General features: G+C 59.0%; 54 protein-coding genes. 25 read left to right on the top strand and 29 right to left on the bottom strand.

The features are described from left to right. Positions 1-98: 98 nt before the first annotated feature. Positions 99-1,661, bottom strand: a complete 1,563-nt coding sequence (gene xseA, locus BLV27_RS13185) for an exodeoxyribonuclease VII large subunit (RefSeq protein WP_092646733.1) — start codon at positions 1,659-1,661, stop codon at positions 99-101. A 246-nt stretch (positions 1,662-1,907) separates the two neighbouring features. Between xseA and purD the strand changes: the two genes are divergently transcribed. The 3 genes from purD to BLV27_RS13170 all read left to right on the top strand — a co-directional run bounded on the left by purD (position 1,908) and on the right by BLV27_RS13170 (position 4,119). After that, positions 1,908-3,170, top strand: coding sequence for a phosphoribosylamine--glycine ligase (purD, locus tag BLV27_RS13180; protein ID WP_092646731.1), 1,263 nt, complete (start codon positions 1,908-1,910; stop codon positions 3,168-3,170). Then, the gene (locus tag BLV27_RS13175; protein WP_092646729.1) at positions 3,167-3,535 is read left to right on the top strand and encodes a DoxX family membrane protein; all 369 of its coding nucleotides are present in this window, start codon (positions 3,167-3,169) and stop codon (positions 3,533-3,535) included. Before purD ends, BLV27_RS13175 begins: the two co-directional genes overlap by 4 nt. Before the next feature lie 242 nt (positions 3,536-3,777). Next, positions 3,778-4,119, top strand: coding sequence for a hypothetical protein (locus tag BLV27_RS13170; protein WP_092646727.1), 342 nt, complete (start codon positions 3,778-3,780; stop codon positions 4,117-4,119). Positions 4,120-4,233: 114 nt separating this feature from the next. Here the strand turns inward: BLV27_RS13170 and BLV27_RS13165 are convergent, their stop codons facing one another. Continuing rightward, entirely contained in the window at positions 4,234-5,613 is a 1,380-nt protein-coding gene (locus BLV27_RS13165) for a M20/M25/M40 family metallo-hydrolase (protein ID WP_092646725.1), read from the bottom strand. Between the two features lie 297 nt (positions 5,614-5,910). Here BLV27_RS13165 and BLV27_RS13160 point away from each other — a divergent pair, with 297 nt between their 5' ends. The 6 genes from BLV27_RS13160 to BLV27_RS13135 all read left to right on the top strand — a co-directional run bounded on the left by BLV27_RS13160 (position 5,911) and on the right by BLV27_RS13135 (position 12,229). Continuing rightward, positions 5,911-6,462 (top strand): hypothetical protein, encoded by a 552-nt coding sequence (locus BLV27_RS13160; protein ID WP_092646723.1) that lies wholly within the window; start codon positions 5,911-5,913, stop codon positions 6,460-6,462. A gap of 114 nt (positions 6,463-6,576) precedes the next feature. Continuing rightward, positions 6,577-7,803 carry a 5-aminolevulinate synthase gene (gene hemA, locus BLV27_RS13155; protein WP_092646721.1) on the top strand — a complete coding sequence of 409 codons (1,227 nt, stop codon included), beginning with the start codon at positions 6,577-6,579 and terminating at the stop codon, positions 7,801-7,803. A gap of 137 nt (positions 7,804-7,940) precedes the next feature. Beyond that, complete coding sequence (locus BLV27_RS13150; RefSeq protein ID WP_092646719.1) at positions 7,941-9,260, top strand: helix-turn-helix domain-containing protein; 1,320 nt, start codon at positions 7,941-7,943, stop codon at positions 9,258-9,260. A gap of 81 nt (positions 9,261-9,341) precedes the next feature. Beyond that, entirely contained in the window at positions 9,342-10,493 is a 1,152-nt protein-coding gene (gene ispG, locus BLV27_RS13145; protein ID WP_092646717.1) for a flavodoxin-dependent (E)-4-hydroxy-3-methylbut-2-enyl-diphosphate synthase, read from the top strand. A 39-nt stretch (positions 10,494-10,532) separates the two neighbouring features. Further along, on the top strand, positions 10,533-11,687 hold the full coding sequence (locus BLV27_RS13140; protein WP_092646715.1) for a DNA cytosine methyltransferase: 1,155 nt from the start codon (positions 10,533-10,535) through the stop codon (positions 11,685-11,687). Continuing rightward, the gene (locus tag BLV27_RS13135) at positions 11,684-12,229 is read left to right on the top strand and encodes a GIY-YIG nuclease family protein (protein ID WP_092646713.1); all 546 of its coding nucleotides are present in this window, start codon (positions 11,684-11,686) and stop codon (positions 12,227-12,229) included. The genes BLV27_RS13140 and BLV27_RS13135 overlap by 4 nt, the downstream gene beginning before the upstream one ends. Here BLV27_RS13135 and egtD read toward each other — a convergent pair. The 16 genes from egtD to BLV27_RS13060 all read right to left on the bottom strand — a co-directional run bounded on the left by egtD (position 12,226) and on the right by BLV27_RS13060 (position 26,051). Continuing rightward, positions 12,226-13,161 carry an L-histidine N(alpha)-methyltransferase gene (gene egtD, locus BLV27_RS13130; protein WP_092646711.1) on the bottom strand — a complete coding sequence of 312 codons (936 nt, stop codon included), beginning with the start codon at positions 13,159-13,161 and terminating at the stop codon, positions 12,226-12,228. The two genes, BLV27_RS13135 and egtD, sit on opposite strands and share 4 nt — an antisense overlap. Continuing rightward, positions 13,158-14,423 (bottom strand): ergothioneine biosynthesis protein EgtB, encoded by a 1,266-nt coding sequence (egtB, locus tag BLV27_RS13125; RefSeq protein ID WP_092646709.1) that lies wholly within the window; start codon positions 14,421-14,423, stop codon positions 13,158-13,160. The genes egtD and egtB overlap by 4 nt, the downstream gene beginning before the upstream one ends. 94 nt (positions 14,424-14,517) lie before the next feature. Further along, positions 14,518-15,819, bottom strand: coding sequence for a branched-chain amino acid ABC transporter permease (locus BLV27_RS13120; RefSeq protein ID WP_092646707.1), 1,302 nt, complete (start codon positions 15,817-15,819; stop codon positions 14,518-14,520). Then, positions 15,816-16,826, bottom strand: coding sequence for a branched-chain amino acid ABC transporter permease (locus BLV27_RS13115; RefSeq protein WP_092646705.1), 1,011 nt, complete (start codon positions 16,824-16,826; stop codon positions 15,816-15,818). Before BLV27_RS13115 ends, BLV27_RS13120 begins: the two co-directional genes overlap by 4 nt. Before the next feature lies 1 nt (position 16,827). After that, complete coding sequence (locus BLV27_RS19390; RefSeq protein WP_170831454.1) at positions 16,828-16,992, bottom strand: hypothetical protein; 165 nt, start codon at positions 16,990-16,992, stop codon at positions 16,828-16,830. 3 nt (positions 16,993-16,995) lie between these two features. Further along, a complete protein-coding gene (locus tag BLV27_RS13110; RefSeq protein WP_092646704.1) occupies positions 16,996-17,820 on the bottom strand; it encodes an ABC transporter ATP-binding protein in 825 nt (274 codons plus the stop codon). Further along, on the bottom strand, positions 17,817-18,608 hold the full coding sequence (locus tag BLV27_RS13105) for an ABC transporter ATP-binding protein (RefSeq protein ID WP_092646703.1): 792 nt from the start codon (positions 18,606-18,608) through the stop codon (positions 17,817-17,819). The genes BLV27_RS13110 and BLV27_RS13105 overlap by 4 nt, the downstream gene beginning before the upstream one ends. A gap of 100 nt (positions 18,609-18,708) precedes the next feature. Beyond that, positions 18,709-19,899, bottom strand: coding sequence for an ABC transporter substrate-binding protein (locus BLV27_RS13100; RefSeq protein ID WP_092646745.1), 1,191 nt, complete (start codon positions 19,897-19,899; stop codon positions 18,709-18,711). Between the two features lie 122 nt (positions 19,900-20,021). Beyond that, positions 20,022-20,864 (bottom strand): ATP-binding protein, encoded by an 843-nt coding sequence (locus BLV27_RS13095; RefSeq protein ID WP_092646701.1) that lies wholly within the window; start codon positions 20,862-20,864, stop codon positions 20,022-20,024. Further along, positions 20,861-21,739, bottom strand: a complete 879-nt coding sequence (tatC, locus tag BLV27_RS13090; RefSeq protein ID WP_092646699.1) for a twin-arginine translocase subunit TatC — start codon at positions 21,737-21,739, stop codon at positions 20,861-20,863. Before tatC ends, BLV27_RS13095 begins: the two co-directional genes overlap by 4 nt. Then, a complete protein-coding gene (gene tatB, locus BLV27_RS13085; RefSeq protein WP_092646697.1) occupies positions 21,736-22,200 on the bottom strand; it encodes a Sec-independent protein translocase protein TatB in 465 nt (154 codons plus the stop codon). The genes tatC and tatB overlap by 4 nt, the downstream gene beginning before the upstream one ends. A 23-nt stretch (positions 22,201-22,223) precedes the next feature. Continuing rightward, a complete protein-coding gene (locus BLV27_RS13080; protein ID WP_092646695.1) occupies positions 22,224-22,451 on the bottom strand; it encodes a twin-arginine translocase TatA/TatE family subunit in 228 nt (75 codons plus the stop codon). 122 nt (positions 22,452-22,573) lie between these two features. Continuing rightward, positions 22,574-23,752, bottom strand: coding sequence for a peptidoglycan DD-metalloendopeptidase family protein (locus BLV27_RS13075; RefSeq protein ID WP_092646693.1), 1,179 nt, complete (start codon positions 23,750-23,752; stop codon positions 22,574-22,576). Positions 23,753-23,793: 41 nt separating this feature from the next. Beyond that, the gene (locus tag BLV27_RS13070; RefSeq protein WP_092646691.1) at positions 23,794-24,432 is read right to left on the bottom strand and encodes a protein-L-isoaspartate(D-aspartate) O-methyltransferase; all 639 of its coding nucleotides are present in this window, start codon (positions 24,430-24,432) and stop codon (positions 23,794-23,796) included. Positions 24,433-24,434: 2 nt separating this feature from the next. Beyond that, positions 24,435-25,229: a 5'/3'-nucleotidase SurE gene (surE, locus tag BLV27_RS13065; RefSeq protein WP_092646689.1), complete on the bottom strand. Its 795-nt coding sequence runs from the start codon at positions 25,227-25,229 to the stop codon at positions 24,435-24,437. Between the two features lie 36 nt (positions 25,230-25,265). Continuing rightward, entirely contained in the window at positions 25,266-26,051 is a 786-nt protein-coding gene (locus BLV27_RS13060) for an enoyl-CoA hydratase (protein ID WP_092646687.1), read from the bottom strand. A 46-nt stretch (positions 26,052-26,097) separates the two neighbouring features. On the opposite strand from BLV27_RS13060, the gene BLV27_RS13055 reads away from it, so the two are divergent. Further along, positions 26,098-26,514: a PaaI family thioesterase gene (locus BLV27_RS13055; RefSeq protein ID WP_092646685.1), complete on the top strand. Its 417-nt coding sequence runs from the start codon at positions 26,098-26,100 to the stop codon at positions 26,512-26,514. 61 nt (positions 26,515-26,575) lie between these two features. Here the strand turns inward: BLV27_RS13055 and BLV27_RS13050 are convergent, their stop codons facing one another. Further along, entirely contained in the window at positions 26,576-26,803 is a 228-nt protein-coding gene (locus BLV27_RS13050; RefSeq protein WP_092646683.1) for a DUF1127 domain-containing protein, read from the bottom strand. Positions 26,804-26,920: 117 nt separating this feature from the next. Between BLV27_RS13050 and BLV27_RS13045 the strand changes: the two genes are divergently transcribed. The 5 genes from BLV27_RS13045 (at position 26,921) to BLV27_RS13030 (ending at position 31,055) form a co-directional block, all read left to right on the top strand. Further along, the gene (locus tag BLV27_RS13045) at positions 26,921-28,354 is read left to right on the top strand and encodes an aminotransferase-like domain-containing protein (protein ID WP_092646681.1); all 1,434 of its coding nucleotides are present in this window, start codon (positions 26,921-26,923) and stop codon (positions 28,352-28,354) included. A gap of 156 nt (positions 28,355-28,510) precedes the next feature. Continuing rightward, entirely contained in the window at positions 28,511-28,975 is a 465-nt protein-coding gene (rplM, locus tag BLV27_RS13040; RefSeq protein WP_092646679.1) for a 50S ribosomal protein L13, read from the top strand. Further along, positions 28,975-29,493 carry a 30S ribosomal protein S9 gene (gene rpsI, locus BLV27_RS13035; RefSeq protein ID WP_092646677.1) on the top strand — a complete coding sequence of 173 codons (519 nt, stop codon included), beginning with the start codon at positions 28,975-28,977 and terminating at the stop codon, positions 29,491-29,493. The genes rplM and rpsI overlap by 1 nt, the downstream gene beginning before the upstream one ends. A gap of 183 nt (positions 29,494-29,676) precedes the next feature. After that, complete coding sequence (locus tag BLV27_RS19140; protein WP_170831453.1) at positions 29,677-30,252, top strand: hypothetical protein; 576 nt, start codon at positions 29,677-29,679, stop codon at positions 30,250-30,252. Beyond that, positions 30,249-31,055, top strand: a complete 807-nt coding sequence (locus tag BLV27_RS13030) for a tyrosine-type recombinase/integrase (protein ID WP_170831452.1) — start codon at positions 30,249-30,251, stop codon at positions 31,053-31,055. Before BLV27_RS19140 ends, BLV27_RS13030 begins: the two co-directional genes overlap by 4 nt. A 280-nt stretch (positions 31,056-31,335) precedes the next feature. Here BLV27_RS13030 and BLV27_RS19135 read toward each other — a convergent pair whose 3' ends face one another. After that, positions 31,336-32,034 carry a hypothetical protein gene (locus BLV27_RS19135; protein WP_139176646.1) on the bottom strand — a complete coding sequence of 233 codons (699 nt, stop codon included), beginning with the start codon at positions 32,032-32,034 and terminating at the stop codon, positions 31,336-31,338. A 226-nt stretch (positions 32,035-32,260) separates the two neighbouring features. Between BLV27_RS19135 and BLV27_RS13025 the strand changes: the two genes are divergently transcribed. Then, the gene (locus tag BLV27_RS13025) at positions 32,261-33,886 is read left to right on the top strand and encodes an Alw26I/Eco31I/Esp3I family type II restriction endonuclease (protein ID WP_092646673.1); all 1,626 of its coding nucleotides are present in this window, start codon (positions 32,261-32,263) and stop codon (positions 33,884-33,886) included. 4 nt (positions 33,887-33,890) lie between these two features. Here BLV27_RS13025 and BLV27_RS13020 read toward each other — a convergent pair whose 3' ends face one another. The 5 genes from BLV27_RS13020 to BLV27_RS13005 form a co-directional block, all read right to left on the bottom strand. Next, the gene (locus tag BLV27_RS13020; protein WP_092646671.1) at positions 33,891-35,126 is read right to left on the bottom strand and encodes a DNA cytosine methyltransferase; all 1,236 of its coding nucleotides are present in this window, start codon (positions 35,124-35,126) and stop codon (positions 33,891-33,893) included. After that, positions 35,123-36,763: an N-6 DNA methylase gene (locus BLV27_RS13015; protein WP_139176644.1), complete on the bottom strand. Its 1,641-nt coding sequence runs from the start codon at positions 36,761-36,763 to the stop codon at positions 35,123-35,125. Before BLV27_RS13015 ends, BLV27_RS13020 begins: the two co-directional genes overlap by 4 nt. Before the next feature lie 133 nt (positions 36,764-36,896). Further along, complete coding sequence (locus BLV27_RS19130) at positions 36,897-37,637, bottom strand: hypothetical protein (protein WP_139176642.1); 741 nt, start codon at positions 37,635-37,637, stop codon at positions 36,897-36,899. Between the two features lie 513 nt (positions 37,638-38,150). Then, entirely contained in the window at positions 38,151-38,498 is a 348-nt protein-coding gene (locus BLV27_RS13010) for a hypothetical protein (protein ID WP_139176640.1), read from the bottom strand. Between the two features lie 573 nt (positions 38,499-39,071). Beyond that, positions 39,072-39,647, bottom strand: a complete 576-nt coding sequence (locus BLV27_RS13005; RefSeq protein WP_170831451.1) for a tyrosine-type recombinase/integrase — start codon at positions 39,645-39,647, stop codon at positions 39,072-39,074. 865 nt (positions 39,648-40,512) lie between these two features. Here BLV27_RS13005 and BLV27_RS19125 point away from each other — a divergent pair. The 9 genes from BLV27_RS19125 to BLV27_RS12970 all read left to right on the top strand — a co-directional run bounded on the left by BLV27_RS19125 (position 40,513) and on the right by BLV27_RS12970 (position 47,449). After that, a complete protein-coding gene (locus BLV27_RS19125) occupies positions 40,513-40,833 on the top strand; it encodes a DUF6626 family protein (protein ID WP_139176638.1) in 321 nt (106 codons plus the stop codon). 161 nt (positions 40,834-40,994) lie between these two features. After that, entirely contained in the window at positions 40,995-41,432 is a 438-nt protein-coding gene (locus BLV27_RS19120) for a hypothetical protein (protein WP_211605513.1), read from the top strand. A gap of 105 nt (positions 41,433-41,537) precedes the next feature. Further along, positions 41,538-41,960, top strand: coding sequence for a hypothetical protein (locus tag BLV27_RS13000; protein ID WP_092646663.1), 423 nt, complete (start codon positions 41,538-41,540; stop codon positions 41,958-41,960). A 367-nt stretch (positions 41,961-42,327) separates the two neighbouring features. Next, positions 42,328-43,230, top strand: coding sequence for an NAD(P)-dependent oxidoreductase (locus BLV27_RS12995; protein ID WP_092646661.1), 903 nt, complete (start codon positions 42,328-42,330; stop codon positions 43,228-43,230). Then, positions 43,227-44,090 (top strand): sugar phosphate isomerase/epimerase family protein, encoded by an 864-nt coding sequence (locus tag BLV27_RS12990; RefSeq protein ID WP_092646659.1) that lies wholly within the window; start codon positions 43,227-43,229, stop codon positions 44,088-44,090. The genes BLV27_RS12995 and BLV27_RS12990 overlap by 4 nt, the downstream gene beginning before the upstream one ends. Before the next feature lie 151 nt (positions 44,091-44,241). Beyond that, positions 44,242-45,069 (top strand): ABC transporter permease, encoded by an 828-nt coding sequence (locus tag BLV27_RS12985; protein WP_092646743.1) that lies wholly within the window; start codon positions 44,242-44,244, stop codon positions 45,067-45,069. Then, complete coding sequence (locus BLV27_RS12980) at positions 45,070-45,867, top strand: ABC transporter permease (RefSeq protein WP_092646657.1); 798 nt, start codon at positions 45,070-45,072, stop codon at positions 45,865-45,867. Next, positions 45,807-46,931, top strand: coding sequence for an ABC transporter ATP-binding protein (locus BLV27_RS12975; protein WP_092646655.1), 1,125 nt, complete (start codon positions 45,807-45,809; stop codon positions 46,929-46,931). Before BLV27_RS12980 ends, BLV27_RS12975 begins: the two co-directional genes overlap by 61 nt. A 59-nt stretch (positions 46,932-46,990) precedes the next feature. Beyond that, positions 46,991-47,449 (top strand): SH3 domain-containing protein, encoded by a 459-nt coding sequence (locus tag BLV27_RS12970; protein WP_170831449.1) that lies wholly within the window; start codon positions 46,991-46,993, stop codon positions 47,447-47,449. Here BLV27_RS12970 and rnd read toward each other — a convergent pair. The 4 genes from rnd to BLV27_RS12950 all read right to left on the bottom strand — a co-directional run bounded on the left by rnd (position 47,446) and on the right by BLV27_RS12950 (position 50,800). After that, a complete protein-coding gene (gene rnd, locus BLV27_RS12965; protein WP_092646741.1) occupies positions 47,446-48,603 on the bottom strand; it encodes a ribonuclease D in 1,158 nt (385 codons plus the stop codon). The genes BLV27_RS12970 and rnd overlap by 4 nt on opposite strands. A gap of 47 nt (positions 48,604-48,650) precedes the next feature. Further along, on the bottom strand, positions 48,651-49,256 hold the full coding sequence (gene purN, locus BLV27_RS12960) for a phosphoribosylglycinamide formyltransferase (protein ID WP_092646651.1): 606 nt from the start codon (positions 49,254-49,256) through the stop codon (positions 48,651-48,653). A gap of 4 nt (positions 49,257-49,260) precedes the next feature. Continuing rightward, complete coding sequence (purM, locus tag BLV27_RS12955; RefSeq protein ID WP_092646649.1) at positions 49,261-50,310, bottom strand: phosphoribosylformylglycinamidine cyclo-ligase; 1,050 nt, start codon at positions 50,308-50,310, stop codon at positions 49,261-49,263. 64 nt (positions 50,311-50,374) lie between these two features. Continuing rightward, complete coding sequence (locus tag BLV27_RS12950) at positions 50,375-50,800, bottom strand: ABZJ_00895 family protein (RefSeq protein WP_092646647.1); 426 nt, start codon at positions 50,798-50,800, stop codon at positions 50,375-50,377. Positions 50,801-50,836 lie beyond the last annotated feature (36 nt).

Raw genomic sequence — 50,836 nt, 5'->3', positions numbered from 1 at the left:
CCGACACGACGCGCCAAAGTCTCTCCCCCCTGACTGCCCCGGCGCGTCGCCGCTACGCCCCCGTCCTCCCCGGCGGGGGCGTTTGCCGTTCAGGGGAGTCAGAACAGATCGCCCTGTTGAGGCGGCGGGGTCTTTGAGCCCTTCCGCGGGCGCGGCGCGGTCCCGTCGGTCACCGCGTCAAGCGTCTTCTTGCCCGCGAATTCAAGAATCACACGCCCCGCGGCCTTGGCCCCTGCATGATCGAGTATCGCGCCCACATCATCGCGGACCAGCACAAAGCCCCGGTCCAATGTCCGCTCATGACTGAGTGATTGCAGAATGCGGTCCAGCGCGGCAACGCGGTTGCGCGCGGTCAGGTGTCGGTCGGTCGCGGATCGAAGCATCCGGTCGAAACTACGATCCAGATCGGTCCGGTTGCGCGATGCTACACGCACTATCGGCTCCACCCGCAGACGCGCAGCGGAGCGGGTCAGGTCCCGGTTCCGCTCCACCATTTTCTTCTGCAACGCAGGCGTCAGGCGGCCAGTTGCCTGATCCAGACGCCGTCGTTGGTCCGCCAGCCGGTTGGACAGGGCTGTTGGTGTGACGCGACCCTCTAGTCGCGAAAGCTGAACCCGAGCCTGCGCAGTCCGTGCGCGGAGGGCGGCGGGCAAACGGTCGGCGGCTAGGTCCAATCGCTGGCGCGGTCCGGCCAGAACGGCATCCGCGCGCGGCAATCCGCGCGACAGGTCGGCCAAACGCTGACCCTTTCCGGCGACCAATGCTCTTGCCGCCCGTATCTGCCGCGCGCCAAGCTGCTCCACATGCGCCATCAGGTCCAGCCGCACGGGCACCGCTATTTCGGCGGCGGCAGTGGGTGTAGGCGCGCGCCGGTCGGATGCGTGATCGATAAGCGTAGTGTCCGTTTCGTGACCGACAGCGGAGATTAGGGGAATTTCGCTATCGGCGGCAGCACGCACGACGACTTCCTCGTTGAAGCCCCACAGATCCTCGATCGATCCACCGCCCCGCGCGACGATCAACAGGTCCGGGCGCGGCAGCGCTCCGCCCGGTGTCATCGCGTTGAACCCCCGGATCGCGTTGGCCACTTCGGGGGCGCAGGCTTTGCCTTGCACCGCGACCGGCCAGATCAGTACCTTAGAGGGGAAACGGTCGCGCAACCGATGCAGGATGTCGCGGATCACCGCGCCCTGCGGCGATGTGACGACACCGATCACCAGCGGCAGGAACGGCAGCGCCTTCTTGCGCGACGGCTCGAACAGCCCCTCCGCCGCCAGGGCCGCACGGCGCTTTTCGAGCATCGCCATCAGGGCACCGGCCCCGGCCACCTCCATCGCATCGACGTTCAGGTTGTATTTCGACTGCGCCCCGAAGCCGGAAAGCTTGCCGGTGACGATGACCTCCATACCTTCCTCGGGCGCGACGGAGAGCTGGGCGATCTGCCCCTTCCACGTCGTGCATGCCAAGACGTTCCGGTCGTCCTTGACGTCATAATACAGGTGTCCCGACCGGGCGCGGAAAATCCGTCCGATCTCGCCTTTGACGCGGATGCGGCCGAAACTGTCTTCCAGCGTGCGCTTCACCGCATTCGAGATTTCCGAAACCGTATATTCGGCTTCGTTCCGGCGCGGCTCTGCGGGGTCATCGATCAGATCATTCATAGGGCGGTTCTAGCGTTCCGGCCCACGGGCCACCAGTCACTTGCCGTAGCGGTCGGCACGACAGGTCCCGCAGTCGTGGATCCGATCGAAGTGGTCATGCGCCCACTCCACGCCGGACAAGAGCAGCCCTTCCGCCCGGTGTAGACGCGTCCGGCGATACCGTATTGGACAGCGGCATGCGCACCCGGCTTGTTCTCATCCGCGTGCGACCCTAAACCGCCCCTGCGGCAGAAATAGGAATGCACGATGAATATCCTGATCCTGGGCTCCGGCGGACGCGAACACGCATTGGCCTGGGCGGTGCAACAGAACCCGAAATGCGACCGGCTGATCGTGGCCCCGGGCAATGCGGGCATTGCCGATATCGCGGAATGTGCCGCGCTCGACATTCTGGACGGGGCTGCCGTGACCGCCTTCGTCGACGAGGAGAGCATCGACTTCGTCATCATCGGACCCGAAGCCCCCCTTGCGGCTGGCGTTTCGGATGCGTTGATCGCCAGCGGGATCAGCGTTTTCGGACCGTCCGCCGCAGCCGCGCGACTGGAGGCGTCCAAGGCATTCACCAAGGAAATATGCGACGCCGTTGGGGCCCCGACAGCCGACTACGGACGGTTCGACGACCATGAGGCGGCACGCGCCTATCTGGCCGAGCGCCCCCTGCCGATCGTTATCAAGGCCGATGGCCTGGCCGCCGGCAAGGGCGTTACCGTCGCCACCACGACTCCCGAGGCCGAGGGAGCGCTGACCGACATCTTCACCGGACTGCATGGCAAGGCGGAAGTCGTGATCGAGGATTTCCTGCGGGGCGAAGAAGCATCGTTCTTCTGCCTGGTTGATGGCGAGGACGTGCTGCCCATCGGCACGGCGCAGGATCACAAACGCGTCGGCGAGGGTGACACCGGGCCGAACACCGGCGGCATGGGGGCCTATTCCCCCGCGCCGGTGATGACAGCCGAGGTGGAGCGCCGCGCATTGGAACAGATCGTCCGCCCCACCATGACCGAAATGGCCCGGCGCGGCACACCCATGCGCGGCGTGCTGTTCGTTGGTCTGATGATCGAGGACGGCGTGCCGTCGCTGGTGGAATACAATGTCCGCTTTGGCGATCCGGAGTGCCAGTGCCTTATGATGCGCCTGGGCGGTCAGGTGCTGGACCTGATGCTGGCCTGCGCAGAAGGCCGGCTGCACGAGGCGGTGGTGCACTGGGCCAACGACCATGCGCTTTGCGTTGTTATGGCGGCCACGGGATATCCCGGTGCGTACGCCAAGGGCACCGGGATCGACGGGCTCGACGCCCTCCCCCGCGACAGCCGAAACATGGTGTTCCACGCCGGTACCGCCATGCGGGACGGGCATCTGGTCGCCAATGGTGGGCGCGTGTTGGGCGTGACCGCGCGGGGCGATGACCTGGGCGAGGCGCGCGAACGGGCCTATGCAATGGTCGATGCGATCATTTGGAACGACGGGTTCTGCCGCCGCGACATCGGCTGGCGCGCATTGGACGCATGACTTGGCAGCGCCCCGCCCTGATCGGCGCGCGCGTCCTGATCGGCCTGCTGTTCGCAGCGGGCGCGGTACAGAAGGCGCTCGACCCGGATCCGGCGGCGGCGCTATTGCAGGGGTTCGGCCTGCCCGGATTTCTGATCTGGCCAGCACTCCTTTATAATGCTGGTGCCGCGCTGGCGCTGTTCGCAGGCTGGCGCGTCGCCCCGGTGGCCCTGTCACTGGCCGCCTATTGCGCGGTGACCAGCATCTTCCACCTGATTCCAGACGACCCTTGGCAAATGTCGATCTTCGTCAAGAACTGGGCCATCGCAGGTGGGTGCCTGGCTTTGGCCGTTGCGGCGAATGCCGCCTTTAAATCAGGCTCCTGAAACAGTTTCACCCGAATTCTCACGCCTGCGTGAATCCTCAATCACATCCTGTGAGGGCCGTGCGGAAGCTGGCCCAATATGTGCATATACGCACTCATATGTCAAAATAATCACGCTTTCGTTCATTGAGGACAGGTATATTTAGGTCCATATCAACTCCACAGCCGGGACGCAGAGAGCGCCCCACGCAATCATGAAGGCCCGCCGCAACGACTTGGGCCGCACACCAAAGGACCAACAAAATGACCTTCACCATCAAGAACATCGCCGCTACCGCCCTGATCGCCCTTGGCGCTGCCGTGCCTGCCACCGCCGATGTCGCCGCCGGTTCCGCCGCAGCCATCTCGCACTTCAATCAAAGCGCAGACAGCGTGAACGGCACTAACGTTCTCAAGCAGGACGCCGGCGTATCGGTCTCCACTCGCTCGGGTCAAAACTTGGAAGCTTACAGCATCTTCAACGCCGACGCCGACACCCAAGACGGTATCCGCGGCCTGAACGGTGCAACGCTCTACAGCGGCACGCCCTCGAACGGTGCAGCAATCTTCGCGGCCATCAACGCGGCCAGCGCCCAAGACGAGTGATCGTCTGACGTGACAGCCTTGACGCGCCCCGAATGGGACGCGTCATCGCACATGACTCTGACCCTTTTGGCCCCCGATTTCGGTTCAAACCGGTCTGGGGCCGTCTTTTTTACGTTACGCCGCGATACGCCCCAAAATACGCGCCCAACTGCGCACGCCCTTGTGGAAATTCTCGACGTCGTACTTCTCATTCGGTGAATGGATTGCGTCGTCGTCTTTGGCAAATCCGGTCAGCACGCACTCCATGCCCAGAATGCTCTGAAAATATCCCGCGATCGGGATCGACCCGCCCCCACCCACATATGCCGCTTCGGTTCCCCACTCTTCGGTAAGGGCCAACTGAGTTGCGGAGAAGATCGGATTGCTTATCTGCATTGCCGAGGCCGGGGCCGCCCCGTGATCCTGGAACGAGACGTGGCAATCGGGAGGCAGCTGTCCGATGACCCAATCGCGGAACGCGGTGCGCAGGCGCTGCGGATCCTGCCCTCCCACCAAACGGAAACTTACTTTCGCGGTGGCCTTTGAGGGCAGAACCGTCTTGAAACCGTCGCCGGTGTAACCCGAACTCAGACCGTTGATTTCCGCTGTGGGCCGCGACCAAAGCATTTCCAACCCGCTGCGGCCGACTTCGCCTGCAGGGTGGGACAATCCGACTTCGCCCAAAAAGGCTTCGGTCGAGAAGTTCAGTTGTTTCCAACCTTCCTTGACCTGCGACGGAGGCTCCCCCACCCCGTCATAGAACCCGGGCACGGTCACGCGCCCCTGTTCGTCGTGCAACCGGCCGAGGATGCGGGTCAAGACGCGGGCCGGGTTGATCGCGGGGCCGCCATAGATGCCCGAATGCAGGTCACGATCAGGGCCCTTGATCGTCAATTCCTCGCCCAGCAGGCCGCGCAACGTTGTTATGATCGCGGGGACCCTGTCGTCGTACAAACCGCTGTCACAGATCAGCGCGATTTCGGCGGTCAGTTCTTCCTTGTTGGTTTCAAGAAAGGGAACCAGCGAAGGAGAGCCGCATTCCTCCTCCCCCTCGAACAGGATGGTGACGCGGCAGGGCAGATCACCCGTCTCCGCCTTCCAGTGCCGGCACGCCTCCACGAAGGTCATAAGTTGCCCCTTGTCGTCCGATGCGCCCCGCGCCCGGATCACAGGGCCGCGCGGCGTCTGGTCGATTCTGGGGTCGAAGGGGTTGTGGTCCCACTGCGACAGCGGATCCACCGGTTGGACGTCGTAATGACCGTAGAACAGCACGTGCCGGTCCCCCTTGCCCCCATGGGCGACGACCATCGGGTGGCCGGACGTCGCCCGTTTGGACGCGTCGAAGCCTACATGCGACAGCTCGGCCACCAACCAGTCGGCGGCGGTATCGCAGTCGTCGGCATGGGCCGGATCGGTGGAAATCGAAGGGATGCGCAGCAATTCCATCAAGCGATCAAGGGCGCGTGACTGATCGGCGTCGATACGGTCGAGAATGGCGGGAGTGGGATCGCTCATTGGGGCCTCCGGAAGGATTTGTCACAGGGTGCGCCCGGACGCGGAGGGTGTCCAGCCGTGCGGATGCTTAGTACGAAACACGGCGCGGGGCATTGTAAGCTCTTATGTGGGCAACTACCCCTTCCACATACTTCCGGGCCGTCCACCCACTTCGAAATCCGGCATTCGTCAGGACGAATGGTACGCCAACCGCGCGACGCTGATCGTGGACAAGGAAGCACAGCCCCGAATGAAGTGGCACGTCTGGGCAAATCGGAGCTCGCGCTTTAGACAGATTGAAAGAATACGGAGTTTCCGATGTTGCGCGCCCTGTTTACCCTTCTTGCTCTGTCCCTTCCCGCGACCGCACAGACCGTTCCAGATCAGGCGACGGCAAAGCGTGAACTGTTCGACACACGCGGCGCACAGGTTGTGGCGACGGCGCATGATTTTCTGACGGAGGCCGACTTCGCGACCTTGCAGGCGCTCCCCAAGGTTGCGCAGCTGAAATACTACGGGGCCATGGCCGCGCACCCACCCTCTGGCCTGCAATCGGAGCGCACGCAGGGGGCATTCAACTTTCATTCTGTCGAGGCTGCCCGCGCGGCGGCGCTGCGCACCTGCGGCAGGGGGTGCGTCATCGTGGCTGACATAGTGCCGCGCGGGTATCGGCCCGGGCGGTCCCTCACCTTGAACCAGGATGCTTCGCGGGCGGTGGACGGACGTGATTTCCGCCGGGCGGGCCCGAACGCCACCCTCGCGATCAGTGAAGAGACCGGGGCCTGGGCACTGGGCGACGGCGGATCTGCCGCATTGGCCACGTGCGCCGCGCGCGGCGCACGTGATTGTGTTGTCGCTGTGAGCCGCTGACATTTGCGACAATCTGTATTCTGGATTTATCCCAGTTCGAGGACTAAGTCCCCCAGACAGCCGGGGTGGACTCATTTTTCACCGTCGTCCGGCGGCCTGAAGGAAAGAGATACGATGACGGATTACGCGGCCGGATTGGACAAGGCACTTCAGGCACTCCACGACGAAGGCCGCTACCGGACATTTATCGATATCGAACGCCGCCGGGGCCAGTTCCCGCACGCCGTATGGACCCGCGATGATGGCTCCGAGCAGGAGATAACTGTCTGGTGCGGCAACGACTACCTAGGTATGGGGCAGCATCCGCTCGTGCTGTCCGCGATGCACGAAGCGCTTGACGCCACCGGGGCCGGTTCGGGCGGAACGCGCAACATTTCTGGCACCACGGTGTACCACAAAGCCCTGGAGGCCGAACTGGCCGACCTGCACGCCAAGGAAGCCGCGCTGGTCTTCACCTCGGCGTACATCGCCAACGATGCCACTCTCAGCACCCTGCCCAAGCTGTTTCCGGGCCTGATAATCTATTCCGACGCCCTGAACCACGCTTCCATGATCGAGGGAGTGCGCCGCAACGGCGGGGCCAAGCGCGTTTTCCGCCACAACGACGTGGCCCACCTGCGCGAACTGCTGGCCGCCGATGACCCAGATGCGCCGAAGGTCATTGCCTTCGAGTCGATCTACTCAATGGATGGTGATTTCGGGCCGATCGCGGAAATCTGCGACCTGGCCGACGAATTCGGCGCACTAACCTATATCGACGAAGTGCATGCTGTCGGCATGTACGGCCCCCGTGGGGCCGGCGTGGCCGAGCGGGATGGGCTGATGCACCGGATTGACATCATCAATGGTACCCTGGCCAAGGCCTATGGGGTGATGGGCGGCTATATCGCGGCCTCGGCCAAGATGTGCGACGCGGTCCGCTCCTACGCGCCGGGGTTCATCTTCACGACGTCGCTGACGCCGTCGATCGCCGCGGGGGCTGCCGCCTCCGTGCGCCACCTCAAGACCGACCAGGCCCTGCGCGACCTGCATCAGGATCGCGCCGCGGTTCTGAAACTGCGCCTGCGCGGCCTTGGCCTGCCCATCATCGATCATGGCAGCCACATCGTACCCGTCCACGTGGGCGACCCGGTGAAGTGCAAGATGATCTCGGATCGGCTGCTATCGGACCACGGCGTATATTGCCAACCGATCAACTTTCCGACGGTCCCGCGCGGGACGGAACGGCTGCGATTTACCCCCTCGCCCGTTCACACACCGCCCATGATCGATGCACTTGTGCATGCCATGGATGACCTTTGGTCGCATTGTGCGCTGAATCGCGCCCAGGCCGCCGGTTAAGCATTCTCTCGCATTGTGACTGATTTACTGCTACGCTAAGGCAAGCAGTAGGAAAGCGAGGGGAGTCGCTCTCCAAAATCGCAGTCGGAAACGCGCACAAGAATGAGGCGCGTCCACAATTACGGGGCAGGCCCATCATGTTTGGCCGGAAGTCTAAATTTCTATCGCAAGTCGAGCATCCGGCGCGGGGCTACGACAGTTACGAAATGCATTTGGGCGACGAAATGCGGGGCGAACGCGCCACGCAGGGCAAATCGCTCATGGATGTGCAGCGAGAATTGCGCATTAAGGCCAGTTACATCGCAGCGATCGAAAACGCCGATCTTTCAGCCTTTGACTCCCTTTCATTCGTGGCCGGATACGTGCGCAGTTACGCTCGTTACCTCGACATGGACCCCGAGATCGTCTTTGCTCGCTTCTGCGAAGAGTCCGGGTTCGGCGGTTTCCAGGCGCTCAAGCCGATGGAATCCGAAGTTTCGCGTCGCCAGGCGATGTTCGACAAACCGGTATCGAAATCGAACTCCAAAAGCCTCGGCGGCAAGAAGGCCGCAAAGGCCAACATTCCGGTCGATCCCATCCTTGGCGCGGGCAACCCATTTGCCAACAAGGCAACCCCTGTGTTCGCCGGGTTCGAGCCGGGTGCCCTCGGGTCCCTAGCCGTTCTCGCCGCGCTGATCGCAGGTCTGGGCTACGGCGGCTGGACCGTCGTGCAGGAAATTCAGCGGGTGCAGATCGCACCCGTCGAGCAAGCCCCCGAGCTGGTGGCCGAACTCGATCCGCTGACCCCCACTGAACAGCAAATGTCGGCTCCTGACGATACCGGCATATCCGCACCTTCGCAGGATGCGCTGGCCCGGTTGTACCGACCGCAGGCGCTGGATGCGCCTATCTTGACGGCTCGCGATGCTCCGATCTCCACCCTCACGCCCGGCAGCTTCGGGGCACTCGCTTCGGCGGAGCCGTCGGGCCTGCCCGGTCCGGACGCGACGCCGGGTGCGATCACCGCCTCGGTCAGCAATGCGCTTGCTGAGGCCATGGGCACTGACGTACTTGACGACGAGATCGCCGCCGCGACCCTGGAAACGCCACGTGTTCTGGCTGCGGCACCCGACGCCGTTGTACTCGTAGCCGTACGTTCCGCTTGGGTCCGCGTGCGGAATGCCGAAGGCGACACGCTCTTCGAAAAGGTTCTGGAGCCGGGCGAGACTTACGAAGTGCCCGTCGCCGAGGCACCTGCGACCCTGCGCACCGGCAATTCGGGCGCGATCTACATGTCCGTAGCCGGACAGACTTATGGCCCCGTGGCCCCCGGCCCACAGGTTGCCAATACGACGATCACGGCCAGTGATGTCGTCGAGAACTTTACGGTCGCAAACCTAGAGGAAGATACCGACCTTGCCCGTGTCGTGGCCGAAATGTCGCTGCCCGCGACAGATACGCCACCGCCGGTCGAGTGACGTCTTTCGGGGGGCGTCCGGTTGCGCCTCCTGCCCCCCGCCATTAGCTGTTGGACAAACCGGTAATCCGAGGTCCGCGCGATGCACGACTCCCTCCATTCCATCCGTCCCTGGCGTCAGATCGACCGCCGCAAATCCCGCCAGATCATGGTTGGAAACGTGCCCGTCGGCGGGGAGTCGCCGATCACTGTCCAGACGATGACGAATACCCTGACCACCGACGTGGCCGGGACTATCGCGCAAGTGCAGGCCGCCGCAGACGCCGGAGCCGATATCGTCCGCGTCTCGGTCCCGGACGAGGCATCTTCCAAGGCGCTGAAACAGATTGTCGCGGAAAGCCCGGTACCGATCGTCGCCGACATCCACTTCCACTACAAACGCGGGATCGAGGCCGCCGAGGCCGGGGCCGCCTGCCTGCGGATCAACCCGGGCAACATCGGCTCCGCAGAGCGCGTGCGCGACGTGATCCAAGCTGCGCGCGACCACGACTGTTCCATACGGATCGGCGTGAACGCTGGCTCCCTCGAAAAGCACCTTCTTGATAAATACGGGGAGCCCTGCCCCCAAGCGATGATCGAAAGCGGCATCGACCACATCCGCATCCTGCAAGACAACGATTTCCACGAGTTCAAGATCAGCTGCAAGGCATCCGACGTTTTCATGGCCGCCGCCGCCTATCAAGGCCTCGCCGACGCGACCGACGCGCCGATCCATCTTGGCATCACCGAGGCGGGCGGGCTAACGTCGGGCACGATCAAATCGGCCATCGGCCTTGGCAACCTCTTGTGGATGGGGATCGGCGACACGATCCGCGTCAGCCTTTCCGCCGATCCGGTCGAAGAGGTGAAAGTCGGCTACGAAATTCTAAAATCGCTCGGATTGCGCCATCGCGGCGTGAACATAATCAGTTGCCCCAGTTGCGCGCGACAAGGCTTCGACGTGATCAAGACAGTCGAAAAACTGGAATCCCGTCTGGAACATATCAAGACACCCATGTCGCTCAGCATTATTGGCTGCGTCGTGAACGGCCCGGGTGAGGCGCTGATGACGGACGTCGGGTTTACGGGCGGCGGCAACGGCTCGGGCATGGTCTACTTGGCGGGCAAGCAGAGCCATAAGTTGTCCAACGACCAGATGGTCGAGCATATCGTCGAACAGGTCGAACGACGCGCCGCCCAAATCGAAGCCGAGGACGCCGCAAACGAGGCAGCAAAGTCCGCAGCGGCGGAATAGCCGGGTCGACAGGCGCGGCCCGCCGACCTATCCAAAGATATGCCCCGCGACACCGATCCGACCCCAAGATATGCCGAGTTCTTCGCGGGCGGCGGCATGGTGCGCGCGGCGCTTGACGACAGTTGGGACTGCGCGTTCGCCAACGACATCGATGCGATGAAATGCACGGTCTACGGCGAGAACTGGGGCACCGACGGCCTGATTTTCGGCGATGTCGCAAATCTGGACGGGTCTATCTTGCGCCAACCCATTGATCTCTACTGGGCCTCCTCCCCCTGCCAGGACTTCAGCCTTGCGGGCAACGGCAACGGCCTCGGGGGCCTTCGCAGCGGCGTGTTTCTGACTTGGGTGCAAAAGATTCAAAGCGCCATCAGTCAGGGCCACGCCCCGGCATTGATCGCCTTCGAGAACGTCATGGGGCTGGTCACACGCAACGGCGGTCGCGATTTCACTGCGGTCATCACCGCGCTGGCCGAACTGGGATATCACGTCGGCGGCCTGGAAATCGATGCGCGGGATTTCGTGCCGCAAAGCCGCCCACGGCTCTTCGTCGTCTGTGTTCGGGCCGATCTGGACGTGGACGATTTGTCGGCTTCGGGTCCGGCCGGTCCCTATCACACGCGTCGCATCACCGAATTTGTTTCGCGCGCGCCCGTCAATATCCGCAAGCTTTGGCGTTGGTGGCGCCATGACGCCCCCGCTATGCCGCCACAGGGTATTGCCGCCATAATCGACACCTGCCCCGATACGCCATGGTTTGACGCGCAAACCCGGCGCAACCTGACAGCGATGATGTCCCCTCCAAGTCTCTCGCGCCTGCAAGTGGCCAAGGCCTCGGGCGGGATGCAGATCGGCACACTCTACCGCCGTGGCCGGCCGGGCCCCGATGGCGTGGTGCGCCAACGCGCCGAAGTCCGATTCGACGGGGTCGCAGGATGCCTGCGAACGCCCGCCGGTGGGTCGTCCAGGCAGACGCTGCTGCTGGTTGAAGGGGGCAAGCTGCGTGCGCGTCTGCTCTCCACGCGGGAGGCCGCGCGCCTGATGGGACTGCCCGACAGTTATCACATGCCCGGAAACTACAACGCCGCTTACAAGGTCGCGGGCGACGGCGTGGTCGTCCCGGTCGTGCAGTATCTGGACCGGACGCTGTTCCGCCGCGTGCTGGCGCGCCAGCACGCGCGGGCCGCACTATGAGCGGGGATCAGGGGTTTCGCCGTAAGGCGGTCGCTGAACTGACTGATGCGAAAGGGGTTTATGCGCTCTGTGATCTGGACGGGCAGCCGATTTACGTCGGCCAATCCGTCGACGGCATTCGCAGCCGCGTTCGGCGGCACCTGACCTCCGCCCGTTCCGACGTGATCGCCAACCGGCAGATCGACGTCTGGGAAGTTGCCTTCGTACACGCCTGGGAGGTGGAGGACCGCGATGCGATTGCCAACATGGAACGTCGCGTCTTTGCGCATTTTGACGCTATCCTGCCCTTGATGAACGGGGCCGCGCTGGCCGACGGAGCAGATCATCTGCCCCCGCCGGACCCGAACCAGACCATACAGGTCATCCCCGAGGACGAGCGGCAGGACCGTCTGACCCCGGACCGTCGCCTTGCGCGGCAGATCAATCAGTACGAACTTCTAGTGGACTATATCCTGACGGTTAAGAACGCCCCGCACCTGAAAAAGTCTCTGGATGCGCATTTCTCCCGCCTGGTTCGCTACCACCAGATGTTCCTCACCTAGACCGGGCGCAGGATCGCAACGGCAAAGCGAGTCTCCGGGTCGGTCAGGGTTTCGGCAACGCTCCACCCCGCACGCGCCGCCATGTCGGCTAGGGTTTCCGCAGTATACTTGCGGCAGCTTTCCGTATGGATACTCTCTCCCTCGGCAAACGTAATCCGGGCATCCCCGAGGTCGACCGTCTGCGCCCGCGTGGAGACGAGGTGCATTTCGATCCGGGCCGGATTTTCCAGCCAGCGGGCCTCATGCCGAAACGCAGACAGGTCGAAATCAGCATGAGTTTCGTCATTCAACCGGTTGAGAACGTTGATATTGAACGCCGCCGTAACCCCCGCGGCATCGTCGTAGGCAGCGATCAGATCGGAAACCGGTTTTACGAGGTCAGCCCCCAGAATGAAGCCTTCCACCCCTGGCCAAGCCCGCGCGCGGGTCAGCAGGGCGACGGCTTGCGAGGGATCAAGATTGCCAATGGTCGAGCCGGGGAAAAACCCGACCTTCGGGGTTTCACCAACGACCTTGGGCAACATGATCGGCCCGGTGAAATCGGCGACGACCGGATGGACCGCCAGATCGGGATACCGGACGCGCAAATCCTCCGCCGTCGCCAGCAGAAAATCCTCCGAGATGTCGATGGGGACATAGGCCCCGAAATGCTCGCCCGCTGACAGCAGCGTTCGCGTCTTGACCGAAGCCCCCGAGCCCAGTTCGACCAACGCCCCTGCGGGCGGGACCAAATCGGCCAGCCTGTCGGCGTTGGCGCGCAGGATCGCGGCTTCTGTCCGGGTCGGGTAGTATTCGGGCAACTCGGTGATCCGCTCGAACAGCTCCGACCCGCGCCGGTCATAGAACCATTTGGGTGAAAGGATTTTCTGCGGTGCCCGCAGCCCGGCCAGCGCATCGGTCAAAAGCTCGGAATTCTCGGCCACGTCCTTCATGCGATATCCTTTGCCAATCGCAGACCCATCATCTGCCAGCGCTGATGCGGATAGAAGAAAGTGCGATAGGTGGTCCGCATCTGCTCGCGCGGCGTGGCGCAGGAACCGCCACGCAGGACCATCTGGTTGACCATGAATTTGCCGTTGTATTCCCCAAGCGCACCTTCGGGCGGGCGAAATCCGGGGTATGGCGTGAACGGTGAGGACGTCCATTCCCAGACGTCGCCCCAGACGCCCGAACCGGGCATCGGGCGGAGCTGTTCATTGTCCAGGAAATTTCCCTCGATCGGATGATCACGGAAGGCGAACTCGTGCTCCACTTCCGTCGGCAAGCGCGCGCCACCCTTCATCCACGACCCGGCCCAACGGGCATACGCATCCGCCTCGTAGTAGCTGACGTGCACAACCGGCGCGTCCAAAGCGACCGGCTGCGGGCCGCGTAGGGTGAAGGTCCACCAGACCCCATCCTGCTCCCACCAGTAAAGCGGATGCTCCCATCCCTCGCGCGCAGCAACCGCATGACCCTCCATGAACCAGTGGCGCGCATCGTCGTAGCCACCGTCCTCCATGAAGGCGATCCAATCGCGGTTGGTTACGGGCCGGTCGGCGATCTCGAACGGGTGGGCAAAAATCTGGTGACGCGGCCCCTCACAGTCATAGGCGAAGCCCACGCCATCGTGGCCGACCTGCGTCAGCCCGCCATCGTGCCGCGTGAACGTTAGCGGCACTTCGGACGTCACCGGCAGGGGCTCGGGGTCGCGATAAGTGGGCAACAACGGGTTGAAGGACAGCCCGTGCAGCAAATCTGTCACCAGAAGCTCCTGATGCTGCATCTCGTGATGACAACCCAGTTCAACCAGCCCGGCAATTGCCCCGTCATCGGTGGCCGACAGCAATTCCTCCATCGCGGCGTCGACATGGGCGCGGTAGCCCGCCACCTCGGCGCAATCGGGACGGCTGACCATTCCCCGTCTGTCGCGCGCATGCCGCGGGCCGGCCTGCGTGTAATAACTGTTGAAGAGGAAGGCGAAGCGGTCGTCCGGGCTGACGTAGCCGGACACGTGAGGCTTCAGAATGAACTCCTCGAAGAACCACGTCGTATGCGCTAGATGCCACTTGACCGGAGATGCATCTTCCATGCTTTGCAGCATCTGATCCTCGGGCCGGAGTGGTGCGACCAGCCGGCCCGTTCGCTCCCGCGTGCGGCCAAAAAGTTCAAGCGCATCATTCGAATCAAGGGCGGCCGGGACGGAATAGATCATGGAAAGGCTTTCGGTGTATCGCTCTACACCAAATGCCTAACCCAGTCTTTTCCGCCCGCCACTTAAAGGTTTTGTGATCAATGGGGCCTTCCACTCATTTTTCCGGCAACAACCCCTTGGGCGAAAAGCGCAGAACCAGCAGCAGGATGAGGCCCATCGTCAGAAGACGCATGTGCGCGACCGAGTCGAGGAGGTGACCCTTGAGCCAGGTACCGTCGGCCATGCCCGCCGTGATCGCCTGCATCAACAGCGCGCCCATCGGCTCCACCTGAACCCAGAGCCACCAGATCAGGAACCCGCCGAGGACCGATCCCCAGTTGTTGCCCGAGCCGCCCACGATCACCATCACCCAGATCAGGAAGGTATAGCGCAGCGGCTGATAGGTCCCCGGCGTCAGCTGACCATCAAGCGTGGTCATCATCGCCCCCGCAAGCCCCACGACAGCGGATCCGAGGACAAATATCTGCAAATGTCGCGCAGTGACATCCTTGCCCATCGCTTCCGCCGCAACTTCGTTATCGCGGATCGCACGCATCATGCGGCCCCAAGGCGAGGCAAGCGCCATCTGGGTCAACCAGATCAACCCCAGCAGGATCACCCCGAAGAGACCGGCGTAGGCCAATTTCACGAAAACCGTCGAAGCACTCACCGGATCGGCCCCAAATCTGGTCGCCAGATCTGTGAACCAAGGCGCAGTCTGAAGGTCGACTTCGTAGGGAACAGGGCGCGGCAGGCCGATAACGTTCTTCACGCCGCGGGCCATCCAGTCCTCGTTCTTCATCACTGCGATCACGATCTCGGCAATGCCCAGCGTTGCAATGGCAAGGTAGTCGGACCGCAGGCCCAAGGCCGTCTTTCCGATGATCCAAGCGACGCCCGCCGCAAGCAGCCCCCCGATGGGCCATGCCATCAGAACCGGCAGGCCAAGGCCCCCGATATTGCCCGCACTGGCGGGGTTCACGGCTTCAACCGCCTCGACCCCCGGATCTAGGACGGCGCGGAAGATGAAGAAACCGGCCAACAGGATAGCCACGGTGACCCAGCCCCTGAATTTCTTCAGGCGCGTATAGGCCAGGATCGACGCGACAACGGTCGCCGCCCCGAACACCAGTCCGATAATGATGCGCAGACCACCGGCCGAGGCCGCCTCGACGTTCGGCGGCATCGAAACAAGAACGGCACCCAGACCGCCAAGCGCCACGAAGCCCATGATGCCGACGTTGAACAGGCCAGCGTAGCCCCACTGCATGTTCACACCCAAGGCCATGATCGCAGAGATCAGGCCCATGTTGAAAATCGTCAACGCCACGTTCCACGATTGGAAGAACCCAGTGCCCAGAAACAGAAGACCGACAAAGCCGAACAGAAGGACGGCGCGTGTTTTTTGATCGCTCATACCGATTTCCCCTTGAACAGGCCCGTGGGCTTGAACAGCAGCACGATGATCAGGATCACGAAGCTGACTGCGAATTTGTAGTCGGTCGACAGAAGCTGCACGAGGCCGTCCGGCTCAAGGCTTTCCGGCATCAGGTACCCCAGGACTTTCTTGAGTGGATAGGTGATCGTCACCTCGGCAAAGGCGATGACAAAGCCGCCCGCGATGGCCCCGACCGGGCTGCCCAGGCCCCCAACAATGGCCGCCGCGAAGATAGGCAGCAGCAACTGGAAGTAGGTGAACGGCTTGAACGACTTGTCCAGACCGTAAAGCGTACCCGCGATCGTCGCCAATGTGGCCACCATCAACCAAGTGTAGATCACGACCCTTTCGGGGTTGATGCCCGAGAGCAGCGCTAGATCCTCGTTGTCGGAATAGGCCCGCATCGACTTGCCCGTACGCGTCTTGTTGAGAAACCAGAACAGGACAGCGACCACGATGACCGCGACGACAACGGTGATCACCTGCGTCGTCTTAAGGGCAAGCCCTTCGTCAAGGCCGCTCATCGTCTTGAAATCACGCGCCGTGATCAGGAATCGTTCTCCGTCGGAAAACAGCTGATCGTCGGGGCCGATAATGAATCGGACGAGGCCGTTCATCACGAACATCACGCCCAGCGACGCGATAACGAACGTCACAGGCACGGCCTTTTTCGCGCGGTAGAACTTGTAGACCAGCTTGTCCGTGCCCAGCAGCAGCAGCGCACAGGCCGCGATGCCGACCGGCAGGGCCAGTAGCGCCGTAGGTAGCGGCCCAAAGCTGATCCCCGCGGCCTGAAGGCCCCAGGTCGTCAAGATCACGGCCATCGTGCCGAAGGCCATGGTGTCGCCGTGGGCAAAGTTGGAAAAGCGCAGGATGCCATAGATCAGCGTCACGCCAAGCGCCCCGAGCGCAAGCTGCGCGCCGTACGCGGTGGCGGGGACGAGAACGAAGTTGGCGAAGGCCACGAGGGCGTTGAGAGGTTCCATGTTACTGGTCCCCTCGGCGTGTTCCGGTATAGTCGACCATTGCGGCCCCTTCCGTATGGACCGAGGCGCGGGTGATCGCGGCGCTCTTGCCCGACCGAACCGCATCCGGCTTCTCCGTTTCAAAAATATGGCCGCCGGAGGCATCCGATATCTGCAACCCTTGCATCGCTCAGCCCCCCAGGAAACTACGCCGGACTTCGTCGTCCGCCAGCAGCTCCTTGCCCGTACCCGTGTGCGCATTGCGCCCCTGCACCAGAACGTATCCCCGGTCCGCAATCTCTAGTGCCTGACGCGCGTTCTGCTCCACCATCAGGATGGGAATGCCCGTGCGAGATACTTCGATGATGCGATCAAACAGTTCGTCCATTACGATCGGCGAAACCCCGGCGGTCGGCTCGTCCAGCATCAGGACCTTCGGCTTGGTCATCAGCGCGCGGCCCACGGCCACCTGCTGTCGCTGGCCGCCCGAAAGCTCCCCGGCGGCCTGACGGCGCTTGTCTTTCAGAATCGGGAACAACTCATAGATCTGCTCCATCGTCTCGCGGATCTTGTCGTCACGGCGGATGAAGGCCCCCATTTCAAGGTTCTCCTCCACCGTCATCGAGCCGAAGATGTTGGACGTCTGGGGCACGAAACCCATGCCCTTGACCACGCGGTCTTGTGGCGACAGCGCGGTGATATCCTCCCCGTCCAGCCGCACCGCGCCCTTGCGCAGGTTCAGCATGCCGAAGACGGCTTTCATGCCCGTCGATTTACCCGCGCCGTTGGGGCCGACGATCACGGCGATCTCGCCGGGGTTCACCGCGATAGTACAATCGTGCAGAATATCCGGCCCCTGCCCGTACCCGCCGGTCATGCTGTCGCCGATGAGGAAGGCATCCTGCGTGCGCGACCGCTCGCCCGTGGCGGAGCCGGCGGACATCGTACCCCGCCCCTTGGGGTTGGTGATCGACAGGTCCTTGTTGCCGCGGCTGTCTTGATAGGCGTTGCTCATGCCGGAGTTCCTTCCAGCTGATCCTTGTTCTTCAGGCCGGTGCCCAGATAGGCTTCGATCACGTGCTCGTTCGACTTGATCTCGGCCAGGCTGCCCTCTGCCAGAACCTTGCCTTCCGCCATACATATGACGTGATCGCTGATCTTGCCGATGAAATCCATGTCATGTTCGATCACGACGAAGGTGTAATTACGCTCCTTGTTCAGGCGGATGATCGCGTCGCCGATCGTGTTGAGAAGGGTCCGGTTCACACCCGCGCCGACTTCGTCGAGGAAGACGATCTTGGCATCGACCATCATCGTGCGGCCCAGCTCCAAGAGCTTCTTCTGCCCCCCGGATATCTGACCCGCACGCTGATCGGCCAAGTGGGTGACGGTCAGGAAGTCCAGCACCTCGTCGGCCTTGGCGCGCAGGGCGCGCTCTTCGTTGGCGATCCGCTTGCGACCGAACCACGTGTTCCAAAGCGTCTCGCCCGATTGCGCGCCGGGCACCATCATCAGGTTCTCGCGGCAGGTCATCGAGCTGAACTCGTGGGCGATCTGGAACGTCCGCAGCAGCCCCTTATGGAACAGCTCATGCGGCGGAAGACCGGTGATATCCTCACCCGCCATTGTCACCCTGCCGGACGTCGGTGGTAGTACACCTGCGATCACGTTGAACAGCGTGGTTTTTCCCGCGCCGTTCGGACCGATCAGACCGGTGATCGTCTTGGGTTCGATCTGGAGCGAAGCGCCGTCAACGGCGCGAAAGCCGCCGAAATGGCGATGAAGGTCATGGACCTCGATCATGTATTTTCCCCTGTCGTCAGGCCCGGTTTATCCAGTGTCCTGCTTGTACAAACGGCCCCGGCGCAATGCCGGGGCCGTCTGTCTTCGGATCGTGCAGGACTTAGCGGTAGCCTTCAACCACCAGGTCACCATCGGCAAAACCGACTTCACGGTAGTTACCGGCAGATTCACCCGGTCCGATCAGCTCGACCGCCGAGGCACCGACGTAGTCGATGTCGCCGCCGTCAGCCAGGATCTGCAGGCCCTTGGCCAACTCGCCGGGCAGGATCTGCTCGCCGGGGGCGTTGGCGACGTCCATGACGGCGTCCTTATAAACCGACGGATCGGTGGAACCAGAGGCCTGCATGGCCAGCATGATCAGCGCGGCCGCGTCATAGGCTTCGGCCGAGAACGGCGAGGTGCCGTCATAATCGGCGGCGGCAGCCATTTCCTGATACAGTGCGGCACCGGGGCTGTCGGTGCCCGGATTCTGACCGGTCGAACCGTCGATTTCCGACCCGAAGTTGTCAACGAGGGCCTGCGAAATCATGCCGTCAGGGAAGTGGAACGTGTCGAACGCGCCCGAGTCGATCGAGGCGCGCACGACGCCTGATCCGCCTTGGTCGACATAGCCCGCAACAACCAGGCGGTCCCCACCGGCCGCGGCCAGCGCGCCGACTTCGGCCGAATAGTCTGCCTTGCCGTCTTCGTGGGCCGCCGAAATCGTAACGGTGCCGCCGGCTTCCTGGAAGGCCGTCTGGAACGCATCCGCCAGGCCCTTGCCGTAGTCGTTGTTGGTGTAAGTCAGCGCAACCGACTCGATACCCTTGTCCATCAGGATCTCGGTCATGATAACGCCCTGCCGCGCATCCGACGGGGCGGTACGGAAGAACAGGCCATTGTCTTCGGCGATCGAAAGACCCGGCGACGTGGCCGACGGCGAGATCATCACGACGCCGTTCGGCACCGCGACGTTCGACAGCATTGCGCCGGTCACACCCGAGCAGTCGGCCCCAACGATGCCGGCAACGCCGTCACCGGTGATCAGACGTTCGGTCGCGGAGGTGGCGGCGGCGGCGTCGATGCAGGTGGAGTCGGCGCGGACAGGCTCGACCGTGGCACCGTCAAGCAGCAGGCCCGAGTCGGTTACTTCCGCCATGGCCATTTCAGCACCGGCAGCCATCTGCGGGGCGAGGCTTTCCAGCGGGCCGGTAAAGCCCAGAACGACACCCAGCTTTACAGGCGAGTGCGCATCGGCAAAGGCAGCCGAAGCGGCAAGGGTTGCGGCGGATGCCAGCAAAAACTTCTTCATCATAGTCTCCCGGTTGATCGACTCTTTGTGAGCCTTGATACGGGAGATTATTAAACGTGAAGCGGAGATGAAAGCGTCCAAATTCGCGGCAGGGAACTTTTAAACGCGGTTTGAAGGCCGGTTTACAGAGAAATCCCCTGCCGTCCGGCAAGGTCGGTAAAGAACTGCCATGCAACCCGTCCCGACCGCGATCCGCGCGTGGCCTGCCATTCGACGGCCTGCGCCCGCAAGTCATCGTCGGCAATCGCAACGCCGAACGCATCGCAATATCCGCGAATCATCGAAAGATAGGAATCCTGGTCGCAGGGATGAAAACCCAACCAAAGGCCGAAGCGGTCCGATAGGCTGACCTTTTCCTCGACCGCTTCGCTCGGACTGATTGAGGAGGAGCGTTCATTTTCGATCATGTCGCGCGGCATCAGGTGGCGACGGTTCGACGTGGCATAAAAGATGACGTTGTCCGGCCGCCCCTCGATCCCGCCGTCCAGCACGGCCTTGAGCGATTTGTAGGCCGCGTCGTCGTGGCTGAAGCTGAGGTCGTCGCAATACAGAACGAACCGATGCGGCGCGTCGCGCAGCACGGCCAGCAGCGTGCCGACGGTCTGGATATCTTCACGCTGCAACTCGACCAGCTTGAGACCGGCACCTTCAAGTTCGCCGTGTACCGCCTTGACAAGACTGGATTTTCCCATTCCACGCGCGCCCCAAAGCAAGGCGTTGTTGGCGGGCAGCCCGTCGGCGAACCGCCGTGTGTTCGCCAACAGCGTATCACTCGCCCGGTCGATACCCAGCAGCAGGCTCAGCGGGATGCGGTTCGGTTTGGGCACGGGGACCAGCCGGTCGGGCGCAGTATGCCAGACATAGGCACCGGCTTGCCACGCGGGGGGCGCAAAGGGCGGTGGGGCCAGACGGTCGAGTGCGTCTGCAATCCGGGCAAGGCTTTGGGCTTCGGGCGCGTCGGTCAAAGGCTCTCATCCTCGTCGAGAAGGCCCTCGGCCCGCATCTGCTTCTCTCGCTTACGCTCGACCATGCGGACCAGCCAGATCGAGATCTCGTAGAGGCCGTAAACCACGACAAACAGGATCACCTGCGTGATGACATCCGGCGGCGTAACAAGGGCGGCAAGCAGCAAGATACCGACAACCGCATATTTGCGCACGCCGCCCAGCCCCTCGGCCGAAACAAGCCCCGCCTTGCCCATCAGGGTCAGCAGAACCGGAAGTTGAAAGCACAGCCCGAAGGCCACGATCATTTTCAACGTGATATCCAGGGACTCGTTGACCTTGCCCGCGAAGGTTATGCTGATGCCTTCGCGCACGGCGGGTCCGGCCGGGTCGGTGATCACGATACCCTCTGGTACGTCGGTCGGAATGGCCCCCGCGATGACCTGTTTGACGTCGGCAAACCCGAGAAAGAACTGCATCGCCAGCGGCACCACAACGAAATGCGCGAATGCCGCGCCCAAAGCAAAAAGCAGTGGCGACGCGATCAGGAACGGCAGGAACGCGTTCTTCTCGTTCTTATAGAGGCCGGGGGCCACGAAACGCCAAAGCTGGTGCGCGATAACCGGGAAGGAGATCATCAGCCCACCCACAACCGACACACGGATCAAGGTGAAGAAATACTCCTGCGGTGCGGTGTAAATCATCTGCGGATTGGGGTCGCCCAACGCGCGCATCGTCGCCTCGATCGGGCGCAGCAGAAACTCAAGAATCTGCTCACCCACGGTAAAGCAGACGATCATGCCGACCAAAAATGCGGCCACTGCCCGGATCAGCCGCGTCCGCAACTCCGCCAGATGCTCGATCAGCGGGGCAGAACTGTCGTCGATGTCGCTCATGTGGTCTTGTCCGTCTCGGGGGCGGCAGGCGCGGAGACCTCTGGTTCATCGGCCAGTTCGGCCGCCTCGGAGGCACGGCGAGCCTCGGCCTTGGCCTCCGTCGCCGCCTCGATCTTCGCCTTGGCTGCCGCGCGATCTTCGGACAGGCCAGCGTCAGGCTTGGCTGCAGCACCATCTGCCTCATCAGGGCTCCACGCCGACAAATCGCGTGTCGCATCCTTGATGGCGTCCATACCGAGATCCTTGGGGTTTGACATCTTCTTGAGGTCACCCGCGATATCGCCGACGCCGCTTTCCTTTGCGGCATCATTCATCGCATTCTGAAACTCCCGCGCCATCTTCCGTGCCTTGCCGGTAAATTCACCAAGCGTGCGGAACATTCGCGGCAAGTCCTTTGGACCCACCACGATCAACGCGACGACGCCGATCAGCAGAAGTTCGCTCCAACCGATATCGAACATGGGCCGTGCCCTCCGGTCTCAGATCAGACCTTGTCTTTCTCCGCCTCGGGCGTGACGTCGCGTGCGGCGGAGGTATCGGCAAGCGCCGGATCGGCCTCATCATCCTTGGCACCGTCGGCTACGCCCTTCTTGAAGGACGTGATGCCCTTCCCGACCTCGCCCATCAGGCTGGATATCTTTCCTCGACCGAACAGCACCAGAACGACGACGGCGATAAGAAGAAGGCCCGGAAGGCCGATGTTGTTGAGCATGAGTTTTCTCCCTCAGGGGCGCGGTGGCCCAAAATCCTGTCTCGACGTTATGTACGCATTGCGCCGGGCACATGAAAGCGCCCGCACGCAAAATTGCGCATCCTGCACCGATCTGTCGCGTCTCAGCGCAACAACGGAGCCGGATCGATGGCATCGAAGCCGCGCCTGACCTCGAAATGAAGGAACGCGGGGTCGCCGCCACCCACGCTGGCCACACGTTGGCCGGCGGCGATGGAATCACCCTTCGCGACGCGGATATCCTTGATGTTGGCATAAACCGTCAGCAGCCCCCCCTCGTGCCGCAGCACCAGGATGGGCACCTGATCGGTGTCGCGTGTGATTGCGGCGACGGTCCCGGTCGCGGCGGCCTGAACCGCAGTTCCCTCGGAGGCGCGGAAATCAATTCCTTCGTTCCGGCCCGAGAAGGGGCGCAGAACCTCGCCCGCAACGGGGCGGCGCAACCTGGACAGAGTGGCCTCCGGTTCCGGTGCCGAGGTGGACACCGGTTCACGCGCAGGGGCCGGTGCGCTGGCCGCCGTACGGAACTGGTCCAGCTGCGGGCCATCGGGAAGCGGTTCGGCTTCGACAGCTTCGGGCAGCGCGGAACTCGCCGACGGCGGCACCGGCGTGGCGGTGCCCACGCCCGGCGCGGGCGTCGCGATTTCAAGCGCACCATCTTCACTGACCACCAGCGGGATCAGCAGATATTGGCCCTCGCGCACTGCGAGATCGGGGCCAAGCCCGTTCCATTCGGCAAGCGCCGACGGGCTCACACCGTAAAGGCGCGCGATGGAGAAAGCCGTCTCACCACGGGCCACGCGGTGGCGCACGGGCTCCTGCCCGCCTTGCACCGTGACCTGCGGCGAAGTTCCGCCGGATGCGCGATCAATGGCCGCGCCGGCGATGCTGCTGATGTCTGGCCGCGCGCCATTGGTCGCCGCCTCCGGCACGATGCGACCGGGCAACGCCAAAACGGCATCCTTGTTCAACCGGGTGTCTGGCGACACACCGTTGAACCGTGCCAGCTCGATGGAAGAATAGCCGATCCGGTCCGCAACCGTCTGGACCGTATCCCCACGCCGCGCGACGGCGACCTGATAGGTCGAGTAGGTAATCAACCCGTTCGCATCCGGCATCGGACGAGCCGCAGGAGTCAGCCGGACCCCTTCGGTCGTGTCGATGGTTCCAGCGTTGTTACGCAGATCGAAGTCGAGATTGCCCGATTGGAATTCGGAACACCCTGCCAAGATGCCGACGCTTGTCATAAGCCCGATCCAAGCGGTCTTGCCTGTTATGGACATCACTGTCCCCTCTGCTGCCCCAAGTCGGGATGGCACGTCCTTCAGTCGTGTTCCACCCCCTCCACCAATGGCACAAAGCGCACTGGTGAAAGCTCCTCATATTCGTACCCAGTTTCCGTCCGCGTCACCTTTATCAAGGTCTGTACGTGGTCGGACACGCCTACGGGCACAACCATACTACCCCCTATGCGCAACTGTGCCAACAGGGGACCGGGCGGATCTTCGGCGGCGGCAGTCACAAGGATCCGGTCGAAGGGGGCCTGATCGGGCAGGCCATAGCTTCCGTCACCCGTGATCTGAGTGATATTCGACAGGCCCAGCTCCTTGTGATTGGCTTGTGCGATCCGCGTGAGAGCACGTTGCCGTTCCACCGTATAGACCCGCCGGGCCAGGTGCGACAGGATCGCGGCTTGGTATCCGGTGCCCGTTCCCACTTCCAGCACCTTGTCGCGCGGCTGCACACCGAGCGCCTGCGTCATCTGCCCCACGACACTGGGCTGGCTTATGGTCTGCCCGCCCGCAATCGGAAGTGGCACATCGTCGTAGGCCCGCGCGGCAAAGGTCTCGGTCACGAAGATAGCCCGATCCACTCGCTCCATCGCCGTCAGCACGCGCAGGTCCTTGACCCCGCGCGACCGCAGCGTGAGTTGGAGCCGCATCGTATCTTCGGGCGAAGCCATAGTCAGCCGCCGTAATCGTCAAGAACGCCGCGCAAACCGTCCAGCGCGGCCCGGTCCGTCAGGTCGCAACGCATCGGCGTGACCGACACCCAGCCCTCCACATTGGCCTTAACATCCGTGCCCGGCTGCGTCGGCTCGCCCTGAGCAGATCCCTTGATCCACAGGTACTTGCGCCCCGAAGGAGCTGTCTGCGGATGCACACCCATACGACCGTCACCGCGATACCCCTGCGCGACAGCCGCCAGACCCTTTACGCTATTGGCGGGGCAAGGAGGGAAGTTGACGTTATAGAAAAGCTTGTAATCGTCACCGCCCCATTCGGCCCCTTCGATCAGACGGCGAACGCAGTCGACCCCGTGGACGGCGGCGGAATCGAACGGGTTGTCGAGCTTGACGTTGTGCGGGCCGTAGAATTGCGACATCGCGATGCCGCGCACGCCCTGCAAGGCGGCCTCCATCGCGGCCCCGATGGTGCCCGAATACATCGTGTTTTCCCCGGCATTGTTGCCGCGATTCACGCCGGACAGCACTAAGTCGATCTCACCGTCCACCAGTTCTCCCAGACCGGCCAGCACGCAATCCGCGGGCGAGCCTTCGATCGCGAAACGCCGCTCCTCCAACTGCGTGATCATCGAGGGCTTCACGTAATTGATGCAATGCCCGACCCCCGACTGCTCGAACGCAGGGGCCACGATCCAGACTTCGCCGTCCGGACCGGCGACTTCCGTGGCAATGTCTTGCAGGACGGACAGGCCGGGGGCCGATATTCCGTCGTCGTTGGTGATCAGAATGCGCATTCATGGGCTCCTTTGGCCCCGGATACGCGGGCTGGCCTAGGGCGTCCAGCGGGGGGCACGCTTTTCAAGGAACGCCTGTATCCCCTCAGCCGTATCTTCATCACCTAGATTGGCGACCATGGCGTCGCGGGCCAGCGCATAGGCATCGTCGATGGGCATCTCGGCCTGCGCATGGAACAGCCCCTTGCCGATGCGGACCGCCGACGGCAGTTTACCCGCCAGCTTGTCCGCGAAGTCGTCGACACTGGCGTCCAGCGCCTCCATCGGGACGGCCCGGTTGATAAGCCCCGCCGCCTGCGCGTCTTCAGCGCTTAGGAACTGGCCCATCGACAGCATCTCGAACGCGCGCTTACGGCCAATGTTTCGGGTCAAGGCGACCATAGGCGTGGAGCAGAACAGACCGATATTCACGCCGTTCACCCCGAATTGCGCCTCCTCGGCGGCGACGGCCAGATCGCAGGTCGCGACCAACTGGCACCCGGCGGCTGCGGCCAGCCCCTGAACACGGGCGACGACCGGTTGCGGCAGGCTGCGTATCTGGCCCATCACGGCGGCACAGCGGTCGAACAGATCGGCAAAGGCTGCCTGCCCCCCGTCCTCCGCCTGGCGCATGGCCTGCATCTGGCGCAGGTGATGACCCGCGCAAAAGGCCCGCCCCGCAGCACGCAGGATGACGACACGTAAATCGGACGCCGCGATATCAGACAGTTGACCTGCCAGCGCCGCCAGCATTTCATCGGACAACGCGTTGAGCGTCCCCGGATCGTTCAAGGTCAGCGTGGCAATACCGCCCCGATCCTCGCGCAACAGAATATCGGTCATGGGTTCCTCCCGCGGCCCAGACTGCGAAGACGAAGGAGCGATTGCAATGCTGAAGATGGATGCGGCGGCGCTGCAACGGTTCTTGTCGGCGGAATTTCTTCAGGTGGCCGAGGATTTCATACTCGAACACGTCGACATGAACGGCCTGACCGTGCGTTTGAACGTGGATCACCGGCACCTGCGGCCCGGCGGCACGGTGTCGGGCCCTTCAATGTTCGCCTTGGCGGATGTTGCGGTCTACCTCGCGATTCTTTCGCGAATCGGGCCTGTCGCGCTGGCCGTGACGACGAATTGCTCCATCGACTTCATGCGCAAGCCGGCGGCGGATACCGATCTGATCTGCGATGTGCGCCTGCTGAAACTGGGCCGGGCGTTGGCGGTGGGCGATTGCCTGCTGTTCTCGGAGGGGGATGACCGGCCCGTGGCGCGCGCCTCCCTGACCTATTCGATCCCGCCCGCATAAAAAAACGGCCGGGCGTGCGATGCACGACCCGGCCAGTGGGGAAGGGTTTGTGAACGGCGCGTCAGGCGCGCCAGAATGGCTTGGCTGTCTCGATCAGGACTTCGGCAGTGGTCAGACCGATATCTTGGTACAATTCCGGATCGACACGCCGAAGATCCGCACGGGTCCGGGCCCGTGTCTCCCATTTCGCCAGTATCGATCCCGCCGCAATCAGCGCGACAGCCACCGGCGAAGCGGAGGGAACAGCGTGTGCGTTCAGGGCGGGATGGTCGAATGCGAGGGCAGTCATGGAGTTATCCTTTCAAGATACAGCCTTTGTATGTTTACTTGTGTTGGTACAATCTTACCGCTAGGGTGCAATTAGTAGATACAATCACCAATCCACAGAATCCAGCGATACATTGTTATGAGTACAATCACGGATCAGAATGTCATTCACGTCGACTTTGGCGCGGACGAGCGGCCGAAGTATGTTGTTCTGGAGGGGGCGATCCGCGCGGCCATAACCCGCGGTGACCTAACGCCGGGCACCCGCCTGCCCGCCGTGCGCGACCTGGCGTGGCGCGTGGGCGTCACCCCCGGAACCGTGGCGCGCGCCTATTCGCGCCTGACGGACGATGGCACGCTGGATGCCGCCGTGGGGCGTGGAACCTTTGTGGCCGAGGCCGGTGTCCGTTCGCCGATCTACCGTGAGCTTGAGGCGCTAGAAGTCGATTCCACCCCGCACCTGACCGGCGGTGACAGCTATATGGTGAACCTGCTGTCGCCGCACCTGCCCTCGGTTGGGCAAGTGGATCTGATCCGCAGGCTACTGGGCGAGATTGCGGCGAATCCGCCTTCGGGCCTGATGCACTACCCCGCCCACGCGAACGAGCGCCTCGCCCGAGAAGCGGCGCAGCACTTCCTCGACCATCCGGCGCTTGGGCCGCTGGAGGTCGATGACATCACCCTGACCAACGGCGGGCAGCACGCGATAAGCCTGGTGATGCAGGCGGTGCTGACGGGCCGGCGCCCGGCGGTCCTGGTGGAAGACTTGACCTACCCCGGCTTTCGCCGCGTGGCGGAGATGTTGCGCGCCGATGTCATACCGGTCGCCACCGACGCCGAAGGTATCATCCCCGAGGCATTGGAGGCTGCGACCCGCAATGCCGATGCGCAGCTGTTGTGCACCTCGCCCGACGTGCACAACCCGACCTGCACCATGACGCCTGAATCGCGGCGGCGGCAAATCGTTGAAGTAGCCCGGGCGTCCAACATCCAGATCCTTGAGGACGACTGCTACCAGATGGAGCGCAGCGAGCTGCCGACCTATCGCCTAATGGCCCCGGAACGCACCTGGCATATCTCCTCCATCGCCAAGACGATATCGCCCGCCCTGCGCCTTGGGTTTGCCATGGCCCCGCGCACGCACCGCATCTCCCTGCGCCGGGCGGCAGAGTACAGCTCCTTCGGGATGGCCACACCGATGAGCGATCTGGCCGCGCGGCTGCTGGTGGACCCTGCCCTGCCCGGTCTGATGGCGGACACGCGGAAAGTGGTTGGCACCTATGTGCGCACTGCGGCGCAAGTGCTGGACGGCTTTGAGCTGCACTGCCGACCCGACGTCTCGTTCATGTGGCTGGTGTTGCCCCGCGGCTGGCGCGCCTCATCGTTCTGCCGCGCGGCAGAAGGAGTGGGTGTCAAGCTGCGCGCCGCCGAGGAATACGCCGGGCGCGATGCGAATGCCCCCCATGCGGTACGTATGTCGGTCAATGCCGGCGTGTCGCTTGCCAGCTTTGAGGATGCCATTCGCCGCCTGCGCGACCTGCTGGATCAGCCTCCCGAGGGACTGGGCGTATAGAATGCGTGGGGTAAAATAAAACCCCATATTTAAAATACTGTTTTTTCTATATATTCTGGTTTCGCCGTCCATTGACGCGGCGCAACCCGTGTATATAAGCCCGTCATCCGGGGCACGCGCCCCACCGTCTTTCAACCGATCAGATAGGAGTGGGCCGTGAAGACTTTCACCATGACCCCCGACCAGATCGAGAAAAAGTGGATCCTGATCGACGCCGAAGGTGTGGTTCTAGGTCGTCTTGCCTCGATCATCGCGATGCGCCTGCGCGGCAAGCACAAGGCCACGTTCACGCCGTCCATGGACATGGGCGACAACGTCATCGTGATCAATGCCGACAAAGTGCAGATCACGGGCAACAAGCGTGAGAAGCCGAACTACTGGCACACCGGTCATCCGGGCGGCATCAAGTCGCGCACGACCCAGGAAATCCTGGATGGCAAGTTTCCCGAGCGCGTTCTGACCCAGGCGGTCAAGCGCATGTTGCCGGGCAACAAGCTGTCGCGTCAGCTGATGACCAACCTGCGCGTCTACGCGTCGGCCGAGCATCCGCACGAAGCGCAGTCGCCCGAAGTCCTCGACGTCAAGTCGATGAACCCCAAGAATACGCGGAGTGCTTCCTAATGGCCGAGCAACTGAACTCCCTCGAAGATCTCAAGGGTGCCGTCGAAGGCACCCCCGCCGCCACCGATGGTGACAGCGGTGAGCAGATCCTGTTGGACACCTCCACCCCGCGCGAACCTGTTCGCGACGAGCTTGGCCGCTCCTACGCGACCGGCAAGCGCAAGGACGCGGTCGCCCGCGTCTGGATCAAGCCGGGCTCCGGCAAGGTCATCGTCAATGGCAAGGACATCAACACGTACTTCGCCCGCCCGGTTCTGCAAATGATCCTGAAGCAACCCTTCGAGATCACTGACCGCGAAGGTCAGTTCGACGTGATGGCCACCGTCAAGGGCGGCGGGCTGTCAGGTCAGGCCGGTGCCGTGAAGCACGGTGTCTCCAAGGCACTGCAACTCTACGAACCCGGTCTGCGCGGCGCACTGAAGGCCGCCGGCTTCCTGACCCGCGATAGCCGCGTCGTGGAACGCAAGAAGTACGGCAAGGCCAAGGCCCGCAAGAGCTTCCAGTTCTCCAAGCGTTAAGATTTTCGCTTACACTGAAAATGCTAAACTATTGGAAAAGCGCAGTTTTTACTGCGCTTTTTCTTTGTTTGTAGGTTTGACAGATTATTTACATGTAGCATTTGATAGACAGATAGTGCTGCTGCTTTTACAGTAGTTTTACAAGGAAATGATACTGGCGGCACTGTTATGAGCAAAAGTTACTTGAACAAAGTCGAGCTTAAAGACGGCCAAGTAATTCTTTTTCATCGTCAGCATGCAAAACGGCCCATTTATCACATGCGCATACACGTACGGGGCATGCAGGATGTTTATGGAAACAAGGTCACATACGTACAGGAAAGTACGGGCGAAACGGATTTAGAAGAAGCAAAACGGTACGCTTTGGACAAATACGATGACTTGCGTTTGCGTGCTAAGAAGAAGGAGCCTGTCAAACAGCTTACGTTTGAAGATTTATACGTGATTTGGTGGGCTGATAAGCGGCAGCGGCTTGAAGCATTGCAGCATGCAAAAGGCAGAAATGGAATTTCGCAACGCGTCACTTGGTACGAAAAACACGCACAGCGTTACTGGCTACCGTATTTTGGCAGTATGAAGCTGGACGAGATGACACATGCATTTGTGCAGGGTTATTGGAACTGGCGGATGACATACTGGGCGAGGGCGGACGAAACGGAGCGCAAACGTCACGCCAATCATGCGCTGCAACCGGCAAAAAAAGCATGGACATGGAGCAGAGCGCTTTGCGTGAGATATTTGGCTGGGCGAACAGCATGAAGCTGATCGCGCACATGCCGATTATCGAAAACACGTTTGCACGGCAGGGCATTGCAGCAAAAAGGCGGCCTTCGTTTTCACATGCTGAATACATGCGGTTGCAGGACTACATGCAACGATGGGTTGATGGCTGGGGCGTAAACGACGAGCGGGTTAACTCGGCGCACAAGTATAACCGTCAACTGCTCAAATTTTATCTTACCTGGCTTGCTGAAACAGGCATGCGCACAGGCGAAGTTTTGCAGCTCAAGCACAGAGATATTGCAGTCAAAACAAGTGATAAAGGCCAGCAGTACTTGGAAATAATTGTGCCCAAAAACACGAAAACTGGCACGCGGATTGTGCGGTCGCATTACTTTTTAAACGTTCATTATCAACAGCTTTGCAAGCTTACGGGGCATACTGAAGCTGGCGATTGGGTGTTTTGCGATAGAAACGGCAAGCGGAACAACGGGTTTTATAAAACTTTGCCGAAAATGCTTGAAGAAGCTGGTTTGCTGTATGACGAAAACGGTGATCGACGCACGGCTTACAGCTTGCGGCATTACTATGCGGAAGAACGCTTTAGGGACATGGGCTACAATTTAGCAACGTATGACATGCTGGCCGAAAATATGGGCACGAGCCGAAAGCAAATTGACGATCATTACGTGCGCAAGGGCATGTTGATGGACGTAGACGTTTTGCTGAGTACGGAGGGCAGGGCTGTGCAGCGCGGCGCGGCGGCTACAGGTGCAACTGAAGCGGACAGGGCGCGTAGGAAGCTTGATGCGATGCAGGCGGCTGCAAAACGCAGGCGCTAACTTCAAACTTTGATGTAACGCACAGCGGTCAAAGCGCTGCATACAGCGCGTGTTGGGAACGGTCAGCAGTAATGTGTGTGCAAAGGCGTTGGTTGGGTGCTTAGCGGCGCTTGTGCGGGCGGCTTACATAAAACTCTGATGTAGTGGGCATCGCGTAGCAGCGGTCCTACAGCTTGGACAGGGTGCATTAGGTGGCATGAGTGGCGGAGAGTCTCCCAACAAAAGCGCTCCATCGCTTTGAGGACAAGGCGTAGAGGTTCATAGCCCTGTATAGTGGAACTCAATTCACTAGGTTGCTAATTCTGTCACTCTGGTATGTATCGGCAATCCATGAGGCGTAATGGCGCCCATTCTCCGAAAGGTGCAGTTTTCGGCCTTTTTCATTGATTAAGTTTCTCGACTTTAGATTTGCAACTCGTAGCGACAAGGCCGAACCGATCGATCGTCTCGAGCGCATCTGACTCCTAGTCTCGCAAAGTTCAATCCATTTATGAATGAGCTCCTCACGCGCCAGGACATGATTTTCCGCAAGCCATTGTATTATAGCAATAATACCTTCAAAGTAGTCAACTTGAAAAACAATTGGACTTGGTTCAACGTTAAACTCGGACGTATTGTTATTCTCACAATATACCCCATCAACTATGTCCAGCAATCCATATCTGCTTATCAACAGGTATGCGCCATAAATTCTGGCCGGATTGACTGATCTGTTGGTTCCTTCGAAGATTCTTTCAGCTACTTCCTTCTCACGCTGGCATAGACGCTCGTTGATCCAGAATGCGGGATTGGTCCAACTCACAGGAGCGTCTTTCGAACCAGATTCAAGGTACACAGCGTTTATTAAGCCGCGAAGGTCACGCTTGGTAAGACCCGATAAAACTGCAAGAAGCTCGCGAACAACAGAATATTTGGGGAACTTTGGATTGCGCGCGATTGGTTCGCCAGCGATTTTGGGCCCAAAGAGCTCTACTTCCATTGCCAGTCTTGGCCTAACATCCGTCAAAACTTCAAGTCTCACTCGTTCTAGTGTCCCGCAGTCGTCGTTGTTCGGCTAGCAGGTTCCCCTTTCAAGCACAACGCAACAGGTCAATTCTGATCCATGGCCCAATGCGTCCTACAAACTGCCGCTCGATGTACGCAAAAGCATTGACATTCTTCCTTCCCGACGAGAGTCAAAAGACTAGCATGAGGTAGTAGTAGCAATGAACGAGCAAATAAAATCGGGATTCAAGGGCCAAGACCCTCATTCAACATTTCAAAAGTATATGACCGAGATTGCCGAGAGCCGCGAGTTCCACGGAATGCCCGACGTATATTATGATGACGGCCGCATTCAGTGGGAAGCACCTTCGAATCGAACAGGCGGGAAGTTTAAAGACTCTCATCATCGCCGTCGTGATTGGTGGGCTAGAAAGGCTGCTGAGATTGGCATCCCCACCACAGAGGATCGTTGGATCTCCAAGACCGCTAAGCGGATCCATCCAACTAAAGAAAAACCGTGCAAAAAGTGCGGTCGATTGATGGATATAAGATATGTCTATCCGAGCAACATGTTTGAGAAGCGCTTTCGTAAGTGCGAACTCGTGGATAGCGACTTCGACATAGATCAGTTAGAAGACATTTACGCCCTAATTGATCGCCTGCATGAAGAACCCGGCGTAGACGCGACAAAAGTACTGGCTTGTGTCATCGGTGAACATCCGAGCTTACCCAGTCTAACCGCAGATGTGGAAGCATGGAAATCTTGGATTACCGAGGTCTATGCACCCTCGGAACCAAAAACTCTTAGTCCCGGTGTGATGTCAAATGCGCCAGACCGCTTTGATGGCTTCCACAGCTTCAACCGGTGTTGTCGAGGAACCGCAGATAAAGGCAGGGGCAAGAAAAACCTTCGATCTTATTCGACTGACCGACGGGTATTTGAGTACTGGGCTTCGGGCGATTGGATTGCTGCCGATCGATTGATGGGGATTGTAAGAAGTGAATTCCGGGGCGAGCCATGCAAAAATGGACATGACGGTCCATGTCAAGCAGACCATATTGGACCGATTTCACTAGGATTTTGCCATTTTCCGTGCTTTCAGCTCCTTTGTTCCGCCTGCAATAGTGCCAAGAACAATAGGATGTACCCGTCGGACGTAGCGTGGCTGATAGAACGTGAGAGCAAAGGCGAGCAAATAGTGTCTTGGCATAGCCAAGCACTGTGGGACAAGCTCAAGCATAGGGTAGAGACTCACGAGCACGCCTTACGGATCAGCAAGGTTTTGCGCGACAATCGTCATTCGTACATGGCAGCTCTATTTTTTATAGCCCAAAGTGAGCAGTTTGGGTTTCTGGCTAGCCTATTGGAAATGGAATATGCTGAAAGAGATGTCTCGTTTTTAGGCTTACGCATTGTGGATGCCGTGACTAAATATGATAGTATTCAATATTCGGCACGTACAACAAAATATGTGCTTGAACAAAAGGCGCGCAGAGCTCGTATAGCCTTTGGTGAGCTTGATAACTACTTCACTAAAGAGAATCGCAATGTTTTCCTGGCTGAAAATCCCTTTAGCCGAACGATGCTGGAGGCTACCATTCGGTCACTACGTACAATTGAAAATGAAACTGCTGATTACAATCGATCAATTTCTGAAGCTTTAAAAACATCAGCAGACGAAAAAATCCCAGCGTTCAAACGAGTATTTTCTGAGTATGATAGGTTTGACAATCGAGTATATGAAAAGTCGAAAACTCTTTTCAAAGCCCACATGAACGCCGTTGCAGATGTTCTTTCAGAGATGTGGGAAGATGACAGATATGTGCGCGAAATTGACGATTTATAGCTGTCTAGAGCGCTCCTTGTCCTCTAACTGTGATATTCTTCAGATCGCCTTCGGATTTCGGAGAAAACTCAGCTTCCCTCACAGTTCGGCGAGATAAGCTTTCGCAGTAAGTTTGGGCATCTACGATACCTCTCATCAACTTCTGATAAAAAGTCTGTGGCGAGTATAGGTAATTTAATGCGCTTCCATCCTCGCCAGCGGTGATTTTTGGTAGATCACCAAGCGCTTCATAAACCGATACAGGAAGCAACTCTGATGCCTTTCCTCCTAGTAGGCCCGGCGCAAGATTAAATTGTGGAATTCGTCGCAGGCCAACGATGATAACACGCGTGCGACGTTGTGGAACACCATATGTTTCAGCAGGGACCTTCCACCAAAGTACACTTTTGGCATGTCGACCGAGTTCGCCCAATATCTCTTTGAAAACTTCACCTTTCTCCATGTTAAGCAAACCAGTTACGTTTTCAAAGATAAAGGCGTCAGGATCCAGAGACTCGACCAAGTTGCAATAGTCACGAAATAGGTGGTTTCTTTCATCGCTTCGCGAACGAGACTTGCCCGCCGTGGAAAACCCCTGACAGGGAGGGCCGCCCACCACCAAAAGTGGCGAATGAGAATTGCGCTGGCGTTTAACTGACGCTTCTATTTCGGAACGTACGTTGGCCTCTCTAACATCTCCCAGAACTACTCGAGGGGATATATTCGCCTCAAAGGTTTGAAGAGCTCTGTAATCGATATCTGATCCCAAAACACTTCGCCAGCCGGCCCATTTGAAGCCTAATGCGAGCCCTCCACAACCGCTAAATAGATCAACAACCTCCCCCTTTTCTTCGAAACCGTTAGCGAGAAAGTATGCCAAAAGGGGAGGTACAGCGTTACCAATTTGATTTGCAATTGCAGTCTTTGAGCCAAAGAATTCGAAGCTGTCTGGAAAGCTTTGCAGACGAGCTGCTTCCCGATAAGAAATTGTTCTCATTTGGCTATTGTCAAAGTGCAGATGACAGCCATTTCCGGGGCGGGTGAAGTAGGTAGAGATCGTATAGGATGGGTGGGCCGGGTTAAGCCGACCGTAATACGTCGAACGGCTACCTTCACCTCTCGCGTAACTTGCGCGAATAGTTTCCAGTCGCTTCGAAGGTACATCAACTGGAACGTCTTTCCAGTTGCCGCCAGGAGGAACAGCTCGCGCCACCATAAGATCAAGCTCCGAAAGCGGCGGAGCAATGTGCATTCCGATCATACCCAAAGGGTCCTTTCCATGAGTGCATTTACTTCGCGTTCTTCCAATTTGCTAAATGGCGCTAAGAGTTCAAAAAACTGATCCCGGTTCAGACCATAACTCTTCGCCACTTCAACCTCAATTTCTGGAGAGAAACCTGAGCTACTTATTGTGTCCACCAAGTAGGCTAGTTTACTCCTAACTGACACATCCTCAAATGCAATATGGGGAACTGAACACTTCCTAAGAGCACCTTGGGAAATGTGGTTAGTTGCAAGTATGCTCCTTACTTGAACCTCAAAAACCAAGCTGTTTACGACGGCAAGAAGTGCCTTTAACAACTCAGGATCTTGAGCACAAAAGTATGCGACACCAAGAGAGTTGCCGGTTACAATCCCGGGACCCAAGATGCAAGCTTGCACTCTCCGCTTTTGCGATGGCCGACTCACGTCGCGCCAAACTAAACGTTGGTAAGAAACAGACCTGGGAATTTTTTTTGTTTCAGGGCAAATACGAGGAAGACCGTCGTCGACAAACGAAAAACGATTGACGTTGCGGCCTTTGAGGAATGGGATCCCACGGTTGGATTCAGTAAAAGACTCCGCAATTCTTGTTTCATCAATTTCGCGGCCAAGTCTAAGTCGATAACGCGGATCCTTTTCTAAACAACTAAGATGTGGGTGTTCAGATTGAATTTCTTGTATCAATTTCTGCTCTCTTCCACCAATCGATAGTGGTATGGTGTCAGAGAGGCACTCCACATGATGTTCACGCTGATCTAGAATTGAAAGGTCCGACTTATACCTAGTTAATGAGAACGGTCCGGTTCTTTTTCCTCGCTGAGCAGAAATGGTGACGAACGATTGGTCGACACCCTTAAAAAGCTTCGCTTCGGCAGGATAATACTCTAGACTGTCGACCTTGACCGAACTTAGAAAGTTGTTCCTGAACTCCGTAGATACCTGATCGCAAAAAATAGTTGAAGGCAAGACGATCAGTGTCTGCCCACCGATTTCTGTCATCTCTATAGCCGCAATTGCTCCAGCACGAGCAAGGTTTATGTTATAGCCTCCGACGGACCTTTTCTTTGATGTAGCAGCGCTCGGAAAGGAATCTGCGATCACCTTTGAGTAATCTCGGATAGCGTCTTTGTAGAGAGAGGAGTCCGCAACTTGATCTCGGCTATCTGGCTTCAACTGCTCCCATGGCGGATTAGTTATCACGAGGTCGTATCGTTCCGTTATTGGCAACAAGAATGTGTCAACAACCTTGCTTTCTACCGTAACATCGGATCTCGAAACGTCTCTAAGCGCATTTCGTACATTGTTCTCAGCTTCTTCTACCGCGACAGCATCCCGGTCAAAAAGAACGATATGTTTTAAAGTCTTAAGGTAATCTTCCGAGCGCGATCTCTCGATCAAAGAAACAATCAACCTGCCATCCCCACAGAATGGGTCGCAAACACTCTTAATGCGATCACCCACCATGGAAAGCTCAGCAAGCCGGTCTGATACACAATAAGGAGTATAATACTTCCCGGTAAGGCGCTTTTCTATGTCATGTCTTGCGCCTGACGCGATGGCAGCCTCTACGTGTAGCATTCTCTGACCTCGCTTTTTGAGTTTTTTGGTGATAGCTTGTTCTTGTTCTGTTCGCAAGTGATTAAAGGTTCGATTCAGTCGACTGTTAACGTGGATTCCATCGTTGTGGTGTGACGCCTGTAAAGACAGAAATGACTACTAAAGGGGAACTGATGCAGCGCCGCTATATGTTAAGGCGGACTTTCGTGTTTCAGCCGCGCTGAGCTATCACGGTCTGTATTGTCGATCCGTGTTTATCAAGGAAACTCGCTCTTGCGCGATCCATTGCTGCCCGCGTCGCTGTTGTAGATAGGGAAAACGCTTCTTCGGGAAAGCTGTTAGCTTCCACAAATTTGCTCCAAAGGCGATCTTGTTCTTCCTCTGAATGCAAGCCGCACAATTCGCAAAGCGTATCAAATGGACTACTACGGCCACAGATATGAACAAGCTCTTCGTACTTTAGGTCAGCACGAAGTATCACTTCGCTTTGGCGAGATCTCATACGGAAGAGCGCGTCAGCGTTTTCTCGGTTTCCATCATGGAAGCGCTTAACAGCGGTCTGAAACGAGGAATCTTCCCACAGCGCGGGTATGTTCAGCAACACCTCGCTAGGATCCGGAATGTGAGAGAAAATAGCGGCGAATGTACCTTCGCGGGTTGGATCCTTAAAATCTTGTGCAAACCGTTTGTCGGAGGACCAACTTGCTACGCCCTCTGGAAGGGAACCATTTATAAATAAGGGTCCCAAGTCACCGCCATTTGTGGGGTTGTTTGGGACCAAAAACCTTTTTCGGTAGCATGTTTTGTCACAGTTTCGAAAATCCTGGGATAGGCCAGTTTCGGCGATCGAGGATTCCAGTTCGTTGGCAATCTCCAAACGCTTACAGGCCTTCTCTTGCCATCCTTTTTGCCACTTATTCAGTGCCGAAAGGAACCTATCACTAAACGCCAATTTTTTTCCTTTCTTCTATACGACGTTCATATTGAAGGTCGTGACATAATTGTAAAGCTGGTACCATTGCATCCAGCAGGCTAGGGACGCAGGCGGCATCTGGTGACGATCGTCTGCATGCCGTCGGCAGAGTCGAGCTCTAGGTACAGCCTGATAAAGGCTTTTAAGGCTCGATGGGAGAGCTTGGGTAGCCTTCAAACTTTGAATCTACGGCCATAGACTTCAGGTTGCTACTTGATCCGCATTTTGGGTTTCGTCAGCCTTGTGGGTGCCTAAAGGTACTTGCTCGGTGCTTGGCGACCCTAGTTCTGGGGCCGCTATAACTGGGCAACGGCATTTTGCGCTACGAAACACATAGCCTTACGTGAAATTTGACTGACGATTTCGACATGCCGGTAACCTGAAGAAGGAAACCATCAGAAATTTGGGCGTTCGATTTACATGTTCTTCCTCGCTACCGTAATGCTGTAGCGACAAGTAGCGAGGAAAAGTTTTAGTAATAATTATATATACTTAAGCAGATTTTCTGTAGTATTCTTCAACACTATAGACTTTACCAGCGTAGTCCAAACCGATCATGTTCTGAGTATTGAACTGAGCTTGTACGATTTGTGTAAGCGACTTGCTGTCGTTGCTATATTCACCAAATACAAACTTACCATTGAAGTGTGTTTTGAAATCGCTTGGCAATGGGCCGTGTTCCTTGCACCACGTATCTGTCCAATTTGCTGCAGTAGAAATCTTCCAAACATCATCCGTATTCAGACCGTTGATTTGCAAGCGGAAGTATGCGGCAAGCTGTATCTGCAGCTTCATTTGGTCATAATCAAAGCCGTTTGTCTCAAGTTCAATGTCGAACATGACCTGTGGGTAGTGCTTGAAGTTTACAATATAATTTACATTCATTTTTAATATCCTTTGCTAATAAATGTTGGGTGGATTTTTCATCCATCCTTATTAAAAAGCATACCATAATTTGTCATTTTTGTCAAATTTCAATATTTATAAGATATTGATATAAAACAATTAAATGAAGTATTTTTGTATGACTGAGAAGTGGTGCGTAGACCGTTTTCGATAAATACCTTTATACCGAAGCGGGTTTTGCAGCGCGTTTTCTACGCTGCGGTTTTTGCTAGCGAAGTACTTACAGATTTGAGGTGGTGATTTTGCACATATGGGAGATTTTGGGTGAAGTTGGCAAAAAACAAAGCAAGTCGAGTTACACCAAACGTACACAGACAAACGACTTTGAGAAGAAAGCGCGAAAGCTAAGAAGCAAAGAGCGTAAGCTTGATGCTCAAAAGCCAATCAAAGCTGTGTCACCAAACTAAAAACTAGCGTTTTTGACCCAAAACCGCACGTAAATGCTGGTCTGCATGTTCGGTGCAAGATGGTTGCACTTGGGGCAAAGAGGCATAGTGCAAATACTAGCTAGCTGACCAGTTCAACAGCTGCCCGCATCTTATTTTCGTTCAAATCAATATAGCGCATCGTTGTGTTCAAATGCTTGTGCCGCGCCAAAGCCTGTACGACGCGGGCATTTACGCCTTTGTCCGCTAGCTCAGTTACAAATTGACGCCGACCGCTGTGCGAGCTGGCACCGTCAATTGCTGCGGCTTTGTAGAGCGTTTGAAACAGGTTGACTGTGGTCTGCGCTGTAAAGCCCGATCCTTTTGCTGAGAACAAGACAGGTGCGTTTGGCTGCTGAAGGCGTTTGGGGTAGGCAGCAGCGTAACGCTTGAGCGCTGTCGCCAGCTTTTTGTTCACCAAAACAGTGTTGCCTGCGCTGCCCTTCGTTTGCGCTGCGCTCAAGTAAATCGTGTCACGCACAGCGCCACCTGCCTCAAAAACATCCGCAATGCGCAAGCCAGCAATCTCGCAAGCACGTAGACCCGCGTAAAAGCTGAGCGCTACGGCTGTATGGTTACGTGTTGCGTAGCGCTTGCTGTCGATCACTGCGGCAAGTCGTTTGCGTTCTGCGTCTGTAAGTAGCTTTGCTTGCTTCATTGTCTTATCCCTACAACATGTGGTTTTGTTGTAAGTGATTGTAATTCCTAACATTTCGCAAAACGACCTGATTTTGAAGTTTCAGCAAGTCACTGTTTTTGCTTGAGATTGAATGACAATGTTATGGATTACTTGTTCTATAACATTTTGCTGTTTCAGTACTTTGGGGGATCGGCGCGCAGTTGATAAATAACTTTGTAAGGCACAAACGAACAGGCTCACTGAGGCAACTACAAACAAGATAAAGGCTGGCACGCCAAATGTAATAGTGCTGCTAATCCGTTCTGATGTGTGACGGTATGCAAACGGACTGCTTGTTGTCTGCTTTAATCGACTACCCCATCCTTGTAGGTGGGATGCCTAAAGTTGCGACGGCGTAAATGTTTAGCCAGCCAGCAGCTTCGATTATCGTAATGGTGTGGTGAATAAAGCAAGCTGACTGAGGTCAGTAATGCTTTGCAAGTGAGATGGATGACAACCTCAAAATTTGAGACCCATCATCATGCAGGGTGGCCTAGCTGTATGGGGCCTGCATGTGCGTATGATGCGCTGGTAATAGAGACGATAGCAAAACCTGCTCTTCCATAGTGGTTCAGTGATACAGCCTAACGCAGTGACGCGAAGTAACGTGTGTGCGTGTTTGGATCGACGCCGAAAAGGGCGTTGATCTAACTGCTCTGCGAAGTCGATAAAAAGATAAAATATTAAATACGAAGTCATCATCATTGAAGGCCGAAAGCGTAGTGCAAACGAAGCTATCGGCGTGAGAATGATACACAGACGCGCAAGCGGATGTGTTTAAGCTTTTGCAATAGTCTCAATATCTGCTGCTGTTGATAAATACATCGACAAGGGAGAACTATGGATGACGAAACGACTACTGGAAGATGTTTACACTACGTTACAAACAGCAAATCTTGCTGCAAATGAAAGCCAGTTTTGCGAGCAATGGCTGGCTAAGAGCGCGTGTTATATGCGTACTTTGCGATTTACGGATACTGAGCCAAGCGCTGAGGCACTGGCGACGCTGGGCAGCAAGCTTGGATATTATGCGAATGAGCTTGCGCGACGTGACGACGCGACCAGCAAACACTGGGCGGCTGCTTTGACTGAGCTGCGTGGGCAGACACAATCGGCTTTAGAAGCGAAAGTGAGAGAGCGCTGGAAAAGGGTTTGTAATGCATAATGTACGATGTGCCAAAAATAGCTGGGGACTACTTATGTTTTTGGGGTGGCAGTACAGCATGGGTAGGTGGGACGCTTGACGAGCGACGGATGCAGCTTCAGAAAGTGATATTAGACGGTAAAGATTAGCAAATACTTGCTTTTAAAACTTAGCTATTTGATATGATGAAAAGAATTGGAAGTGTTTTATTACATAAATACGGAGCTTATAGCGCAATGAAATTCCTAATCATTCTATTTTTATCGACAGTCCTAGTTGCGTCGACCGCTTTTGCCGAACAGATATTTATGGTCTGCGACGCTAGAGATACAGAAGGCGATAGCGAGACACTTCAAGTCGAAAGTGGACGTACTTATTCCGCAAAGCTTTTTATTGACACGCGCGAGGACCTAATCCGGTTTTCTTATGATGACAGTTTTGGCGACGAAAAAGTATATGATCACACCATTACATTTCAAAGTAATGACTATATTTCAGGTATTAAAGAATTTAACTTTGGGGGTGTAATCACGTTCCATTATGATGTGAAATATCGCCTATTTTCAACTGCTTATGTTGGAAGTGTTGGAAATACGTTGACCTTTGGTAGATGTTTTTGACGAGCTAGGGAACCAATTGATTTACCCCATATAGTCAGTTTTTCGGTCGTTACGCTTGTGGTCTGAAAATACATTTACAGCAGCAAACAAAAGGGAGCTGCTGATATGAGCGCACTTGCAAAACTGAACTTGAAGACCGTACAACGAACCGTTCAAAAAGATCCGGTGCTTGCACGACGTGATAAACTGGTTGCAGCGATTGAAGAACAGGGCAGGGTGCTTGCTGCCATGTTGGTTGGCGATGAATATACCGTTAAATCTAAGCGCTGGCAGACAAATGAAGCTGGTGAGCGTCTTCGCGTCGAGCATGAAAAGCGAGTACGCGCTTGGTTTTTTGAGCAAGACAACGGCTACTATGTCCAGTGTCGATACGGCAGCCGCGTTTTGAGCATTAACGGCAAGAGCAACGCCGTGTTTGTGGACAAGCTGGATGATGTTGCAGGCGTGCTTGACGCTTTTAAACAGGCTGCGATAGCTGGTGAGTTGGACAGCGCCATTGCAATCGTTATGAAAGCACGTTCCAGTTAGCTAACAGCCTTTCAAAGCAAGCGCAGTAGATGATTTACGTATTATTTACATGAAGTATTTGGGTCATCTAACACACTGATAAAGAACCGTTAATAAAGATACTAGCTTAGCCAAGCGCTGATCTTCAGCCCTTCAACCACTGTGGAAAGGCCCGCGCATGTCGCGGGCCTTTTTCGATTGGCGGGTATGCTTGCCCGAATCGCGTATCCGGTGAACCCTGACCTCACCTAACCGGGCAGCGGGGTGTCTTCCGGACCCGCCCGACGTCGCGACGCGACGCGTGAAATCCCCGCGAAACCGGCCCATCGGGGCCATTTCGAACACCGCACGGCCCCGCGCCGACGCGGAAAACACGGGAGGATTTCACATGAAGACCACGGGCGTAATTGGCATCGGTGACATGGGCAGCGGTCTGGCGAAGAACCTGATTGCAAACGGGTTCACGGTCACGGGGATCGACCTGAAGCCGGAGAGGTGCGACGCCTTTGTCGGGTTGGGAGGAACACTGGCGAAGGACGCGGCCGAGGTCGGGCGCGCGGCGCAGGCGATCTTCGTGATGGTGATGACCGGCGACGAGGCGAAATCGGTCTTGCTGGGGCCGGATGGTGCCGTCGCCCAGATGCAGCCCGGCGGCGCGATCCTGCTGAGCGCCACGGTCAGACCGCGTGAAGCCCGCGAGATCGGGGCAGCGATGGAAGGCTCGGGCATCCACCTGATCGACACACCGGTTTCGGGCGGCTTTCCCGGCGCGCAGGGCGGCACGCTGACGATGATGGCGGCGGCCCCGGACGCGGTTCTGGACGAATTTGCCCCCGTGATGGAGGCGGTGTCGGCCAACATTCACCGCGTCGGCACCAAATCCGGCGACGGGCAGACGGTGAAGGCCTGCCTGCAATCGCTGATCGGGGCGCAATTCTCGGCCACGTTCGAAGCGGCGGCGCTGGCAGCCAAAGCAGGCGTTTCGGGGCAAGTGTTGCTGGATGTGTTCGCCACCTCCTCAGCCGGGTGCGGCGTGGTGAACAACGCGCTGGAAAAGATCGTAGATCGCCAGTTCGAGGGCTCCGGCAGTCACATCAACACGATGCACAAGGATCTGACGATCTCCATGGGTCTGGGTGAGGAATTGGGCGTGCCACTGCACACGGCGGCATCGGCGATGCAGATCTTCCACGCCGGAAAGTCGAAATACCCCAACGGCGACAACTGGGTCTGCACCCGCGTCATCGAGGAGATCGTGGGGGCTGAACTGCACCGCAAGGGCGCAACGTGAAGCTGGGCGTTATTTGCGACGGTATAAGCCGCGACCTGCGTCATGCCGTCGATGTCATGGACGAATTCGGCCTTGAATACGCGGAACTTCAATTTGTCGGCGACACCGAGGTCGGGGATCATTCCGCGCAGGAAATCCGGGAAATCGACCTGATGCTAAGGGACCGCGGCAAGCCGGTCTCTTGCCTGTCACGACATGTTTTCGCAGGCATGACGACCGAAAACCGGCCCGGCGACGCGCTGCATCGCAAACACATGGAGGCGCTGAAGCGGGTGATCGACATGGCGCACGTCGTCGATGCCCCATTGGTGCGGATCATGACGCAGAAGAAAGAGCAGATCCTCTGGGGCAGCAACGGCGCGGAGCATTGGAACGTCGCCAAGGGGGCCTGGGATACGATGCCACCGATGATCGCGCCAGCGGTCGATCTGGCGCGGGCCGAAGGCGTGACGCTCGTGGTCGAGACGGGCAACGGTACAATGGTCAATTCCAACTACACCGCGCGCAAGTTGATCGACGAGCTGGACGCGCGGGATGCTCTCAAGGTGCTGTGGGATCCGGCCAACAACTGCTGGTGTCACGAGCGCGCCTGGCCCGAGGGCTACGATCAAGTGCGGGGCGGATACCTCGGCCACATGCACATCAAGGACGTGCAGGTCGATACCCCACGCGCCACGCTTGAGGTTCGGCCGATGGGCGAAGGTCAGCTTGGCCCTCTTTTCCGCCCCATCGCCACGGCACTCAAAGCGGATAGATACGACGGCGTGATCTCGTTCGAGAGCGTTTATCATCCCGGCGACGGTGACTTCGAGCGCGGATTTCGGATGTGCATCGACCGGTTCAAGGCACGCTTTGCCTGAGACATTGTGCAGGGGCAATGCACATGAGCCCTTGCCCCCGTCCCCGGGTCGCGTAATCCTCCGCGCACTTGGAACGGGGGCACGATTGGATCAGGAGACGAAACGCGGTCTGACTTTGATCGCCCCGCCGTTCCTTTACGCGGTCGCGCTCATGGCGGGGCCGCTTCTTGCGATTGTTGTGTTCAGCTTCTGGACGCAGGACTACCTGACCGTCGACCGGACATTGACGCTTGCCAACTACCGCGAGGCGTTCACCGACCCGATCTATCGCGCGATCATGCTGCGCAGCCTCTGGATCTCGGGGCTGGTGACGCTGATCACGGTTCTGCTGGCCTTCCCGGTCGCCTATTTCGTCAGTTTCCACGTGCAGCCGTCCAAAAAGTCCCTCTGGCTGTTCCTGATCACGATCCCGTTCTGGACAAGCTACCTTCTGCGGATCTTTCTGTGGAAGGTGATCCTGGGGTTCAACGGCGTGTTGAACTCGGTGCTGGCCTACGTGAACGTTCCTCTGGAAGCGCTTGGAAACGCGACAGGCATCCTGTGGATGCAAGAGGGGCTGAGCGCGCCGCTTTACTCGGCCAGCGCGGTCGTCCTGACGCTGTCGCACGCCTTCGCACCCTTCGCGATCCTGCCGATTTTCGTGGCGTTGGAAAAGATCGACCGGTCCCTGCTGGAGGCCGCGCGCGACCTAGGCGAGACCGCTGTCACCGCCTTTATCCGGGTGACCTTGCCTCTGGCGGCACCCGGGGTCGTCGCGGCGCTGCTGATTGTCTTCATTCCGACCGTGGGCGACTACGTCACACCGGCACAGGTAGGCGGACCGGGTGGGCTGATGATCGCGAACATGATCCAGACGCAGTTCCTTGGCCTGAACAACGCGCCGATGGGCGCGACGCTGGCGGTAATCGCGATGTTAATCGTGACGGTCATTGCGCTGGCTACCGTGTGGCTTGCCCGTCGGTTGAGCGGGGTGCGCTGAATGCTGCGCATCTATGTCATCGCCTTCCTGATCTTTTTATACGCGCCCATCGCCCTTTTGCCGGTGTTTGCGTTCAATTCGGGTACGGTCATCGCCTTCCCGCTCGACGGGTTTACGCTCGACTGGTTCTCAGCCGTCTGGACAAACAGCGAACTCCATTCCGCACTCGGCAATTCGCTGAGCGTCGCGGGCAGTTCCGCCGTGCTTTCGGTCTTGCTTGGGCTGGCGGCGGCGCGGGCCAATATCCGATATTCGTTTCCGGGCAAAGCGGCGGCCATGGGCCTCGTAATGATCCCCCTCGTGCTGCCGGAGATCATCGTGGCCACATCGTTGCTCGTGGTGGTGGTGCAGTTCTTCGGCTGGTCGCTTTCGTTGACGACCGTGGTTGCGGCGCATGTGTTGATCTGCACGCCCTTCGCCATCGCCATCCTGAATGCCAGCTTCCAGTCGCTCGACCCCTCGCTAGAAGAAGCCGCGATCGACCTGGGCGAGACGCGAGCATCGACCTTTCGCTTGGTGACCCTGCCGCTGATCATGCCGGGCATCGTCGCCGCGCTGTTGATCTGCTTCACGATCTCGCTGGACGAATTCATCATCGCCTTCTTCCTGACGGGGTCCGACACCACCCTGCCCGTCTACATCTGGTCGTTATTGCGGTTCCCCAAACAACTGCCGGTTATCATGGCGCTCGGCACACTTCTGGTGCTGGCATCGATCCTCATCCTGACATTGGCCGAATGGAACCGCCGCCGCGGTATCGCGCGGGCGGGCGGCAAAGATACTGGAGGGTTCCTGTGAGCCTCATCAAGCTACGCGGCATCCAGAAGTTCTACGGCGAGTATCACGCCCTGCGCGGCATCGACCTCGACATCGCCGAAGGAGAGTTCTTCTCCCTGCTCGGCCCGTCGGGCTGCGGCAAGACAACGTTGCTGCGTGTCATCGCCGGGTTCGAGGATGTGTCGGACGGCACGGTGGTCCTGTCGGGTACGGACATGACGAAGGTGTCGCCCAACAAGCGGCCCACGAACATGGTGTTCCAGTCCTATGCCATCTTCCCCCACCTGACGGTCGCGCAGAACGTGGCCTTCGGCCTGCGTAAACGCGCGGACCTCACGGCGCAGGCGCGGGCCACTCTGGTCGACGAGGCGCTGGATATGGTGGGGCTAGGCGGCTACGGCAACCGTGCCGCAAACGCGCTCTCGGGGGGGCAACGGCAACGGGTGGCGCTGGCGCGCGCGTTGGTGCTGCGTCCCAAGGTGCTTCTGTTGGACGAACCGCTCAGCGCGCTCGACAAGAAGATGCGCGAACAGATGCAGGTCGAACTTATTCGCCTGCAAAGGCAGGTCGGCATTACCTTCATCCTCGTCACGCACGACCAGGAGGAGGCGCTGGTCATGTCCGACCGGATCGCGGTGATGTTCGAGGGCGAAGTGGCCCAGATCGCCGAAGCCGAAGCGCTCTATCGCAGACCGGTTTCCCGTCGGGTCGCGGAATTCATCGGCGTGATGAACTTCCTTCCCGCGACTGTCACCGACGACGTGGTTGAGGTTCAAGGACTGGGCAAGATCGTTCTCGACGATCTGCAATCCACGGCCAGCACCGACGGCACGCCGATGGCGGGCTTCCGCCCTGAAACGGCGACCTTGCTGTTCCCGGGTCAGGAAGCCGAAGGGCGTGTGGCCGAGGGCAAGGTGTCGGAGGTCGTCTACTACGGTGACATGACCTATTACGACGTGCTGCTCACGGGATGCGAAAAGCCCGTCCGCATCTCAATGCGCAACGTCTTCGGCCGGCCGGTCCTGAATATCGGCGCGCCCGCGCGCCTTGCCTGGTCGCCGGGCGCGGTGACGTTGTTCCGCTAGACCTTGATCCGGGACTCCGGTCAGGACACCATGGCACGACACCGACACCGGAGAGCCCCATGCGCCTTGCAACGCTTCTGATGATCCTGCTGCTCAGCCCGCTTGGGGCCGCCGCGCAGACCCTTTACGTGACGCAGACGAGCGATGGTTTTCTCAACATGCGCTCCGGTCCCGGTACCCGCTTCGATGTGACGCGCCGCCTGTCGCCCGGCGACCGCGTCGATGTACAACAGACCAAGGGCGTCTGGTACTACGTTCGCCTGCCTTCGGGCGATCGCGGGTGGGTATCGGGGAACTATCTGGAGCGCGGCAGGCCCGCGACGGGGCTGCTGTTCGTGGCGCACAGCGATGACGGGTATCTGAACCTGAGGGGCGGCCCCGGCACCAACCACGAGATCGTGCGCCGCATGTATCCCGGCGACCGGCTGGAGGCGCTTGATCGGCGCGGCCGGTGGGTGCAGGTGCGCCATGTTTCAGGAGCCGTGGGCTGGGCCTACGACGCCTATCTGACACGCTAAAGGTCGATGATCCTTACGGTGTGCCCCTTGCAGGCCAGCGCAATCTCACCCTCGCAAAGACGCAGCGCATCAGTTCCGAAGACCTCCTTGCGCCACCCCTTGGCCCAGTCGCCGTCGCGCGTACCCGATGCGATGTCGTCCAGATCGGAAGCTGTCGCGATCAGTTTGGATGCGACGCCCGCACCTTCGGCTTTGGCCTTAAGCAGAACGCGCAGCAGATCGGCAAGCGCGGCATTGATCTGATCACGATTCTTCTGGTTGGGTACTTTGGGCAAGTCATCGCGTCCAACCGCCTGCCCAGCGGCGATGGCGGCAATGATTCCATCGGCAATCGGGCCTTTTCTGGCATCGCGCAGCAAAAGGCGGGCCTTGCCTAACTCATTCAGATCCTTGGGCTTGAGCGCGGTCAGCTCCAGCAGTGCATCATCCTTGTAGACACGGGTACGCGGTACGTTGTTGGTCTGGGCGTATTCCTCGCGGAAGGCGGCCAGTTCGCGTGCAATGCCGATGTAGCGCGGGGACGGATTGCGCATCTTCAGGCGCTTCCATGCGTCCTGTGGCTCGACCCGGTAGGTGCCGAAATCGCGCAGAACGTCCATCTCTTCCTCAACCCAGGGGGTGCGCCCGGTCTTGACCAGTTCTGCGGCCAGATATTCGTAGATCACCCGCAGATGCGTCACATCGGCCAGAGCATAGCTTTTCTGCGCATCCGACAGTGGACGGCGCGACCAGTCGGTGAAGCGCGACGATTTGTCGATCTGGGCCTTGGCGACCTTGCGCGCCAGCGTCTCGTATCCAACCTGCTCGCCAAAGCCGCAGACCATGGCCGCAACCTGTGTGTCGAAAAGCGGCGCGGGGATCGTGTTGCCCTCGATCGCGAATATCTCAAGGTCCTGGCGCGCGGCGTGGAATACCTTCACGACGCCCGTATCGCGGTAGAGGTCATAAAGCGGGGCGAGGTCCATCCCGTTGGCCAGCGGATCGACCAGAACGGCGTCCGTTTCACCATCGCCCGGAAAGGCCAGCTGGATCAGGCAAAGCTTGGAATAATAGGTACGTTCGCGCAGGAACTCGGTGTCGACGGTGACATAGGGGGCCTTGGCCGCCCGGGCGCAGAAGTTTGCAAGTTCTTCGGTGGTGGTCAGCGTCGTTATGGTCGCGGCAGAAATGGCGGTCACCCTTGGAAAATCATTGAGTCCGTTTAGTCGACTTCGACCACGGGGGGAAGGTCCAGACGTGCGCGGTTATCCGCAGCGAACCTGCGCAAAACGGCCGGGTAAAGACGGTGCTCCTGCACAAGCACGCGGGCGGCCAGATCGGCCTCGGTATCGCCCGGCAGGATTGGCACGCGTGCTTGCCCGAGGATCGGCCCGTCGTCCAATTCGGCCGTCACTTCGTGCACGGAACAACCAGCCTGCGCATCGCCCGCCTCGATCGCGCGGGCGTGGGTGTGCAGGCCCTTGTATTTCGGCAGGAGCGAGGGATGGATGTTCAGAATCCGGCCCGCCCATTTCGCAGTGAAGTCGCCTGTCAGGATGCGCATGAACCCGGCGAGCGCGATGATATCGGGGGCGGACGCCAGCAGGCGTGCGTGCAACGCAGCCTCGAACGCGGCGCGGTCGGGATAAGCGCGATGGTCGATGGCGGCCGTCTCGATCCCCATCGCCTGCGCCCTGGGCAGGCCATCTGCATCGGGATTATTCGACGCCACAAGGCAGGGGCGCGCCGGATGATCGCCCACCATGCTCTCGGCCAGCGTCACCATGTTGGAGCCGCCGCCGGAAATCAGGATCGCGACACGCTTCACCGGCTCACCAATTCGGCGTGCCGGAATAGCGTACGCCCGCCCCCGTCGTAACGATACCAAGGCGACTGACCGACTCGCCCGCGGACGACAGCAGTTCAGCCAATGCGTCAGCCCGGTCGGGCGCGCAGACCAGCACCATGCCGATGCCGCAGTTGAATGTCTTGAGCATCTCGGATTGGGCCACGTTCCCCGCTTCGGCCAGCCAGCCGAAGACGGCGGGCGGGGTCCATGACGACAGGTCGATGTCACAGCCCAGATCTTCAGGCAGGACACGGGGCAGGTTCTCGGTCAGGCCGCCACCGGTAATATGGGCCAGCGCGTGCACACCACCGGCGCGAATCGCCGCCAACGCAGGCAGGACGTAAAGCCGCGTCGGAGCCAGCAACGCCTCACCCACCGGACCGTCTTCGAACGGGGCCGCATCGGTCCACGTCAAACCCACATGATCGGCCACCCGACGCACCAGCGAAAAGCCGTTGGAATGCACGCCATTCGACCCCAACCCCAGCAGGACATCGCCCTCGGACACACCTGCGGGCAGGTCGGTTCCACGCTCCATCGCGCCCACGGCAAAGCCCGCGAGGTCGAAATCGCCCGCGTGGTACATGCCCGGCATCTCCGCCGTCTCGCCCCCGATCAGCGCACAGCCCGATGCGGCGCAGCCGGCTGCGATCCCCTCGATGATGGTCGCGGCCTCCTCGGTCAGCAGCTTGCCGGTCGCGAAATAATCAAGGAAGAACAACGGCTCCGCGCCTTGGCAGACCAAATCATTGACGCACATCGCCACCAGATCCACGCCGACTGTATCAAGCTTGCCCGTGTCGATCGCGAGCCGCAACTTGGTGCCAACCCCGTCAGTCGCCGCCACAAGGATAGGATCTTCGTAGCCCGCCCCCTTGAGATCGAACAACGCACCAAAACCACCCAGGCCGGCCATTGTGCCGGGACGCTGCGTGGCCTTCGCGGCGGGCTTGATCCGATCGACCAGCGCGTTGCCCGCGTCGATGTCCACGCCTGCACCGCTGTAGGTCAGGCCTTGTTTTGCGTCCGACATGCGATTCCCCGTTCAATGAGCCGTCTATATACCGCGCGCGGCCTAGCAGGCCCCCCGGCCCGCTTCAACGCTGCTTGACCGCGCCCTTGGCCCCAACCACCACGAACCAGCGATTCGACAGCACGACAATTACCGTGGTGACTGCGATGAGACCTGCTACGAACCCGAGGCTCGCCTGCCCCGCGGCCCCCATCGATGCCAGCCCGATCATTGTCAGGGGAATCTGCACCACGGCGAAAATCAGAGCGGCCACGATGGCAAAGCGCCAAGCCGGCCCGTTCTCGGGTACGACACCACGCTCCTTTCCCCAGGTCTGCCCTGCCACCAGGGCGGCGATCATGGGCGGTATGATTGTCGCCGCACCAGCAGGGATGGGAACGCCCAGCACCCCGAGAAGCACGGCGTTCATCACCATCAGCGCAACAATCCCGCCGATCAGGATCAGGGTGTAGCGCCCGAGGTAGGGCGTACGGGGGGCGGTGTCCGACATATCATTCCTCGATGTTGGCCCCGCAGTCTTGACGGG

The sequence above is a fragment of the Jannaschia faecimaris genome (assembly GCF_900107415.1).
GTDB lineage: Bacteria > Pseudomonadota > Alphaproteobacteria > Rhodobacterales > Rhodobacteraceae > Jannaschia > Jannaschia faecimaris.
The sequence above is the reverse complement of the archived record's forward strand: the minus strand, read 5'-3'. Positions and strand labels throughout refer to the sequence as shown.

Coding starts and splice junctions, on each gene's coding strand:
- xseA (WP_092646733.1), bottom strand. CDS start 1,661: ATGAATGATCTGATCGATGACCCCGCAGAGCCGCGCCGGAACGAAGCC.
- purD (WP_092646731.1), top strand. CDS start 1,908: ATGAATATCCTGATCCTGGGCTCCGGCGGACGCGAACACGCATTGGCC.
- BLV27_RS13175 (WP_092646729.1), top strand. CDS start 3,167: ATGACTTGGCAGCGCCCCGCCCTGATCGGCGCGCGCGTCCTGATCGGC.
- BLV27_RS13170 (WP_092646727.1), top strand. CDS start 3,778: ATGACCTTCACCATCAAGAACATCGCCGCTACCGCCCTGATCGCCCTT.
- BLV27_RS13165 (WP_092646725.1), bottom strand. CDS start 5,613: ATGAGCGATCCCACTCCCGCCATTCTCGACCGTATCGACGCCGATCAG.
- BLV27_RS13160 (WP_092646723.1), top strand. CDS start 5,911: ATGTTGCGCGCCCTGTTTACCCTTCTTGCTCTGTCCCTTCCCGCGACC.
- hemA (WP_092646721.1), top strand. CDS start 6,577: ATGACGGATTACGCGGCCGGATTGGACAAGGCACTTCAGGCACTCCAC.
- BLV27_RS13150 (WP_092646719.1), top strand. CDS start 7,941: ATGTTTGGCCGGAAGTCTAAATTTCTATCGCAAGTCGAGCATCCGGCG.
- ispG (WP_092646717.1), top strand. CDS start 9,342: ATGCACGACTCCCTCCATTCCATCCGTCCCTGGCGTCAGATCGACCGC.
- BLV27_RS13140 (WP_092646715.1), top strand. CDS start 10,533: ATGCCCCGCGACACCGATCCGACCCCAAGATATGCCGAGTTCTTCGCG.
- BLV27_RS13135 (WP_092646713.1), top strand. CDS start 11,684: ATGAGCGGGGATCAGGGGTTTCGCCGTAAGGCGGTCGCTGAACTGACT.
- egtD (WP_092646711.1), bottom strand. CDS start 13,161: ATGAAGGACGTGGCCGAGAATTCCGAGCTTTTGACCGATGCGCTGGCC.
- egtB (WP_092646709.1), bottom strand. CDS start 14,423: ATGATCTATTCCGTCCCGGCCGCCCTTGATTCGAATGATGCGCTTGAA.
- BLV27_RS13120 (WP_092646707.1), bottom strand. CDS start 15,819: ATGAGCGATCAAAAAACACGCGCCGTCCTTCTGTTCGGCTTTGTCGGT.
- BLV27_RS13115 (WP_092646705.1), bottom strand. CDS start 16,826: ATGGAACCTCTCAACGCCCTCGTGGCCTTCGCCAACTTCGTTCTCGTC.
- BLV27_RS19390 (WP_170831454.1), bottom strand. CDS start 16,992: ATGCAAGGGTTGCAGATATCGGATGCCTCCGGCGGCCATATTTTTGAA.
- BLV27_RS13110 (WP_092646704.1), bottom strand. CDS start 17,820: ATGAGCAACGCCTATCAAGACAGCCGCGGCAACAAGGACCTGTCGATC.
- BLV27_RS13105 (WP_092646703.1), bottom strand. CDS start 18,608: ATGATCGAGGTCCATGACCTTCATCGCCATTTCGGCGGCTTTCGCGCC.
- BLV27_RS13100 (WP_092646745.1), bottom strand. CDS start 19,899: ATGAAGAAGTTTTTGCTGGCATCCGCCGCAACCCTTGCCGCTTCGGCT.
- tatC (WP_092646699.1), bottom strand. CDS start 21,739: ATGAGCGACATCGACGACAGTTCTGCCCCGCTGATCGAGCATCTGGCG.
- tatB (WP_092646697.1), bottom strand. CDS start 22,200: ATGTTCGATATCGGTTGGAGCGAACTTCTGCTGATCGGCGTCGTCGCG.
- BLV27_RS13080 (WP_092646695.1), bottom strand. CDS start 22,451: ATGCTCAACAACATCGGCCTTCCGGGCCTTCTTCTTATCGCCGTCGTC.
- BLV27_RS13075 (WP_092646693.1), bottom strand. CDS start 23,752: ATGTCCATAACAGGCAAGACCGCTTGGATCGGGCTTATGACAAGCGTC.
- BLV27_RS13070 (WP_092646691.1), bottom strand. CDS start 24,432: ATGGCTTCGCCCGAAGATACGATGCGGCTCCAACTCACGCTGCGGTCG.
- surE (WP_092646689.1), bottom strand. CDS start 25,229: ATGCGCATTCTGATCACCAACGACGACGGAATATCGGCCCCCGGCCTG.
- BLV27_RS13060 (WP_092646687.1), bottom strand. CDS start 26,051: ATGACCGATATTCTGTTGCGCGAGGATCGGGGCGGTATTGCCACGCTG.
- BLV27_RS13055 (WP_092646685.1), top strand. CDS start 26,098: ATGCTGAAGATGGATGCGGCGGCGCTGCAACGGTTCTTGTCGGCGGAA.
- BLV27_RS13050 (WP_092646683.1), bottom strand. CDS start 26,803: ATGACTGCCCTCGCATTCGACCATCCCGCCCTGAACGCACACGCTGTT.
- BLV27_RS13045 (WP_092646681.1), top strand. CDS start 26,921: ATGAGTACAATCACGGATCAGAATGTCATTCACGTCGACTTTGGCGCG.
- rpsI (WP_092646677.1), top strand. CDS start 28,975: ATGGCCGAGCAACTGAACTCCCTCGAAGATCTCAAGGGTGCCGTCGAA.
- BLV27_RS13030 (WP_170831452.1), top strand. CDS start 30,249: ATGAAGCTGATCGCGCACATGCCGATTATCGAAAACACGTTTGCACGG.
- BLV27_RS19135 (WP_139176646.1), bottom strand. CDS start 32,034: ATGGAAGTAGAGCTCTTTGGGCCCAAAATCGCTGGCGAACCAATCGCG.
- BLV27_RS13025 (WP_092646673.1), top strand. CDS start 32,261: ATGAACGAGCAAATAAAATCGGGATTCAAGGGCCAAGACCCTCATTCA.
- BLV27_RS13020 (WP_092646671.1), bottom strand. CDS start 35,126: ATGATCGGAATGCACATTGCTCCGCCGCTTTCGGAGCTTGATCTTATG.
- BLV27_RS13010 (WP_139176640.1), bottom strand. CDS start 38,498: ATGTTCGACATTGAACTTGAGACAAACGGCTTTGATTATGACCAAATG.
- BLV27_RS13005 (WP_170831451.1), bottom strand. CDS start 39,647: ATGAAGCAAGCAAAGCTACTTACAGACGCAGAACGCAAACGACTTGCC.
- BLV27_RS19125 (WP_139176638.1), top strand. CDS start 40,513: ATGACGAAACGACTACTGGAAGATGTTTACACTACGTTACAAACAGCA.
- BLV27_RS19120 (WP_211605513.1), top strand. CDS start 40,995: ATGATGAAAAGAATTGGAAGTGTTTTATTACATAAATACGGAGCTTAT.
- BLV27_RS13000 (WP_092646663.1), top strand. CDS start 41,538: ATGAGCGCACTTGCAAAACTGAACTTGAAGACCGTACAACGAACCGTT.
- BLV27_RS12995 (WP_092646661.1), top strand. CDS start 42,328: ATGAAGACCACGGGCGTAATTGGCATCGGTGACATGGGCAGCGGTCTG.
- BLV27_RS12985 (WP_092646743.1), top strand. CDS start 44,242: ATGGCGGGGCCGCTTCTTGCGATTGTTGTGTTCAGCTTCTGGACGCAG.
- BLV27_RS12980 (WP_092646657.1), top strand. CDS start 45,070: ATGCTGCGCATCTATGTCATCGCCTTCCTGATCTTTTTATACGCGCCC.
- BLV27_RS12975 (WP_092646655.1), top strand. CDS start 45,807: ATGGAACCGCCGCCGCGGTATCGCGCGGGCGGGCGGCAAAGATACTGG.
- BLV27_RS12970 (WP_170831449.1), top strand. CDS start 46,991: ATGCGCCTTGCAACGCTTCTGATGATCCTGCTGCTCAGCCCGCTTGGG.
- purM (WP_092646649.1), bottom strand. CDS start 50,310: ATGTCGGACGCAAAACAAGGCCTGACCTACAGCGGTGCAGGCGTGGAC.
- BLV27_RS12950 (WP_092646647.1), bottom strand. CDS start 50,800: ATGTCGGACACCGCCCCCCGTACGCCCTACCTCGGGCGCTACACCCTG.